Consider the following 57,671-nt stretch of genomic DNA (forward strand, 5'->3'; position numbering starts at 1 on the left):
TCGCGCGCGCGCTGCCCGACTACATGGTGCCCGCGGTGATCATGGTGACCGACACGCTGCCGCTCGCACCGAGCGGCAAGGTCGACCGGCATGCGCTGCCCGAGCCGGCGGCCGAAGCGGCGCGCGCCTACGAGGCGCCGCAGGGTGCCGCCGAAGAGGCGCTCGCGAAAGTCTGGTGCGAGGTGCTGGGCCTTGCGCAGGTCGGGCGCAACGACAACTTCTTCGAGCTCGGCGGCGACTCGATCCTGAGCCTGCAGATCGTCGCGCGGCTGCGCCTGGCGGGCTGGAAGTCCACGCCCAAGCAGATCTTCGAGCGCCAGACGGTGGCGCTGCTCGCGGGCGCGATCGAGCCGGCGGGCGATGTGAAACGGCCGGCTGCAAGCGCCGCGGAAGGCGCCGTGCCGCTGCTGCCGTTCCAGCGCGAGTTCTTCGAGATGGCGATGCCCGCGCGACACCACTGGAACCAGTCGGTGCTGCTGCAAAGCCGCGAGCCGCTGCAGCTGCCGGCCTTGCGCCAGGCGCTGCGCGCCGTGGTGCAGCACCACGACGGCCTGCGCCTGCGCTTTCGCCAGGACGCTCAGGGCGACTGGCAGCAAGGCTACGAAACCGTGTCCGACAACGAACTGCACGAGTTGCTCTGGGTGCGCCGCGCGGCCGATGCCGCGCAGCTCGAAGCGCTGTGCGACGAGGCGCAGCGCAGTCTCGACCTCGCGCGCGGCTCGCTGATCCGCGCGCTGGCCGTCGAGCTGCCGGGCGGCCAGGCGAGGCTGCTGCTGGCGATCCATCACCTGGTGGTCGATGGCGTGTCGTGGCGCGTGCTGCTCGAAGACCTGCAGCTGGCGTACCGCCAGGGCCTCGTGGGCTCGCCCATCGTGCTGCCGGAGAAGACGAGCAGCTACAAGGACTGGTCGCTCGCCCTGCAGGGCTACGCGGCGGATCATGCCGACGAGCTGGACCACTGGCGCACGCTGGCGCAGGTGCCGGCGGCATTGCCCTGCGCGCATCCGCAGGCATCAAACGCCGTCAAGGACCAGCAGACCATCGAGCTGCAGCTCGACCGGGCCACCACCGAAGCCTTCCTGAAGGACGCGCCCGCGGCCTACCGCACGCAGGCCAACGACCTGCTGCTCACGGCGCTCGGCCGCGCGCTGTGCGTGTGGGGCGGGCATTCGCAAGTCCTGGTGGATCTCGAAGGCCACGGCCGCGAGGACCTCTTCGCGCACATCGACCTGTCGCGCACCGTCGGCTGGTTCACCGCGCTGTTCCCGGTGGCGCTCGCGCCGCAGGGCGAGATCGGCGAGGCCGTCAAGCGCGTGAAGGAGAGCCTGCGCCGCGTTCCCAACAAGGGCGTGGGCCACGGCGTGTTCAAGCATGCGGGCGATGCCGCGCAGCGCAAGGCGCTGCGGGCGCTGCCGAAGGCGCAGGTGGTGTTCAATTACCTGGGCCAGTTCGACGGCGCTTTCCGTGACGATGCGGGAGAAGGCGCGCAGTGGACTCCCGCGCGGGAAGAGGGCGGCGCGCAGGTGGACGACGGCGCACCGCTTACGCACGAGTTTTCGGTCAACGGCCAGGTGTTCGACGGCCAACTGCGGCTGAGCGTGAGCTTCAGCCGCGCGCGCCACGATGCCGAAGCAGTGCTGGGTTGGGCGCGGCGCTTCCAGGAGGAACTCGAGGCATTGGTGCGCCACTGCGCAGGCGGGCCCCTCGGCGTGACGCCCTCGGACTTTCCGCTGGCCAGGCTCGACCAGCAGGCGCTCGACGCGTTGCCGGTGGCGGCCGCGCGCCTGGCGGACCTGTATCCGCTGTCGCCGATGCAGTCGGGCATGCTGTTCCAGACGCTGCTCGAGCAGGGCGGCGGGGCTTATCAGAACCAGCTGCGGCTCGATTTCAAAGACCTCGACGCCGCGCGTTTCCGCGCGGCCTGGGAGGCCGTGTTCAAGCGCCATGACGTGCTGCGCACCGGCTTCCTGCAGCGCGAAGGGCGTCCGCTGCAATGGATCGACCGCCACGCGCAACTGCCGTGGCGCGAAGAAGACTGGCGCGAGCGGAACCCGTCGTGCGAGGACATGGCCGCGCTGGCGCAGGCCGAGCAGTCGCGCGGCTTCGCGTTGGCGGAGGCGCCGCTCGCGCGCTTCGTGCTCGTGCGCACCGGCGCGCGCAGCCATCATTTCATCTGGACGGTGCACCACCTGCTGCTGGACGGCTGGAGCACCTCGCAGCTGCTGGGCGAAGTGCTGCGCCACTACGGCGGCCAGGCGCTGCCCGCGCTCGCGGGCCGCTACCGCGACTACATCGGTTGGCTGCAGGCCCAGGACGCCGCGGCCAGCGAAGCGCACTGGCGCCGCGAGGCGAGCCGCCTCGAAGGCCCGACGCGGCTGGTCGATGCGTTGCCCAAGCCAGCCGTCGCAGGGACCGGCTACGACAACCTGCGCCACGCGTTCGATGCCGAGGCCACCGGGCGGTTCGTGGCGTTCGCCAAGCGCGAGCGCGTCACGATGAACACGCTGGTGCAGGCGGCCTGGGCGCTGCTGCTGCAACGCTACAGCGGGCAGCGCGCGGTCGCCTTCGGCTCGACCGTGTCCGGTCGCCCCGGCGAACTGGCGGGCGTGGAGCAGCTGGTGGGCCTCTTCATCAACACGCTGCCGGTGATCTGCACGCCGCAGCCCGGCCAGGCCGTGGGTGACTGGCTGCGCGAGCTGCAGGCGCAGAACCTGGACGTGCGCGAGCACGAGCACACGCCGCTCTACGAGATCCAGCGCTGGGCGGGCTCCGCGGGGCCGGGGCTGTTCGACACCATCGTGGTGTTCGAGAACTACCCGGCCGACCAGGCGCTGCGCGAGAACATGCCGGGCGGCATGACGGTCGACGTGATCGGCCAGCACGAGGAGACCCACTATCCGATGACGGTGAAGGTGGTGCTCTCGCCCGCGCTGGTGCTGCAGTTCAACCACGACCGGGCGGTGATCGGCGAGCGCGAGGCCGCGGCCATTGCGCGGCACATGAGCCAGTTGCTCGAAGGCCTGGTTGCGGATTCGTCGCGTGCGCTGGGCACGCTGGAACTGCTGGACGATGCGGAGCAGGCGCAGTTGCAGCAGTGGGGCGCCAAGGCCGATGGCCGAGAAGATGCGGACGAGGCGACGCTGTTGCACCGTCTGGTCGAACGTCAGGCTGCGCTGCACCCGGAGGCGCCCGCGCTGTCCTTCGAGACACAGACGCTCGGCTACGGCGAACTCAACCGCCGGGCCAATCGGCTGGCGCATCACCTGATCTCGCTGGGCGTGCGTCCCGAGACCCGCGTGGGCGTGGCGCTGGAGCGCGGCATCGAGCTCGTGGTGGCCTTGCTGGGCATCCTGAAGGCCGGCGGCGCATATGTGCCGCTCGATCCCGAATACCCGGCCGACCGCATCGCCTACATGGTGGAAGACAGCCGCCTGTCGCTGGTGCTCACCCAGAGCCACCTGCAGGATTCCGTCGCGCTGCCCGCCGGCGTGGCCGTGCTGCCGCTGGACACCACGGACTTCAGCAATTACCCCGACACGAATCCGAGCGTGGCGCTGAGCGCGGACAACCTCGCCTACGTGATCTACACCTCCGGCTCGACCGGCCGCCCCAAGGGCGCCCAGCTGTGCCACCGCAACGTGACGCGCCTGCTGTCGCAGACGGACGCATGGTTTCACTTCGGCCCCGAGGACGTATGGACCCTGTTCCACTCCTACGCCTTCGACTTCTCGGTGTGGGAGATATTCGGCGCGCTGTGCACCGGCGGCAAGTTGGTGGTGGTGCCCTACTGGGTCAGCCGCTCGCCGGAAGACTTCCTGCAGCTGCTGCGCACGCAGCGCGTGACGGTGCTCAACCAGACGCCCTCGGCCTTCGGCCAGCTGGCCAGCCTGCCGCAGGCACTGTCGGAGCCGCTGGCACTTCGCGTCGTGATCTTCGGCGGCGAAGCACTCGAGCCGCAGCGCTTGCGCACATGGATCGAGCACCACGGCGACCAGCAGCCGCAACTGGTCAACATGTACGGCATCACCGAGACCACGGTGCACGTGACCTACCGTCGCATCACCGCCGCGGACATCGGCCCGCAGCGCAGCCCCGTGGGCATCGCGATCCCCGACCTGGGCCTGCGCGTGCTCGATGCGCAGCTCAACGCGGTGCCGCTGGGCGTGGCGGGCGAGCTGCACGTCTCGGGCGAAGGCTTGGCGCGCGGGTACCTCAACCGTGCCGGCCTCACTGCCGAGCGCTTCATCGCGGCCGAGGACGGCAGCCGCCTGTACCGCACCGGCGACCTGGTGCGGTGGAACGAACAGGGCCAACTGGACTACCTGGGGCGCATCGACCACCAGGTGAAGGTGCGGGGCTTCCGCATCGAGCTGGGGGAGATCGAGGCGCAACTGCTGGCGCAGCCCGAGGTGCGCGAGGCGACGGTCATCGCGCGCGAGCAGGCGGGCGCGACGATGCTGGTGGCGTACCTGTCGGCGCAGGCACATCACGCGATCGACACGCCGGGCCTGCGCGCGCGGCTGGGCGAAGTGCTGCCCGACTACATGGTGCCGGCCGCCTTCGTGGTGTTGCCGACCTTGCCGCTGAACGCCAACGGCAAGGTGGACCGCAAGGCGCTGCCCGAACCCGAGCGGGCCAGCGAGCGAGCCTATGAGGCGCCGCAGGGTGAGATCGAAGTGGCCCTCGCAGCCGCGTGGGCCGACGTGCTCGAAGTCGCGAAGGTCGGCCGTCACGACGACTTCTTCGAGCTCGGCGGGCATTCGCTGTCGGTGCTCAGCGTACAGACGCGCATGCAAAGGCAGTTCTCGTCGATGCAGGTGCCGCTGAAGGTGTACTTCGAGCATCCGACGCTGGCCGCGCTCGCGCAGGCGCTGCAGGCGATGTCGCGCACGGTGGAAAAGGAAGAGGCCACGGATCTTGCGCAGATGGCCGCGTTGCTCGCAGAGCTGGAGGATTGATGCAGATCGAAAAACAGGCCATTGCAGACCGCTTCGCACGGCTGCCGCGGGACAAGCAGAAGATTTTTCTCGATGCGTTGCGCAAGCAGGGCGTGGATTTCGCGCGGCTGCCGATCGTGCCGGCCGCCGGCGCGCAGGACGCGGCGGCGCTGTCGTATGCGCAGCTGCGCCAGTGGTTCCTCTGGGAGCTGGACCCCGCAAGCACGGCGTACCACATCAACGGCGCGCTGAAGCTGCGCGGCGCGCTCGACGTGGCGGCGCTGAAGGCGAGCTTCGCGGCGCTGGTGGCGCGCCATGCGTCGCTGCGCACCGTGTTCCGTCCCGACGGGCAGGGGCTGAGCGCGCAGCGGATTCTGGAGCGCATCGATTTCGACATCGAGACGATCGACCTGCAAGGCCTCGCGCCGCAGGCCGCGGAGGACGGCGCGCGCGAAGCGGCGCAGCGCCTGACCGACACGCCCTTCGACCTCACGCGCGGCCCGCTGCTGCGCGTGGGGCTGCTGCGGCTGGCGGCCGACGTGCATGTGCTGGTGGTGGTGATGCATCACATCGTCTCGGATGGCTGGTCCAAGCAGATCCTGGTGGACGAGTTCATGCAGCAGTACCGCGCGCGCGTGCGCGGCGAGACGCCCGCGATGGCGCCGCTGCCGGTGCGCTATGCCGACTACGCCGCGTGGCAGCGCAACTGGCTCGAGGCGGGCGAGAAGGAGAGACAGCTCGCCTACTGGACCGAGCGGCTGGGCACCGCCAACCCGGTGCTGCAACTGCCGACGGACCGCAGCCGCCGGCCCGACGGCCGCTACCAGGCGGCGGGGCACACCGTCGAGCTGTCGCGCGAACTCGTGCAGCAGCTGCACCAGCTCGCGCACGGCAACGGCGCAACACTTTTCATGGTGCTGCTCGCGGGCTTCCAGGTGCTGCTGCATCGCCACAGCGGCGAGCGCGACATCCGCGTGGGCGTGCCGGTGGCGAACCGCACGCGCGCGGAGATCGAGGGCGTGATCGGCTTCTTCGTCAACACGCAGGTGCAGCGCAACGTGATGGACAGCCGCACGCCGCTGTCGAAGGTGCTGGCGCAGACCAAGGAGGCGGCGCTGGGCGCGCAGGCGCACCAGGACCTGCCGTTCGAACAACTGGTGGAGGCCCTGAGGCCCGACCGCAGCCTGAGCGTGAGCCCGCTGTTCCAGGTGGTGTTCAACCACGAGCGGATCGATGGGCGGGCCTTTGCGCAACTGCCGGGGATCGAGGTCGAGGGTTATGCGCTCGGCGATCCGGCGGCGCAGTTCGAGCTGGTGCTCAACACGAGCGAGGATGCGGACGGACGGGTGAATGCGCTCTTTGCGTATGCGGCCGAGCTGTTCGATGCCGAGAGCATCGAGCGGATGGCGGGGCACTACGTTTCGATCCTGGGCGCGCTGGCCAGCCGCGGCGAACAGGCCGTCGGCGATGTCGATCTGTTGGGTGCCTCCGAGAAGGCGCAGCTCGCGCAGTGGAGCGTGAACACGCATCGCGAGCCCGGCTTGCAACCTGTGCACTGCCTCATCGAGGGCCATGCCAGTTCACAGCCCGGGGCTACGGCGTTGCTGTTCGCCGATGAAGCCCTGAGCTTTGCCGAACTCAACCGCCGCGCCAACCGCCTGGCCCATCGGCTGATCGCGCTGGGCGTGGGTCCCGATGTGCTCGTGGGCATCGCGATGGAGCGCAGCGTGGAGATGGTCGTGGGCATCCTGGCCATCCTCAAGGCCGGTGGTGCTTATCTCCCGCTGGACCCCGAATACCCGACGCAGCGTTTGGCCTACATGGTCGAGGACAGCGGCATCGAACTGCTGCTGACCCACCGCGCCACGCGCGATCACATCGCTGCGCGCGAAGGCCTCACCTTCCTCGAAGTGGCAGACCTCGACCTCGCCAATGAACCCGAGAGCGATCCGCAGGTTGCCCTGCACGGCGAACACCTTGCCTACGTCATCTACACCTCCGGCTCCACCGGCCGCCCCAAGGGCGCAGCCATCCGCCACGATGCGCTGCACAGCTGCATGGCGTGGATGCAGCGCGTTTACGGCCTCGGCCGCGAAGACACGGTTCTGCACAAGGCCCCGTTCGGCTTCGACGTCTCGTGCTGGGAGCTGTTCTGGCCCATGACCGCCGGCGCCCGTCTGGTGGTGGCCAATCCGGGCGATCACCGCGATCCCGAGCGGCTGGTGCAGCTGATCCAACGCCACCAGATCACCACGCTGAACTTCGTTCCGGCGATGCTGCAGGCGTTCCTCGCGCACCCGGGGATCGAGGCGAGCACGCGCCTGAAGCACATCATCTGCGGGGGCGAGGCCATGCCCTCGGAGACGCAGAAGGAAGCCTTGCAGCGCCTCGGAGGCGCGACGCTGCAGAACCTGTACGGCCCGACCGAGACCACCATCCACGTCACGCGCTGGACCTGCAGGGACGATGGGCAGGCGCTGGTGCCGATCGGGCAGCCGATCAGCGACACGCAGGGCTATGTGCTCGATGGAGAACTGAACCTCGTGCCACGAGGGGTCGCAGGAGAGCTGTACCTCGGAGGCGTGAGCCTTGCGCGCGGTTACCTGAACAAGCCCGGCTTGAGCGCAGAGCGCTTCGTTGCAGACCCGTTGGGCAGCGGCGGCAGGCTGTACCGCACGGGCGATCTCGTGCGATGGAACGAGCAGGGCCAGCTGGAATACCTGGGCCGCATCGACCACCAGGTGAAGATCCGGGGCTTCCGCATCGAACTCGGGGAGATCGAGGCGCAGCTGCTGTCGCAGCCTGAGGTGCGCGAAGCGGTCGTGGTGGCCCGGCAGGCGTCAGGCGGCGGCCGCGCCTCGCTCGTGGGCTACGTCGCGGCGCATGCCGGGCAGGTCGCCGACAGCGTCGTCTTGCGCGAGCGCCTGGGGCGCGTGCTGCCCGACTACATGGTGCCGCGCGCCATCGTCACGCTGCCTTCGCTGCCGCTGAACGCCAACGGCAAGGTCGACCGCAGCGCGCTGCCCGATCCCGAAGCGCTCGGGCGCGAACGCGCGTTCGATGCGCCGCAGGGCGAGGCCGAAGAGGCGCTGGCGGGCATCTGGCGCGAGGTGCTGGGCGTGGCGCGCGTGGCGCGCGACGACAACTTCTTCGAGCTGGGCGGCGATTCGATCCTGAGCCTCAAGCTCATCGCCAAGGTCCGCCAGCAACTGCCGGGCGGCAGCCAGTTGGGCCTGGCCGACGTGATGCAGGCGGGCAGCCTCGCCGCGCTGGCCGACCGGTTGCAGCAGCGCCTGGGCGATTCGCACCACGCGGTCTGCCTCAATGCGGGCGGTACCGGCGGTGAGGGCGGTGCGGGCGTGCCGCTGTTCTGCATGCCGGGGCTGATCGTCAACACGCGCGAGTTCCAGGTGCTGGCGCGCGCGCTCGAGAGCGACCGGCCGGTGTACGGCTTCGTGAGCCACGTCTACACCGCCAAGCGCTGGCGCGGTTTCGCGATCCGCGAGCTGGCGGCCGAGTACGCGGACTTCATCCTCGCGACGGCCACCGGCGGGCGCTGCGCGCTGCTGGGCTGGTCGCTCGGCGGCGATCTGGCCTTCGAGGTCGCGCGGCAGCTGGAAGGGCGCATCGAGGTCGCATTCATCGGCGCGGTGGACGTGTTCGAGACCGAGCCGATGGTTCCCGCCGGCACGCTCACGGCAGCGCAGCGCGCGCGGGCCGACGAGGCGCTGGCCGAGTGGCTCGCGCGCTCGGAGATGGCCGCGCAGTGGAAGGCGCTGATGGCGCGCATGGACGCGCGCGAACGCGACTGGGTGGCCGAGCAGATGCTCGACCCCGCGCAGGCGTTTCCGTCGGACGGCGCGGGCGACGAAGCCGCCGAATACCTGCTGTGGGCGACGCTGGACAGCCGCGTGCAGTCGATGCGCTATGCGTACGCATCGTCGGCGCGGCCGGTGCACGTGTTCCAGGCCGACAGCTCGCTGCGCAGGGACGGCCGGCTGCGCGACTGGTCGGCCCACGCGCCGGTGGCGGCGAGCGACGTGCTCGAGAACGCCGATCACCTGGACATCATTCGCCTTCCGCGGTTGAGCGCGCTCGTGAAGCAGCGGCTGCTGGCCGCCGACGCCGCGTAGTTTTTTTCTTTCGCGGCGCCTTCGGGCGCGGCATGAAAAAAGGCCGGATGCCTCGTGGGCATCCGGCCTTTTTGCCGTGCGGCGCTCGCTGCTTACCAGCGGTAGGTCGCGGTGGCGAGCACCTTGCGCTGGTCGCCGTAGTAGCAGCTCTGCGAAGGCGTGTCGCAGTTGGCGATGTAGGTCTTGTTCGTGAGGTTGCGCACGTTGAGCGCGAGGCTCCAGTGCTCGAAGTCGTAGCCGACCATCGCGTCCAGCAGCGTCACGCCGGGCACCTTGATCGGCGAGCCGCCGCCGTTGCCGCGCGTGGGGCCGGTGTAGCGCACGCCCAGGCCGACCTTGATGCCGTTGGTGAAGCGGTAGTCGCCCCATGCCGACAACTGATTGCGCGCCACGGCGTTCGCCTGCTTGCCGATTTCCTCGGGGCGCGCGCTCGATGTGACGATGGCGCGCGGCGTGTAGCTGTACGACGCGGTGAGGTTCATGCGATCGGTGGGCTGCGTCGTGGCTTCCAGTTCCAGGCCGCGCACGGAGATCTCGCCCGTCTGCTTGGGCTGGAATTCGGTGTCGTAGCTGATGTAGTTCTTGCGGCGCAGGTCGAAGATGGCCGCGCTGAAGCTGTTCTTGGTGCCCGGCGGCTGGTAGCGCAGGCCCACCTCGTACTGGCGGCCCGATTCGGGCTTGAAGGGCTCGTTGGTGACTGGGTCGACCACGCCGGTCGGCTGGAACGATTCGGAGTAGCTCAGGTAGGGCGCCCAGCCGTTCGGCGCCAGGTAGACCAGGCCCGCGCGGCCGGTGAACTTGTGGTCGGACACGGTGGTCGAGGTGCCGTCCAGGCGGCTGAAGACGCTGCTCTTGGCCGTGTCGTAGCGCCCGCCCAGCGTGAGCTGCAGCGTGTCGCGCCACTTGATCTGGTCCTGCAGGTAGACGCCGGTCTGGGTGAGGCGGGTGGCGTTCATCTCGTACGGGTCCGGAATCTCGAACGGGCCGTTGAAGTAGTACGGGTTCGCGATGTTCAGGTCGGGCGCGGTGCCGCCGCTGTAGCTGTTGGTCTCGAAGTTGTTGTGCTGGTAGTCCACGCCCACCAGGATCTTGTGCTTCCAGTCGCCCGAGCGCACATCGACCTGGGCCTGGTTGTCCATGGCGAAGGCGCGCACCGATTCGCGGCTGCCGAAGAGGCTGCGCGAGAGGTTCTGGAAGTTGACCGGATCGAACTCGTCGTCGGGGTTGACCGTGGTGAAGCTGGGCGCCTGCAGGCCCCGGTAGTCCACCTTCAGGCGGCCGGCGCGCGCGCTCTGGCGGAAGGTGACGGTGTCGTTGAAGCGGTGCTCGAAGTTGTAGCCGAACAGTTCCTGGTCCTGGTTGAAGTGATCGAAGTAGGGGTTGCCCTGGAACAGCTTGGCCGGGATGAACGTGCCGATGGCGCTGGGCACCAGCGAACCGGCCCACGGGCGGTTGCGCGTGTAGACGCCAGCACGGTTGCGCATGACCTGCGCGTACAGCGTGAGCGTGGTGTCGTTGGTGATCTTCCAGGTGAGCGAGGGCGCAAGGTACGTGCGGTCGTCGGCCATCTTGCCGGCCGGCAGTTGCGCATCGCGCAGCACGCCGGTCAGGCGATAGAGCACCTTGCCCTCGGCGTCCAGCGCGCCCGAGAAATCGCCAGCGACCTGGCGGTGGTTGTTGGTGCCGACCTGCAATTGCAGTTCGCGGATGGGCGTAGCCGTGGGGAGCTTGCTGACCACGTTGACCACGCCGCCCGGGCTGCTCAGGCCGTAGAGCACCGAGGCGGGGCCGCGCAGCACTTCGATGCGTTCGGCGCCGTAGTTCTCGGTCTTCCAGACCGAGAAGCTGTTGGCGTTGCGCAGCGGCAGGCCGTCTTCGTAGAAGCCGGGGCTGTAGGCATCGAAGCCGCGCACGGCGATCCAGTCGTAGCGCGAGTCGGAGCCGAAGGGCGCGATGTTCACGCCCGGCGTGTAGCCCAGCGCATCGCGCAGCCGCGTCGCGCCGATGGCCTGGAAGCGGTCGGCCGTGATCACCGACAGCGACTGCGGCGTCTCGATGATCGGCGTGTCGGTCTTGGAGCCGGCCGTGCTGCGGCGGGCGAGGTAGCCGTTGACGTGGCCGTTCTCTTCCGCATCGGGCGTCACCGTGACCGACGGCAGCGCAGCGCCCGTGCTGGCGTTGGCCGGGGCGGGTTGCGCGTCCGTCTGGGCCGAAGCCGACAGGCCCCAGAAGGTGATGACAGTTCCGAAGGCCGCCGCGAGCGAGGCATTCAGCAGGCGTTGGCGAGGCAGGGGAAGAGTGCGCATGAGTAGGACAAATGGTGGATGAATGGGTAGACCGCGCGGATTCTAATGAGAATGGTTCTTATTTTGGTCGGGCTGTGGAATCACATGGGTACAAATGACGCATTTCCACGACAGGACCCGTTCTCTTGCCGCCGGATGCAGGCCGCACGCGGGCGGCCGCAAGCTTCAAAGCGTTGCCGACAGCGGCCGCCCAGAGATCGCCGCCGCGTCGTCGCGCGGCAGCCAGAGCGCATCGCAGAAGTAGCGCTCGCGCAGCATCATCACGAGCATCGCGCGCTTGTGCGGCAGGTCGAATTCCTTGACCTTCGCGTAGCCCGACTTGTCCAGGTTGCGGATCTGCTGCACGTGGTCGATGCGCGGCTCGCCCATCGCACGCTGCGTGCGCGGGTCGCAAAGAAAGATGTAGTGCGAGATCGAGGTGAGCCAGGCCGTCGCGTACGCCTTGCCGCGGAACGCGGGCTCGCCCACCAGCACATGCCACCCGCGGTCGTGGTCGTCCACGTCGTAGAAGGGCGCGATGCGGCTTTCCTTGGCCCAGTACATCTCGAAGTAGGCAAAAGGCTCGCCGTCGAAGCTCGCGATCATCGAGTACATGTGCGGATCGCGGTCGATCGCCTCCAGGTAGGCGCGGTGCTTGTCCAGGTCGCCTTCCTCTTCCCAGATCTTGGCCACGTCGGGGTCGTTCATCCAGCGGTTGAACAGCGGCAGGTCGCGCTCGAAGTCGATGCTGCGGAACGAGAAGGTCTTGCCCAGCCACGGAATGAAGCGCTGGTAGAGCACGCCACGCGGCTTGGGCGGGCGCACCGGATGGCGCTTGCCGTGGGTCAGCGCGTACTGCAGCGCGATGGGCGCGGTCGCCGCGTGCACCGCGGGCAGCCACATCCGCGCGTGCTGCCACAGCATGTCGCGCCAGGCCCGCGCCTCGGTGCCGCCCGCGATCGGCAGCAGCACGCCAGATTGCGCAAGCTCCGCAAAGCGTCCCGCGTCGGCCACGACGATCGAGTGGTTCGCCGGATGGTGCGCGAACGCGGCCTCCAGCGCCGCGAGCAGATGCGTCGCCGCGCCCGGGCCGGTGGTCTCGCCCTCGACCTGCGCGAGCGCAAGGCCCGGGGCAGCGGCCGCGGCGGCGACGTTGGTGATCCTCCACTGCGACAGCGCGCCGGTCGCGCGCGTGCGCACCATCAGGCTCGCGCCTTCGAGCGTGACGTCGTGCGCCTGGCCGTCGGCGTACGAAATCAGCGGGTTCTTCGGTCCCGTGTCTGCAGCCGGGGCCGGCTGCGGTGTGACGAGCGTCATAGGTCTCCTTGGGTGTTGTGTGCGTCGTGCGTGCCGTGCGTGCCGTGCGCGCCGCGCGTGACGTGTGCATCGGATGGGCGCCGGATGTGCGGGGCCAGCAGCGCCAGCCCCTGGTGCATGGCCGGGAAGAGGCTGCGGTTGAAGTTGTTCCAGCGCAACTCCAGGATCGTGTCCTCGGGGCCGATGTCGGTGCCGAGCACGTCGAAGATCACCTCGCCCGAGTCGATGCCGTTGTCCACGTAGTGCAGCGAGGCGCCGGTCTTGCGCACCGTCGGCACCGTCGTCTTCTCCATCGTGGTCCAGTTCGTCACCTTCTGGCCGCGCACGCCGTGCAGCGCATCGAGCGTCGCGCACGCGCCGCGGCGCTCATACGGCGACTCGATGCGGGTGATGCCCGGATGGATGTTGACGATCTTGCGATGGAAGTGCGCGCCGGGTCGCACCAGCTCGTCCAGGATGACCAGGAGCCCGTCGAGCACGACCGCGTCGGCCTGCAGCGTGAGGAGCTTGTCGAGCAGCGCACGCTCGAAGGCGCTCTTGCCCGCGGCGCGCTCGGCCTTGGCGTCGAGCGGCAGGCGTCGGTATGCCGAGGGCACCGGATGCAGCATGTCGCGCAAAAGCCGCCCCTGCGCCCGCAGGTCCTTCGGAAAGATCCACTTGCGCTCGGGGTGCCAGGCGAAGCCGTAGTCCTGCAGCGCCGCCTGGTCGCGCGGCGACTGCGCGTCGTCGTCGTAGACGATGCCTTCGAGCGAATAGGCCTCGCCCAGCGGCGTGGTGTCCAGCGCCTCGGCCAGGTATTCGAGCGGCGACTTCATGTAGCGCTGCGCGCCCTTGTAGTCGATGTGCTGGCCTGCCTTGTCGGCGGCGGCGTTTCGCAGGGACAGGATGTAGACGAGCTTTGCCTTGGGCATGGGTGTGGGATGAAAGATGGACGTTGAAATCGGCACGGCACCCCCGTGGGGCGGGCGCGCCTCCAAGGGAGACGAAATCGCGCCGGATCTGTTCATCGCACCAGCGTTGCGCCGTGCGCGGCGCATGCGGCGTCAGGCGTCAGGCGTCTCGGTTTCGGTCTCGCGGTGCGCCGGCGCGAGCGGGCACGCGCCGCAGTAGTCCTCGCCGGGCAGCAGGTGATAGAGGCAGCACTGCCGGTGCAGCTTCACCGTGTCGTAGTGGTCGTCGTGGAACATGCGCACTTCGCGCTGCCGCCCGTGCAGCGGGTTGTCGAAGCCCCGTTCCGGTATCGGCTCGCCGCCGCAATGGCGCGAAGGCCAGACCGGATCGCGCACCAGCCGCGCCCAGTCCTCGGCGATCGCCGGCAGCCCGGTCAGTGCCAGCGCCTGCTCGAAGACCACGTCGAATTCGCGCGCCGCGTTGCCCCAGAGGATCTTGGGCGCGAGCCGCGTCAGCCGTGCCAGCGTCTCGAAGAGCGGCGCCAGGTGCTGCCAGAGCAAGGGCGCGTAGCGCATGCTCGTCGGCGCACCCGGCATCGGCGCGCCCGTGTGCAGGATGTGAAAGCGCACGGGATTGCCGTCGTCGTCCAGCACCACCCATGTCTCGTCCGCGCCGATGGGAAAGACCTGCTCCAGCACCGTCGCGGCCGCGATCACCGGCGGCAGCAGCGCCGCCAGGTATTCGAGGCTCCAGGCCGAGGCGATCGGGCGCAGGTCGCGCCCGTCGCTGCGGCGAAAGCGGGCGCTGCGGCGCATCACGGCCATCAGCGCGTCGGGCGCGAGCAGGTCGGCCACGCGCACGGCGCCGGCCGGTGCGACCGGCGCGCACTGCAGCCTTTCGCCGAACGGCCGCAGGTCCTCGCCCTCGAAGAGCGGCTCCAGGATCGGGATCATGGGTGCGTGGGCCGCAAGGCGGGGAGACGGTGCGCGGAGTCCATCCAGGAAAGACGCGCCAGCCGCCCGCATGTTCATGCGCCATCCCGTTCCGGCTGCCCACGGCGCCGGCCGCGTGAACATCGGCGAGGCCGGATCGTCTATGCAAGGAGCGGCGTGATGCCGCCGGGGCCGTGCCTTCGGGCAGGGTCGTTCTCCAATCGTTTTACGGTCCGGCGGCGGGTGTCCGTGCCGCGCGGCCGCTGTGTCGCCTTCACGGGCGGAAAGAGTTCTCGTATGTCATCTGCCAGTGGCAATGCCGCGGAGGTCCGGCGCCTGCTGAAACCCTTCGCACCCTGGTTCGTGCTGTCCGCGGTCACCGGCATCGCCGCGGGCGTCGCCACGGTCGCGCTGCTGCGCACCATCAACCAGGTGCTCAACCAGCAAGGCGGTATGGCCGGCGGCCTGTTGCTCACCTTCATCGCGCTGTGCGGCGTCGCGCTCTTCGGCCGCATGGCCTCGGACGTGTCGACCAACTTCGTCGGCCAGCGCCTGGTGGCGCAGGTGCGCAAGAGCCTTGCGCAGAAGATCCTCGCGGCGCCCATCGACGCGCTGGAGCGCTACCGCACGCACCGCCTGATGCCCGTGCTCTCGCAGGACGTGGACATGATCAGCGACGTGGCCTTCGTGCTCTCGTCCACGCTGATCGCGATCGCCGTCGCGCTCGGTTGCCTGGTCTACCTGGCCATTCTTTCGCTGCCGCTCTTCGCCCTCCTGGTGGTAATGCTCGCGATCGGCGCCACGATCCAGATCATGGCCCAGGCCCGCGCCGAAGTCGGTTTCTGGAAGGCGCGCGAATACGAAGACCAGCTGCACAAGGCCTACCGCGCGATCAGCGAGGGCGCCAAGGAACTGCGCATGCACCGCGCGCGCCGCACGCACATGTTCGGCGGCCAGATCGAGCGCATCGTGGACATCATCCGCAGCGTCAACGGTCGCGCGATCAACACCTACGTGATCGCCTCGGCCTTCGGCTCGGCGCTCTTCTTCCTGCTGATCGCGCTCATCCTGGGCTGGGCCGCGTTCCGCAACACCGACCCCGCGGTGCTCAGCGGCTTCGTCCTCGTGCTGCTGTTCCTGAAAGGCCCCATCGATTCCATCGCCCTCGCGCTGCCCAACGTGGGCCGCGCCAAGGTCGCGTTCCAGCGCATCGCCGACCTCTCGGCGCGCTTTGCCACGCCCGAGCCGCACCTGCACCTGGAGCACCCGGCCAGCATCGCCGCGCTCTCGCACGGCATCGGCATGCGCGGCGTGCGGTATGCCTTCGAGCCGGCCGAGGGCAGCGAGCCCTTCGTGCTCGGCCCGATCGACCTGCAACTGCGCCGCGGCGAGATGGTGTTCGTCGTGGGCGACAACGGCTCAGGCAAGACCACCCTCATCAAGCTGCTGCTCGGCCTCTACGCGCCGCAGCAGGGCGAGGTGCTGCGCGACGACGCCGTCGTGACGCCCGAGACCCGCGACGACTACCGCCAGCTCTTCACCACCGTGTTCTCCGACTTCTACCTCTTCGAGGACCTGGTCGCGAACCACAAGGGCGAGGAGAGCGCGCAGGCCCTGCCGCAGGCGGCGCTGCCCTACCTGCAGCGCCTGGAAATCGCCCACAAGGTGAGCGTGAAGGACGGCTCGTTCAGCACCGTGGACCTCTCCACCGGCCAGCGCAAGCGTCTCGCGCTCGTGCACGCCTATCTGGAAGGCCGCCCGGTGCTGGTGTTCGACGAATGGGCCGCCGACCAGGACCCGACCTTCCGCCACCTGTTCTACACCGAGCTCCTGCCCGAGTTGCGCGCCAAGGGGCACCTGCTGGTGGTCATCTCGCACGACGACCGCTACTTCCACCTGGCCGACCGCGTCATCACGATGAAGTCGGGCCGCATCGCGGAAGACCGCGCGCGCGCGCCGCAAGGCCTTGCCGCGTGAAGGCGCCCAAGCGCTTCATTCACGCCGCCGTTTCGTTCACCGCCCCGAATCTTCGATGCCGTGCATCCGCGGGCGTTCGCACATCACCACAGGAGTCGACATTCCATGCAACACATCCATGACCTGATCGGCGTCGGATTCGGTCCGTCGAACATCGCGCTGGCCATAGCGCTCGAAGAGAAGCGCCATGGCGCCAAGCCGGTGGATGCCTTGTTCATCGAGCGCCAGCCCAGCTTCGCCTGGCATCCGCACATGCTGCTGGACCAGGCGCACATGCAGATCTCGTTCCTGAAGGATCTGGCCACGCTGCGCAACCCGACCAGCCGCTTCACCTTCATCAACTACCTGCACGAGAGCGGCCGGCTGCCGGACTTCATCAACCTCAAGAGCTTCTTTCCGAGCCGCCACGAGTTCAACGACTACCTGGGCTGGGCCGCACGCCAGTTCGAGGCCTCGTGCGCCTACGGGCAAGAGGTGTTCGAGGTGCTGCCCGAAAAACACGGCGGCGAAGTCTCGCTGCTGCGCGTGCGCTCGCGCGGCGACGACGGGCGCGTGCAGGAGCGCCTCGCGCGCAACCTGGTGGTGAGCGTGGGCGGCACGCCCAACATTCCCGAGGGCTTTCGCGCGCTGCGCGGCGATGGCCGCGTCTTCCACTCCAACAGCTACCTGAAGGACATCGCGCGCCACGGCCAGGCCCAGCGCGTCGCGGTCATCGGCGCCGGCCAGAGCGCGGCCGAGATATTCATGGACCTGCAGGGCAGGCCCAACGCGCCGCAGGTCGACCTCATCATGCGAGCGCGCTCGATCCGCCCGGCCGACGACAGCGCGTTCGTCAACGAGGTCTTCAATGTCGAATTCACCGACTACGTCTACAGCCGCCCGCAGGACGAGCGCGCCGCGCTGCTGGACGAGGTGTCGCAGACCAACTACGCGGTGGCCGACCTCGACCTGATCCAGCAGATCTTCAAGGTCTTCTACGACCAGAAGGTGGCGCGCGGCAACCGCCTGCGCATGCTGCGCCAGCACGACGTGCGCGCGGTGCGCGCCGCCAGCGACGGCGTGCACCTGCAGCTGTTCGACCAGGACGCGGGCCGCGAGAGCAGCGTGCGCTACGACGCCGTGGTGCTCGCCACCGGCTACATGCGGGAGCACCACAAGGACCTGCTGCAGCCGCTGGCGCCGTACCTGGGCGACTTCTCGGTCGACCGCTACTACCGCCTGGCGGCCACGCCCGACTTTCATCCGGGCATCTTCCTGCAGGGCGCCTGCGAAGACAGCCACGGCATCAGCGACACGCTGCTGTCGGTGACCTCGGTGCGCACCGGCGAAATCGGCAACGCGCTCCTGGCCGCCATGCCGCGCATGCGCAGCAGCGCGCGCAGCGAATCGACGCTCGCGCAGATCTAGCCCGCCTTCTTCCGTCCGGCGTGCCGTCGTGGCCGCGCCTGCCCCGTCGCTTCGTTCGCGGCGGGCAGGGGCGATTTGCGGCTTGCACGCCTTGCCTCCTCCCCATGCGCCGAATCGTTCCTCTCCTGCTTCTCGCCCTGCTGTCGGTCACCGCCGGCGCTGGCTACCTCTGGGCGCGCCGCCCGGCCACCGACGTCGAGTCGGTGCCGGTGGTGCGCGCGACCATCGAGTCGAGCGTGACGGCGCTCGGCACGCTGCAGCCGCGGCGCTACGTCGATGTGGGCGCGCAGGTCTCGGGGCAGATCCTGCGGCTGCTCGTGCAGCCGGGCGATGCGGTGCAGAAGGGACAGTTGCTCGTTGAGATCGACCCCAGCGTGCAGCGCGCGACCGTCGATGCGGGCCGCGCCTCGCTCGCGGGCCTGCGCGCGCAGCTGGCCGAGCAGCGCGCGCAGCACCGGCTCGCCAGGCAGCAGCACGCGCGCCAGCACCGCATGGCCGCCGACGGTGCCACGCGCGAGGAAGACGTGCAGGGCGCCGAGGCCGCGCTCGCCTCGGCGGCCGCCCGCATCGACAACCTCGCCGCGCAGATCGCGCAGACCCAGGCCACGCTCAAGGCCGACGAGGCGCGCCTGGGCTACACGCGCATCTTTGCGCCGATGGCCGGCACGGTCGTCTCGGTCGAGGCGCGCGAGGGCCAGACCCTCAACGCCACCTACCAGACGCCGAACGTGCTGCGCATCGCCGACCTCTCGTCGATGACGGTGTGGTCCGAGGTGTCCGAGGCCGACGTGCGGCGCGTCAAGCCCGGCATGCCGGTCTACTTCACCACGCTGGGCGCCGACCAGCGCCGCTGGCACGGCAAGGTGCGCCAGCTGCTGCCCGCGCCGCCGACGCCGGCGCCCAAGGCCGGCGGCGCCGAGGGCGGCTCCGCGCCGCAGACGGCCGCGAGCAAGGTCGTGGTCTACACGGCGCTCTTCGACGTGGACAACGCCGATGGCGAACTCATGCCGCAGATGACCGCGCAGGTCGCCTTCGTCGAGGCGTCGGCCGAGGACGCGGTCTCGGTGCCCGCGAACACGCTGGTGCCGGTGGCGGGCGGCCGTGCCGACCGCACGGATCGGGCCTTGGTGCGCGTGTTGCATGCGGACGGATCGGTGCAGACGCGCGAGCTGCGCATCGGCGTGCGCAACCGCGTCGCCGCGCAGGTGCTCGACGGCGTGCAGGTGGGCGAGCGCATCGTCACCGTCACGGCCGAGCGCAAGGCGGCCAGGCCTTGACGCGCGAGGTGCCTGCGGCGGGCGTGCCGCTGATCGAGCTGCAGGACATCCGCAAGTCCTACGGCCCCGCGGCCAGCGAAAGCGCCGGGAGTGCCGAGGGTGCCGAAGGTGCCGAGGGTGCCGAGGGTGCCGGATCCCCGCCGCCGGCGATGGTGCTGCGCGGCATCTCGCTGAAGCTCTTCGCGGGCGAGTTCGTCGCCATCGTGGGCGCCTCGGGCTCGGGCAAGTCCACGCTCATGCACATCCTCGGCTGCCTGGACCGGCCCAGCAGCGGGCGCTATCTCTTCGAGGGCGAGGACGTGGCCGGCTTCGACGCCGATGCGCTCGCCTGGCTGCGCCGCGAGGCCTTCGGCTTCGTGTTCCAGGGCTACCACCTCGTGCCGACCGAGTCGGCGCGCGAGAACGTGGAGATTCCCGCGCTCTACGCCGGCATGCCCGAGGCCGAGCGCCGCGTGCGCGCCACCGCGCTGCTCGAGCGGCTGGCCATGGGCGCGCGGCTGGACCACCGGCCCGGCCAGCTCTCGGGCGGCCAGCAGCAGCGCGTGGCCATCGCGCGCGCGCTCATGAACGGCGGGCGCATCATCCTGGCCGACGAGCCCACCGGCGCGCTCGACAGCCAGAGCGGCGCCGAGGTGATGAAGCTGCTCAACGAGCTGGCCGACGCGGGCCACACCGTGATCCTCATCACGCACGACCGGAACGTGGCCGCGCAGGCGCGGCGCGTGATCGAGATCCGCGACGGGCAGATCGTGGCGGATTCGGGGGGCGCGCCGCCGGTTATCGCCACTTCATCTGCTGCACCGGCTGCACCGGCCGCTTCAGCCGTATCGCGGCGCAACGCCCGCCACGCGCCCCAGGCCTCGCTCGCCGCCGACCTGCACGAGGCCGCCCGCGCCGCCTGGCGCGTGATGTGGAGCAACCGCTTTCGCACCGGCCTCACGCTCTTGGGCATCGTGATCGGGGTGGCCTCGGTGATCGCGATGCTCGCGGTCGGCAGCGGCTCGCAACAGCAGGTGATGGCGCAGTTCGAGACCTTCGGCGTGCGCACCATGTTCGTGGCCGCGCGCGAGGGCAGCGTGCGCGCGCCCGGCGCGCCGCTCACGCTGGCCGATGTCGAGACGGTGCGCGGCCTGGCGAACGTGGAGGCCGTGGCGCCCTACATCGAGGACCGCGTGGTCGTGCGCCGCGGCAACGTCGACCATGCGGCCGAGGGCGGCGGCACCACCGTGGGCTTTGCGCACGTGCTGGGCTGGGGCGTGAGCGAAGGCCTCATGTTCGACGAGGCCGACGAGCAGCGCGTGGCCAAGGTCGCGGTCATCGGCCAGACCGTGCGCCGCGCGCTCTTTGCCGACGGCACCGATCCGATCGGGCAGGACGTGCTCATCGACAAGGTGCCCTTCCAGGTCGTGGGCGTGCTCGCCGCCAAGGGCACCAGCGACGGCGAGGACCAGGACGATCGCGTGGTCGTGCCGTTCTCGGCCGCCGCCGCGCGCCTCTTCGGCCACCAGAACCCGACCTGGATCGGCGTGCAGGTGCGCGACATGGAGCAGGCCACCCGGACGGCCGAGGCGATCGAGACCGAGCTGGCCGCGCGCCGCCGCGTGCGCGACGTGCGCGTGTGGAACCGCGTCGAGGCGATCCGCGTGCAGTCGGCCACCGCGCGCGCGATGACGATGATGCTCGGCCTGATCGCCGCGATCTCGCTGGTGGTGGGCGGCATCGGCGTGATGAACGTGATGCTGATGACGGTGCGCGAGCGCACGCGCGAAGTCGGCATCCGCATGGCGACCGGCGCGCGCCAGACCGACATCCTGCGCCAGTTCATGACCGAGGCGGTGCTGGTGACCTCCGTGGGCGGCACGGTGGGCGTGGCCGTGGGCCTTTTCATCGTCGCCGCGCTGATGCTGGCCGGCGTGCCGGTGGTGTTCTCGCTGCTCGCGAGCATCGGGGCCTTCGGCTGCGCGGTGCTGACGGGGCTCGCGTTCGGCTTCATGCCCGCGCGCAACGCGGCGCGGCTGGACCCGGTCGTGGCATTGGCGTCGCAATGAACCGATTCACACACCCGACCGGATGGCGCGGCCTCATGCCCCTGCTGAGCGTGTGCATGTGCGCACTGTTGTCCGGCTGCGCCGCGACGGCGAACGACCCGCAGCCGAAGGGTGTGGAGCCCCCCGCAGCGTGGCGCAACGCCCAGGCCGGCGCGAACGGCGCCGCCATCGTCGATGCGCACTGGTGGCGCAGCTTCGGCAGCGGCGAACTCGACGCGCTGATCGAAGAGGCCCAATCCCGCAACCAGGACCTCGCGACGGCGCTGGCCCGCGTCGATGCCGCGCGGGCGCAGGCCCGCATCGCCGGGGCGGCCCTCGCGCCCGACCTCTCGGGCCGCCTCGATGCGGCCCGCGAAGCGCGCATGGGCGGCCGCGCGGACGTCGACGGCAACACCAGCTTCATCGGCTTCGCGGCAAGCTACGAGCTCGACCTCTGGGGGCGCCGCGGCGCGCTGCACCAGGAAGCATTGAAGGGCCTGCGCGCGAGCGAGTTCGACCGCGATGCGGTGCGCCTGGGCGTCGCGGCGGAGGTCGCCTCCTCGTGGCTGCAACTGCGCGGCCTGCGCGAGCGCGAAGCCATCGCACGGGACAACCTGGCGAACGCGCAGCGCGTGCTGCAGCTGGTGGAGGCGCGAAGCCGCGCCGGCGCGGTCACACCGCTGGACCTCGCGCAGCAGCGCGGACTGGTCGCCGCGCGGCAGCGCGAACTGGCGGCTTTGCAGCGACAGGCCAACGATGCCGAAACCGCGCTGGCGCTGTTGCTGGGTGCACCGGCGCTGCCGCCTGCATTGCGCGCCGAGCGGCAAAAGGGCGTACGGGGCGTGCAGGGCGTCACGCGTCTTGCATCGCTGAACATGCCTTCGATTGATGCCGGCATTCCCGCGCTGGCGCTCACCCGCCGTCCCGACATCGCGCGCGCCGAGGCCCGCCTGGCGGCCGCCGACGCGAACCTGCAGGCCGCGCGCGCGGCGCTGCTGCCGGGCGTGCGCCTCGGCGCCACCATCGGCCTGCAGGGGCAGGCGCCGGGCCGGCTGATCGACAACCCGCTCTACAGCCTCGCGGCCGGCGTCGTGGCGCCGATCTTCGACGGCGGGCGGCTGCGGGGCGAACGCGACCTGTCCGAAGCGCGGCGCAGAGAGCTCGTCGCGGGTTATCGGGCCGCGATCCTCGGTGCGCTGGCCGAAGCGGAGACCGCGCTCAACGCCGTCGCGGGCACCGATGCGCAGGCCTCGGCGCAGGCCGAGGAACTGCTGCAGGCGCACCGCGCCGCAGAACTCTCGGAGTCGCGCTACCGCGCGGGCGCCGAGACGCTGCTGGTGCTGCTCGATGCGCAGCGCACGCTCTACGCCGCGCAGGATCTTGCCGTGCAGTTGCAGCAGCAGCGCCTGCAGGCGCGCGTGGCGCTGTACCGCGCGCTCGGCGGCGGGTGGCGCGGCGATGCGGCCGCGCCGCTGGCGCAGGGCGGGGCCTGACGGCGCCGGACCGCGTGCGCCGCGTGCACCGCTTGCACCGCGCCTTCCCCCTGTGTGCGCCCGCTTCTTCGGAACAGTCCGGAATGAACATATGCCGCGCTCCTTCGTCAATACCAGAACGAGGTCGAATCCGGCCACAGACGAAGGCAGTCGACGATGACCACCCGAACCCATGTTCCTGCAAATCCTGCTTTCGATACGGCATGGGCGCTCTTCTGCCAGCTGCACGACACGCCCTCGCGCGCGCATGCGGACCAGCTCGTCGTCTGGCTGGCCGAGAGTCCCGGCCACGTGCGCGCGCTGGACGAGGCGCTGACGCTGTGGGCGCTCGCGGGCGCCGCGCTGATGAAGCCCGTGCTCGACGAATCGCTGCGCGCAGGTCCCGAGCTGCAGTGAGCGGCGCAGCGGCCGCGCATCCCTTTGCTTTTCTTCTTCACGACGCACGGCGGCGGGCGGCGCGTTCCGCCGCGCCGTGCGCCCGTCATGCCCATCGAGGAACACCGTGAGAACCACATCCAGATCGCGCACACAAGCGTGGCGCCGCAGCGCGGCCATCGTTGCTTTCGCTGGCATCTTCATGGCCAGCGCGCCGGCCTGGGCCCGGCGCGAGGCTCCGTCTGAACCGGCATCGACGGCATCGACGACAGCCTCGATCGAGATCCGTCGCACCACCGACGGCATTCCCCACGTGCGCGCCGACAGCTGGCGCGGCCTGGGCATCGGCCACGGCTACGCGCAGGCAGAGGACGCGCTGTGCACGCTGGCCGACCAGTTCGTCACGTTCAGGGGAGAGCGTTCGCTGCGCTTCGGCGCCGACGACAAACCGCCGACGCGCTCGACCTTCGGCCAGCCGAAGAACATCGACCTCGATTTCTTCTTCAAGGCCTTCGCGGACGCCGATGCCGTCGAAGCGTTTCGTCGCGAACAGCCGGCCGAGCTGAACGAGCTCATCGCCGGCTACGCCGAGGGCTACAGCCGCTACGTGCGAACGCTCGCGACGCAAGCGCGGCGCGGCGGCAAGGCGCGCGCGCAGCACGCGTGCGCCGGGGCGCCCTGGGTCGGCGCCATCGGGCCCGACGACATCTATCGCCGCATGATCGCCGCCGGTCTTGCGGGCGGCTACGCGCGCTTCGTCTCCGAGATCGTCAATGCGAAGCCTGCTGCCACCGCCGCGGCGGCATCGCCCGCGCCGGCCGGCAAGCTTTCACTGCAATCGCGCCTGGACATTCCCGTGGGCGACGTGCGCGGCATCGGCAGCAACGTGCTGGCCTTCGGCCAGACGGCGGCCGGCGAGCGCGGCGGCAGCGTGCTGTTCGGCAACCCGCACTGGTACTGGGGCGGGCCGGACCGCTTCTACCAGGTGCACCTCACGCTGCCGGGCAAGCTCGATGTGGCGGGCGTTTCGTTCCTGGGCATTCCGCTGGTCATGATCGGCTTCAACAACGACGTGGCGTGGAGCCACACGGTGTCGTCCGCGCGGCGCTTCGGGCTGTTCCAGCTCGCGCTCGATGCGAAGGACCCCACGCGCTACATCGTCGATGGCGTCTCCGAGCCGATGCGCGGCGTGCCGCTGGCGGTGCAGGTGCGCCACGCCGACGGCACCACCGGCACCGTGCGCCGCACGCTCTACCGCACGCGCTTCGGTCCGGTGATCGACCTGGGCGCGCAGAACGAGGCGCTGGGCTGGGGCGCCGGCACCGCGCTCGCGATGCGCGATATCAATGCCGCAAACCATCGCATCTTCCGCAACTTCTTTCGCTGGGACCAGGCCAGGTCGCTCGACGATTTCATCGAGATCCAGCGGCAGGAAGCGGCGGTGCCCTGGGTCACCACCACCGCCATCGGCCGCGGCGACGGCCGCGCATGGTTCTCCGAAGTGGGCGCGGTGCCCAACGTGCCCGACGACCTGCGCGAGGCCTGCGCCACGCCGATGGCCAAGGCCTTCGCCGCCATCGACCCCGGCACGCCGTTTCTCGATGGCAGCCGCTCGGCCTGCGAGTGGAAGACCGACGCGGCCGCCGTGCAGCGCGGCGCGATGCCGGCGGCGCAGATGCCCGGCCTGCTGCGCGAGGACTACGTCGCCAACATGAACGGCAGCTACTGGCTGGCCAATCCGGCGCAGCCGCTGGCCGGCTTCGCGTCGATCCTCGGCGGCGAAGGCCAGCCGCTCACGCTGCGCGGGCGCGAAGGGCACCGCATCGCGGCCGAGCTGGCCGGCGCGGGCGCCGGTTCCGCGCAAAGCCTCGCGCAGCGCGTGATGCGAACGACGCTCGAGGGGCGCGCCTATTCGGCGGACCAGTACAAAAAGCCACTGCTCGACCGCGCCTGCGTGCCGGGCCGCGTCGAGTTCAAGCCCGATGCCCAGGCCAGGGCGCGGACGGTGGATGTGCGCCCGGCCTGCCAGGTGCTTCGCAACTGGCCGAACCGCGCCGACGCCGCGGACCGCGGCGCGCTGCTGTGGGACGCCTTCTGGACGCGCCTGCAGCAGATTCCGGAAGCCGAGCTGTACGCCAAGGCGTTCTCGGCCGATGCGCCGCTGCGCACGCCGGCCGACGTGAACGCCGCGGACCCGCGCGTCGCGCAGGCCCTTGCGGGCGCGGCCGACGACATGCGGCGCCGGGGCTGGGCGCTCGACGCGCCGCTGGGCAGCCAGCGCTTCGCGCGCAGCGGGGGCCGCGAGGTCGCCCTGTTCGGCGGCTGCGACACCGAGGGCTATTTCGCCGTGTCGTGCAGCGCGGACGGCGACTACAAGGGCGACTACACGATGGGCCCGACGTCGCACGGCAACAGCTACCTGCAGGTCGTCTGGTTCGACCGGCGCGGGGTGCACGCGCGCACGCTGCTGGCGCATGGCGAGACGGACACCGCCGTGGCCGGCGGCCGGGGCGCCGCGCCGGTCGCGCGCTATGCGAAGAAGGAGTGGCTGCGCTTTCCCTTCCGCGAGGAAGACATCGCGCGCGATCCGTCGCTGGTGCGCAAGACGCTTCGGCCCTGAAGGCCGGCCGCCGTCAGCCGCGCTTGGGAATGTTCAAGCCCGCCACGACCGCCGGCCGCGCGACGAACGCTTCGAGCACGCGCGCGACGTTCTTGAAATCCTTGAAGCCCACCAGGTCGCCCGCTTCGTAGAAGCCGATCAGGTTGCGGATCCACGGGAACGAGGCGATGTCGGCGATGGTGTAGTCGTCGCCCATGATCCACGCGCGGTTCGCCAGGTGCTTGTCGAGCACGCCGAGCAGGCGCCTGGATTCGGCCACGTAGCGGTCGCGCGGGCGCTTGTCTTCGTAGTCCTTGCCGGCGAACTTGTTGAAGAAGCCCAGCTGGCCGAACATCGGCCCGATGCCGCCCATCTGGAACATCACCCACTGGATGGTTTCGTAGCGGCCGGCGGCGTCCTGCGGCATGAACTTGCCGGTCTTCTCGGCGAGATAGACGAGGATCGCGCCCGACTCGAACAGCGCGAGCGGCTTGCCGCCGGGGCCGTCGGGATCGAGGATTGCCGGGATCTTGTTGTTCGGGTTGAGCGACAGGAACTCCGGCGACATCTGGTCCTGCGTCTCGAAGCTCACCAGGTGCGGCTCGTAGGCGAGGCCGGTTTCCTCCAGCATGATCGACACCTTCACGCCGTTGGGCGTGGGCAGCGAGTACAGCTGCAGGCGTTCAGGGTGCTGGGCGGGCCATTTCTTGGTGATGGGAAAGCTCGAGAGATCGGTCATGGGTGTTCCTGAAAAAGCGCAAGCGGGGGATTCTGCCCCCGCTGCGTTTCAGGTGCCCGGTGTCGGATGCTCTCAGGTGTCCTCAGGTGCCGTCAGATGCCCAGCCAGCGCATCGTGTCCGCCTCTGCATCGCCCGATGCGGGAACGAAGGCCGTGTAGTTCGCCGCGGCGAGCGCGCGCTTGCCGGCGTCGCTCTGGCTGAGCCCGATCAGCGTCTCGCGCACCGTGGCCGCGACGGCGGCATCGGTCTTGGTGGACAGGAGCCACTGCTTGACGGGCACGGCGCGCGATTCCGCGCAGACCTTGCCGCCGCCATCGGTCCAGGTCTTGACCACGCCCGCCGACGCGGTGGCGCCGTAGGCGGCAAAGCCGTTGGTCACGTAGAAGGGCACGGCGTCCTGGAAGCGCGTGTTGGTCACCTTGACCGCCGACTCCGCCACGCCGTGCTCGCGCAGCATCGCGCGCGTGATCACCGAGGTGATCGAATCCACGTCGGGCAGCACCAGGCTCTTGCCCGCCACGTCCTTCCAGTTGGAGATGGGCTGCTGCTTGCACAGGAACGAGACCTTGTAGTCGGTGAAGCCCGCGGTCCAGGCCACCGCCTTGTAGTTGCCCGACTTGATGCCCTCCAGCGCCACGTGCGCGGGGTGGATGAAGACCAGGTCGACTTCCTTCTTCTTCATGGCCTCGCGCGCGCTGTTGTACGAGATCAGCACCTTCACCGTCACCGGCTGCTTGAGCGCCTTGCTCAGGGCCTCGGCAATGAGCTCGAAGCGCGGCGCGATCTGCGCCTCGGTGACCTGGTAGCTCACGCCTTCGGTCACGCCGATCACCAGCGCATGGGCCGAGGCACCGGCCGTGACGAGGAGCGCCGCCAGAGCGCGCGCGGCCGTGCGAAGCGACGGGGAAAGAGTGCGGAGTGGCATCGAGAGCTTTCTTTCGGATTGTGGCCAGATTGTTACAACATGTTTGTTCCGATCATAGACAGCCGAAAGGGTGGCGGCCTCACGGGTTAGTACTAAGGGCAACAGTTTTGCGGCAAACGCGCAACGCCCGCAGCTATCTCGTTCGGAGATACGCAGGTCTTCAATCCATATGAATCTTGCGCGTTAACCCGCTGCGGCGAGGCCGGGTGGCGCCGCGACCATCGTCTGCACAACGAAAGCGAGACACCACACCCATGAGCACTCCCGCAATGACACAGCCCTACGAGGGCCGCTTCGACAGCACCTCCGACGCGGTCTACCGCAAGGTCAGCTGGCGCCTGATTCCGCTGCTGTTTCTCTGCTACATCGTGGCCTACCTGGACCGCGTGAACGTCGGCTTCGCCAAGCTGCAGATGCAGGGCGACCTGCAGTTCAGCGAGGCGGTGTATGGCCTGGGTGCCGGCATCTTCTTCGTCGGCTACTTTCTCTTCGAGGTGCCGAGCAACGTGGTGCTGCACCGCGTGGGCGCGCGCCGCTGGATCGCGCGGATCATGGTCACCTGGGGCCTCCTGTCGGCAGCCACGATGTTCGTGAGCTCGCCGATGTCGTTCTACGTGATCCGCTTCTTGCTCGGCGCGGCCGAGGCGGGCTTCTTCCCCGGCATCATCCTGTACCTCACCTACTGGTACCCGGCCGCGCGGCGCGGCAAGGCGACCTCGCTCTTCCTCGCGGCGATTCCGTTCGCGGGCATCCTGGGCGGGCCGATCTCGGGCTGGATATTGCAGGGCATGAGCGGCGTGCACGGCTGGGCCGGATGGCAGTGGCTCTTCCTGCTGCAGGGCCTGCCGACCGTGGCGCTCGGCGTGGTCGTGTGGCGCTACCTGGACGACCGCGTGAAGGACGCGCAATGGCTCACGCCGGCCGAGCGCGAGCTCATCGCCCGCGACATCGCGGCCGAAGACGCGGGCAAGCCGGAAGCGAAGATCCTCACCGTGCTCGCCAACCCGCGCGTCTGGCTCTTGGCGCTGGTGTACTTCTCGTTCGTCTCGGGGCTCTACGGCATCTCGTTCTGGCTGCCGAGCATCATCAAGGCGATCGGCGTGAAGGGTGCGCTGGACATCGGCCTGGTGAGCGCCATCCCCTGGGCCTTCGGCGTCGTGGCGATGTACCTGGTGGCGCGCAGCGCCGACCGGCGCCTGGAGTACCGCTGGCACAGCGCCATCGCGGCCGTGGTCGGCGCCGTCGGGCTGGTGCTGAGCGTGGCCTTCCACGGCAACGCGGTGTATGCGATGGCCGGGCTCACGCTTGCCACGATGGGCATCATGGCGACGCTGCCGATCTTCTGGGGCATGCCCACTGCGTTCCTCGGCGGCGCGGCGGCCGCGGCGGGCATCGCCTTCATCAATTCGTTCGGCAACCTCTCGGGCTTCAGCGCGCCTTTCATGATCGGCCTGATCAAGGACGCGACGCAGAGCACCGACGCGGGCCTGCACATGCTGGCCGCGCTGCTCGTCATCGGCGCGGTGCTCGTGCTTTTCGTCAAGCCGCCAGCCGCTTCGTCCCTCAAGCGCTGAGGCGTTCCCCCGCACCGCGGCATTCGCCCGCGGTGCTTCTCCAGAGTTCAGGAAAGAAGACCCCATGGATGCGGTTGTGAGTTCCCCTGCGCGCGCGAAACGCCGCACTCCCTCGAGCGAGTTGCTCGCGCTGCTGCAGCGCCGCTTCGGCGAGCGCTGCTCGACCAGCCAGGCCGTTCTGCTGCAGCACGGCACCGACGAATCGGCGTACCTCCCGCAGCCGCCCGACGCGGTCGTCTTCGTGCAGAGCACCGACGAAGTGGCCTTCGTCGTCAGGGCCTGTGCGCGGGAGCGCGTGCCGGTCATCGGCTTCGGCGTGGGCTCGTCGGTCGAAGGGCACCTGCTCGCGGTGGAGGGCGGCGTGTGCGTCGACTTCTCCCAGATGAACAAGGTGCTGGCCATCCGCCCCGGCGATCTCACGGCCACGGTGGAGGCGGGCGTGACGCGCGGGCAGCTGAACGCGGCGCTGCTGGAGACCGGCTTCTTCTTCTCCGTCGATCCGGGGGCGGACGCCTCCATCGGCGGCATGGTCGCGACGGCGGCCTCGGGCACGAACACCGTGCGCTACGGCACGATGCGCGACAACCTCGTGAGCCTCACGGTGGTCACCGCGAACGGCGACGTGGTGCGCACCGCATCGCAGGCGCGCAAGAGCTCGGCGGGCTACAACCTCACGCAGCTGTACTGCGGCTCCGAAGGCACGCTGGGGCTCATCACCGAAGTGACCGTGCGGCTGCATCCGCACCCCGAGGCCTATGCGGCGGCAGTGGTGCATTTCCCGACGGTGGCGGCCGCGGTCGATTGCGTGATCGAGTCGATCCAGATGGGCGTGCCACTCGCGCGTGCCGAGATGCTGGACGCGCTCACCATCCGCGCCGTCAACGCGCACAGCCGCACCGCGCTCGCAGAGAACCCCACGCTGTTCCTCGAATTCGGCGCGAGCAAGACGCAGATCGACGAGCAGTCGGACATCGTGCGCGAGATCGCGGCCAATCACGGCGGCGGCGAGTTCCAGTGGGCCCATCTGCAGGAGGAGCGATCGCGCCTCTGGACGCCGCGCCATCACGCCTACTTCGCGTGCCTGCAGTTGAAGGCCGGCAGCCGCAGCCTCACCACCGATGCCTGCGTGCCGCTCTCGGCGCTCGCGCAGTGCGTGGAAGAAACGCAGGCCGACATCGCCGAGCATGGCCTGCTCGCGCCCGTGTTCGGCCATGTGGGCGACGGCAATTTCCATTGCCTCGTGCTGGTCGATCCGAACGACGCGGCCGAGAACGAAGCCGCCGAAGACTTCAGCCACCGGCTCGTGCAGCGCGCGCTGCGCCACGGCGGCACATCGACCGGCGAGCACGGCGTGGGCCTTCACAAGATGCAGTACCTCGTCGAGGAACACGGCGTGCACACCGTGGGGCTGATGCGCGCCATCAAACAGGCGCTGGACCCGCACGACATCTTCAACCCCGGAAAGATCATCGGCCCGGCCGAGGCTGTCCACACCCACCAGGAGACATGAAAAATGAACACCAGGCACACGCTCACCGCGATCGCGGTCGTCATGTTTGCGGCCGGTTGCGGCGGAGGCGGGGCCAACGGGGGCTTCTCGCCGCTGCTGCCTCCGGCCGCTCCTCCCGGTCCTCCCGCGCCGCCACCCGCTGCACCGCCGCCGCCAGCCATGTCCCTCGCCGAGAAATGCCCCACGCTCAAGGGGCAGACGCTGGCCGGCGGCGCCGTCGCCATCGACGATGCGAAGCTCGTCGCCGCATCGGCGCCGCAGCCCGAGTACTGCGTGGTGACCGCGAGCTTCAAGGGCTCCGCGCTGCGCTTCGAGGCGCGCCTTCCCACCGCGGATTGGAACGGCAAGCTCGCCTTCATCGGCGGCGGCGGCTTCGATGGCCAGATGCCCACGGCCACCGCCGCGCAGTTCAGCGAATCGATCTTCACCGAGCGCTACGCGACCGTCGGCACCAACGGCGGCTACGACTATCCCGGCGCGACTGATCTGAACTACTTCAAGGGCGAGTTCGCGCTCGACGATGCCAAGCTGCTCGACTTCACCCAGCAGTCCGAGCACCGCGCGCTGCCGCCGGGCAAGGAGGTGATCGCGCAGTTCTTCGGCACCGCGCCCACGCGCAGCTACTTCGAAGGCTGCTCGATGGGCGGGCACGACGCGATGATGCAGGCCCAGCGCTTTCCCGATGACTTCGACGGCATCGTGGCGCGCGCGCCGGCCGGCAACATCATGGGCCTGTTCATGCAGTTCAACCGCATCGCCAAGCAGGTGCGCGTGCCCGCCAATACGCTGAATCCGGCCAAGCAGACGCTGCTGGCCAACGCGGTGCTCGCGCAGTGCGATGGGCTCGACGGCGTGGCGGACGGCATCATCTCCAAGCCCGCGGCGTGCACGTTCGATGCGACGGCGCTGCGCTGCGCGGCGGGTGCGGACACGGGCGACAGTTGCCTGTCGGATGCGCAGATCGCCACCGTCAACACCATCACTTCGCCGGTCGCGACGTCGGATGGCGCGTGGTCGCACACGGGCTACAACTTCGGCGCGGAGAACTCGCCCAAGGGCTGGGGCGAGTACATCTGGCCGCAGGCGGCGTTCGGCGGCGCGTCGGTGCAGGGGCTCTTCTCCGACGGCTTCGTGCGCTCGTTCATCACGCGCGATGCGGCCTTCGATACGAGCACCTGGAACCCCGACCGGTGGCTCGCGCGCATGGGCGTCATCGGCGGCCTGTTCAGCGCGGCCGACCCGGACCTGAATCGGCTCCATGCGCGCGGCGCGAAGCTGATCATGTGGAACGGCACCAACGACACCTCGGTGAGCGCGCGCGACAACGCGCATTACTACGAGCAGGTGGTGAGCACCCTGGGCGCGCAGAAGGCGGACGAGACGGTCGAGCTCTTCCTCGCGCCCGGCGTGGGCCATTGCTTCGGCGGCGCGGGGCCCGACAAGGTCGACCTGCTCAAGGCGATGTCCACCTGGGTGGAGCAGGGCGTGCCCGCCTCGGCGCAGAAGCTGGTGCACCGCAAGGTCGATGCGGCGGGCGCCACCACGATGGCGCGCCCGATGTGCAAGTACCCCGCGTACCCGCGCTACAAGGGCGCGGGCGACGTGAACGATGCGGCGAGCTTCGATTGCGTGAATTGAAGGGGCGCACGGAAAAACCGTCACCCTAGAATGACCGGCCGCCCCTGCACCCCCGCAGCGTGCGGCCGGAGACACGCCGATGGAGTTGCGCCAGTTCAAGTATTTCGTCGCCATCGTGGATTGCGGCAGTCTCTCGCGCGCGGCCCAGCAGCTCTTCGTGGCGCAGTCGGCGCTCAGCAAGCAGATGGCCGAGCTCGAAGGCGAGCTGGGCACCCAGCTGCTGCTGCGCAGCCGCAACGGCGTGGCGGTGACCGAGGCGGGCAAGGTCTTCTACGAATACGCGCAGGGCATCACCAAGCAGGTGGGCGATGCGAAGGCCGCGGTGCATGTGGCGGCCGATTCGGTGGTGGGCTCGGTGGTGGCGGCGCTGCCGCAGAGCGTGTCGCCGATGATCGCGCTGCCGCTGATGCGCGCGGCCGCCAGGCGCTACCCCGACGTGGTGTTTCACCTGAACGAAGAGCTCACCGGCAACATGGCCGACCAGCTGCTGCGCGGCCGCGTCGACGTGGCGATCTTCTCGCCCACCATGCCCGCCGAAGACATCGCCTTCACGCCGCTCGTCGAAGAGGATTTCGTCTTTCTCGAATCGCCGCAGGACCCGCGCGCCTTGCCGCCGGGCGACGTGAGCATCGCGCAGGCCACGGCGCGTCCGCTGGTGTGGCCCGCCAATGCGCATGGCCACTGCACGCGCTGGCTGGTGGATGCGGTGCTCGAGGCGGCGGGCCAGCCGGCGGCGCGCGTTGCCGCGGAAATCAACTCGGTCTACACGCTCAAGGCCGCGGTGGAAGCGGGGCTCGGCGCGACCATCATGCCGCTCGGCCTCGCGCAGCGCGAGGTGCGCGAAGACCGCTTGCGGGCGCACCGCATCGATTCGCCCGCGATGTTCCGAACCCTGGGGCTGTGCGTGTCGGTGCACCTGCCGACGACCAATGCGAAGCGTGCGATCTGCACGTTGATCAGCGACGTGATCCGCGACCTGTGCACCAGCGGCCAATGGGAAGGCACGCGGCTGGCGGCACCGGCCGGCAAGCCGAAGCGGGCCTAGCCGCCCGCGGGGTCAGGCCTTGCGCTTGCGCGCAATGGCCTTGGCGGCAGGAACAGGTGCCGGTGCGGTGGCGGCGAACAGCCGCGAGATGGAGTGCCGCACCGCCGCCTGCATTTCCTCGATGGCCTTCGCATCGCCCGACAGGTGCTTGAGCAGCGCCTGCTGGAAGAGGCCGTCGAAGAGCGCGTAGGTGGCCGAAGGCGGCAGCCCGGGCTGTTCGCCCGAGAGCTCGGCGAAGCGACTCATGATGCGCCAGATCATGTCTTCCAGGCTCTTGTCGATGTGCACCACGTCGTCGTGAAAGGCCTTCTCGAAGAGGGCCTGCGAGCGCAGGTCGTACCAGAGACGGTGCACGTGGCCTTCGTCGCGCAGCGTGTCGCCCAGGCTCTGCAGGAAACCTTCCATCAGCTCGTCGTAGCTGGTGGCGCTGTCCACCGCATGGTCGTAGCGCGTGACGCAGCGCGCCTTGTACTGCTTGACGCTGCAGATGATCAGGTCGACCTTGTCGCTGAAGTAGTAGTGCAGCACGCCGTGCGAGAACTCGGAGTTCTGCGCAATCTCGCGAAGGCTCGTGCGTGCATAGCCGAGCGTGGCCAGGGTCGTGAGGGCCGCTTCGCCGAGTTCGGCGCGCCGCTCGGCGAACTTGTCCACCCGTGTCTTGGGTACGCGCGCGGCGTGTTTCTTTACCCGTTCATGTGACGTCATTTCGAGCCCGGCCGCATGGCATGCCGGCCGCCGTGTTTCCTGATGATTGCAAACCATAGCACGCATGCGGGAGAAGGCCCACATCCTGTGACATGCATGCCATTTTATGAAATCTTGACAGTTGTCAAAAGAAAACTTGACACCCGTCAAGTCGATTTCTAGGATGCCCCTTCCATCTCAACAACATATCGACAGGAGACAAGTGATGGCCAAGTTCGACTTGAAAGGGCGCAAGGCCCTGGTGACGGGTGGCGCGCGCGGCATTGGCGCGAGCATTGCCGAAGCGCTCGTGCAGGCAGGCGCCTCGGTGATGATCGGCGACGTGCTCGCCGACGTGGGGCGCGGCACGGCGCAGCGGCTTTCCGCCTCGGGCGCCAAGGTGGGTTTCGTTCCACTCGACGTGACCAAGGACGGCGACTGGGCCGCCGCCGCGGAGACCACGGTGAAGGAGCTGGGCGGCTTCGACATCCTCGTGAACAACGCCGGCATCGAGATCACCTCGCTGGTGATCGACGTGGACGGCGACGACCTGCGCCGCATGCTCGACGTGAACGTGGCCGGCACGCTCTTGGGCATGAAGCACGCGTTTCGCGCGATGCGCCCCGGCGGCAGCGCGGGCAACGGCGGTGCGGTGGTGAACATCGCATCGGTCGCGGCCACCATCGCGTTCCCCGCGATCGCCGGTTATTCCGCCACCAAGTCCGCCGTCGACCGCGCCACGCGCGTGGCCGCGATGGAGTCCGGAAAGCTGGGCTACGGCGTGCGCGTGAACTGCATCTATCCGGGCCTCGTGCCCACCGACATGGGCATGAAGCTCGCGAGCGACATCGTGGCCGCGGGCCTGGCCCCCAGCGTCGAGGCCGCGGTCGGCGACGTGATCGGCCAGACGCCGCTCGGGCGCCTCGGTGAAGTCGGCGACATGGCCGACGTGGTGGTCTTCCTCTGCTCCGACGCTGCCCGGTTCATCACCGGCGCGGGCCTCGCGGTGGATGGCGGCATGGGCATGTGATCAAGCAAAAAAAGGAGAGACAACCATGAGCAGCAGCAGCAAGAAGAAACCCGTCGTCGTCTACGGCGCCTCCGGCTACACCGGGCGCCTCGTGTGCGAGTACCTGCGCGAGTACAACATCCCCTTCGTCGCGGCGGGCCGCAGCAAGGAGAAGCTGGACGCGGCGATGAAGTCCCACGTGCCCGGCATCGAGACCGCGAACTACGAGGTGGTGGAGGTGGCGCATTCGGTCGGCGCGCTCACCGAGCTCTTCACTGGCGCCTCGGTGGTGCTCAACACAGTGGGGCCGTTCGCCAAGTTCGGGCCCGAGGTGGTCGAGGCGTGTCTCGCGGCCGGATGCCACTACACCGACACCACGGGCGAGCAGGACTGGCTCATCACGCTCGAGGAGAAATTCGGCGCCAAGTTCGCCGACGCGGGCCTCCTTCTTTCGCCCGGCCTTGCGCACATGTACACCACCGGCGAGATCGCCGCGCAGCTGTGCCTGGAGACGCCCGGCCTCGACACGCTGGACATCGCCGTGTTCTGGGGCGGCAGCCCGACCATCGCGTCCACGCAGACCATCCTCGTGAACGCCGCCACCTCCAAGGCCTACTACCTGGAGCAGAACGAATACGCGGAGTGGCAGCCCGACGCGGGCCTCTACCACCTGTCGATTCCGGGCCAGCACGAGGCGGCGCTGGCGCTGCCCTGGGGCGGCACCTCGCACCCGGTGTGGTTCAAGCGCGATCCGCGCGTGGCCAACGTGAAGGTGCTCGGCGGCGTCTTCAACAAGGCGCTGATGCAGGGCGTGCCGCAGATCGTGGCCGCCGCGCTCAAGGCCACCGAGGGCATGAACGAGGAGGACCGCTACGCGGCCCTCGCGCAGACGGCCGCGGGCGTCATGAACACCATGCCGCCGCGCGAGAATCCGCGCATCAACAAGTCCGTCGATTCGGTGCATGCATCGGGGCCGCTCGGGCGTGTGCACTGCGTGATCTTCGGCAACTGCAACTACAAGCAGACCGGCTTGCTGCAGGCCTATGCGGCGGCCTCGCTGCTGCAGCAGGCGCCGCGCCGCGCGGGCTTCGCCTCGGGCTGCCAGGCCTTCGGGCATCGCGAGCTGCTGGGTGCGCTGCGCGGCTTCGGGCTGGTGCAGGAGCCCATGCTCACGCGGATGGGTTGAGCGCGATGCGCCTCGTCGACTACCTGGACAAGGGCGCCCAGTTGGGCGCCGACGCGCCGTGCCTGTGCATGGGAGACACCCGGCTGTCGTACGGCGACGTGCAGCGCCTGAGCCACCGCGTGGCCCGCGCGCTGCAGCGCAGCGGCGTCGCGCCGGGCAGCAAGGTGGCGGTGCTCTCCAGCAACGACCCGGTCGCCTTCGCCTGCGTGTTCGGCGTGTCGCGCGCCGCGGCCGTGTGGTGTCCGATCAACCCGCGCAACGAGGCGGCCGAAAACCGCTTCGTGCTCGATGCCTTTGACTGCAGCTGCCTCATCTTCCACAGCAACTACGCGCCGCTGGTCGAGCAGATGCGCGCCGACCTGCCCAAGGTGAAGACGCTGGTGTGCCTGGACCAGGCGATGCCGTATGCGCCGTCGCTCGATCAATGGCTCGCCGGCACGGACCACACGGACCACACGGACCACACGGAAGACAAGCCGATCGACGTGCCCGTGATCGACGACATCGCGATGATCGCCGGCACCGGCGGCACCACCGGACAGCCCAAGGGCGTGATGCTCTCGGGCCGCAACCTGGAGACCATGTCGGCGCTCACGCTGATGGGCTATCCGTTCGACGGGCGGCCCGCGTACCTCGCGCTCGCGCCGCTCACGCATGCGGCCGGCGTGCTGTGCCTGCCGGTGATGGCGCTCGGCGGGCAGGTGGTCATCATGCCCAAGCCCGATCTCGCCGAATTCCTCGTGCTGATCGAGCGCCACCGCATCACCCACACCTTCCTGCCGCCCACGCTGATCTACATGCTGCTGCAGCATCCGCAGCTCGCCGCGACGAAGCGCGATTCGCTGCAGTGCTTCTGGTATGGCGCGGCGCCCATGTCGGCCGCGCGGCTCGAAGAAGCGCTCGAGAAGATCGGCCCCGTCATGGCGCAGCTTTTCGGCCAGACCGAGGCGCCGATGATGATTTCGATGATGTCGCCGAAGGAGCATTTCAACGCCGATGGTTCGGTCGCGCGGCAACGCCTTTCTTCGGCAGGCCGGCCCGGCCCGCTGGTGCAGGTCGGCGTGATGAACGGCGACGGCGCATTGCTGCCGACCGGCGAAAGCGGCGAGATCGTCGTGCGCGGCTCGCTCGTGATGGCGGGCTACTACAAGGACGCCAAGGCCACGGAAGAGGCCTCCCGCTTCGGCTGGCACCACACGGGCGACATCGGCTACCTGGATGCCGACGGCTTTCTCTACATCGTCGACCGCGCCAAGGACATGATCATCTCGGGCGGCTTCAACGTCTATTCCGCCGAAGTCGAGCAGGTGCTGATGCAGCACCCCGACGTGCAGGACAGCGCCGTCGTCGGCCTGCCCGACGAGAAGTGGGGCGAGCGCGTGGTGGCGGTGCTGCAGCTGCATGCCGGGCGCGCGGTGGATGCGGAAGACATCAAGGCCTTCGTCAAGGCGCGCATCGGGAGCGTGAAGGCGCCCAAGCAGGTCGAGGTGTGGGCCGACCTGCCGCGCTCCAAGGTGGGCAAGGTGCTCAAGAAGGAAGTGCGCGCCTCGCTGATCGCGGCGGCGCCCTGACGCCTTGAGCCTGGCCCGCGCGCGCTTTCTCCAATGAAAGCCGCGCGAGGCGAAATCCTACCGATGCTTCCGAAGCCCGCCCACGGGTTTGGGATGGGGGGCTCGTAGCCTTTGCGCTTTGCAGCAAAGGAAGCACGCATGGCCCACCGCAAAGTCGCCGACCTCGTCATCGAAACCCTGCAGCAGGCCGGCGTCAAACGCTGCTACGGCATCGTCGGGGACACGCTGAACCACGTCACCGACGCGATCCGCCGCAGCGACATCGAATGGGTGCATGTGCGCCACGAAGAGGCGGCCGCTTTCGCCGCGGGCGCGGAGTCGTACCTCACGGGCGAGCTCTCGGCCTGCGCCGGCTCGTGCGGGCCGGGCGGGCTGCACTTCATCAACGGCGTTTTCGAGGCCAACCGCAACCGCGCGCCGATGGTGCTGATCGCCAGCCAGATCGTGACGGCCGAACTGGGCATGGAGTTTCCGCAGGAGGTCGATTTCAAGTCGCTGTATGCCGGCTGCAGCGTGTTCTGCGAGCAGGTGCAGTCGGCCGAACAGGCGCAGCGCGTCGTGGCGCTCGCGGCGCAGGCGGCGCTCTCCCGGCGCGGCGTGGCGGTGGTCATTCTGCCGAGCGACATCGCGCAGACGGAGGTGAAAGAAGGCCTGACTTTCGCCGTGCACCGCACCGCGCCGGTGATACGGCCCAACGACGGCGAGCTCGCGCAGCTGGCCGCCTTGCTCGGCAAGGGCAAGAAGATCGCGATCTACGCCGGCCACGGCTGCGAAGGCGCGCACGAGATGCTGCTCGCGCTCGGCCAGTGCCTGAAGGCGCCGATCGCCCACACCTCGCGCGCCAAGGATTTCGTGGAGCACGACAACCCGTTCAACATGGGCATGACCGGCATCTTCGGCGTGGAGTCGGGCTACCGCGCGCTGCAGGAATGCGACACGCTGCTCCTGCTCGGCGCGGACTTCGCCTGGAGCCAGTTCTATCCGGCCAAGGCGACCATCCTGCAGATCGACACCGACGGCAGCCACCTCGGGCGGCGCCATCCGGTCGCGCTCGGGCTGGTGGGCGACATCGCGCCCACCGTCGAGGCGCTGATCCCGCTGCTCGAAGAGCGCAGCGACCGCAGCTTTCTGGACGAGTGCCTGCGCCATCGCCAGGAGGCGGTCGAAACGCTGCGGCGCGACGAGCGGCCGGGCAAGGAGGGGTTGATCCATCCGCAGCACCTCACGCGCGTCATCGACGAGCTGGCGGCCGACGATGCCATCTTCACCGCCGATGGCGGCAGCCCGATGGTGTGGTCGCTGCGGCACCTGAGCATGAACGGCCGGCGCCGCACGCTCGTGAGCCTGCTGCACGGCACGATGGCCAACGCGATGCCGCAGGCGCTGGGCGCGCAGAAGGCGTATCCCGGGCGGCAGGTGATCTCGCTCTCGGGCGATGGGGGCCTGGCGATGCTGCTGGGCGACCTGATGACCGCGGTGCAGGAGAAGCTTCCGATCAAGGTCGTGGTCTACAACAACGCGAGCCTCAATTTCGTGGAGCTCGAGCAGAAGGTCGAAGGCCTGCTGGACAACTACACGGATTTGCTGAACCCCGACTTCGCGCGGCTGGCCGAAGTGATCGGCTTCTACGGCCAGAAGGTGGAGCGCGCCGAACATTTGCCCGACGCGGTGCGCGCCTTCCTCTCGCACCCGGGCCCTGCGTTGCTGGACGTGACGGTCAACCGCACGGAGCTGGTGATGCCGCCGAAGGTGGAGTTCAGCCAGGTCGCGGGCACGATGCTGTATTCCGCGAAGGCGGTGCTGAGCGGGCGGTCGTCCGACGTGGTGGACCTCCTCAAGGACAACTTCACGCAATGAGCACCGCGACGCGGTAGCGCACAACAGAAAGCCCGCCGAAGCGGGCTGCCTGCGATCGCACGTTCACACGCGGGTCAGAAGCGCGCCTTGAGAAAGGCCGATGGCCCTTGCAGCCGCACCTTCAGCCGCGAGTCGGCGGAATCGCTGTCGCGGGTGAGGTCGATGTTGGTCACGCCATACGAGACCACCACGCCCACGTTCTTCACCGGGAACCACTCGACGCCGGCCGAGGCGTTGTAGATGTTGCCGTGGAAGCGGCCGCTGCTCTTCCACACGCCCGAGGCGTCGGCGAACAGGCGCAGGTCGGGCGTGATGGCGTGGCGCACACCGATCTCCAGCAGCGGCGCGATGGCGTTGTCGCTCGAACTCTGGTTCAGCGTGCCGACCTGGCCGTTCACCGAGACCAGCGCGCTCGCGCCCAGCGTCGCGCGGTAGTAGGCGGCACCGGCGCCCAGGCCGAACACGGTGTTGCCCGAACCGAGCCACCACTTGTAGGAGAGCTTGGCGAAATCCAGCTTGGTGTTGAAGTTCGCGTTGCCGATGGCGCTCAGCGTGCCGAACGGGCCGAGCGAGGTGTTGTTGCTGAACTGGCCGTCGTAGTCGCGCTTGTACTGGTAGTAGTCGAACGAAATGCCCTGGCTGTCACCGAGCAGAAGGTCGGCGGTGATGCGCGGCATCGTCACCCGGCCGGGCTTGATGTCGCCCGAGGCGAGCGAGCCGTAGGGCGTGGCCACGGAGGCGTTGAATTTCGGATCGGCGCTGAAGGCCCCCACCGAGAAACTGAACCGGTCCAGCGCCGGCGAGGGATCGGCCAGCGCCGGTGCGGTGGCGAAGAGAAAGCCGGAACCGACGAGCGCGCCGAGGGCGCCGAATCTGACCGTCCAGTCGAACGGGCGGGTGCGAAGCGACAGCATGAGAATCCTTAGAAAAGAATGAGGGCCCCGGGCACATCGCGTGGCGCAGCGGTCTTTCGCTGCGCGTGGTGCCTCGCGGCCAGACTCCCTTGAACCAGCCGTACCTTAGGGAGGGCGAGCGGCGCTTCGAATGCGTCGAATGCGGGTCTTCTTGTAGGAATTTCTTGATGGCCGAGGCTGGGGCTGGGGCCGGCGCTACAGTGCCGCATGCGCAAACACCTCTCCACGACCACCGGCCCGCAGCGTCTTCTCTATGGCACGGTGGTCGGTGTCGCGGTGGCGCTCGCGCCGTGGCCCGTCGGCGGCATGGCGCGCGGGCTGGCCGGGTGGTGCGCCGGGGTGCTGGTCTACCAGGTGCTCACCTGGTGGCTGATCGAGACCTTCGATGCGCGCCGCACGCGCGAGCGCGCGCAGTCGCTGGACCAGCCCAACCTGATGATCCTGGTGTCGATGCTGGTGGTGGTGGCCGTGAGCGTGATCGCCATCGCGATGCTGCTGCAGCAGGTGAAACAGCTGACCGGCTGGGAGCGCGCCGGCCACGTCGTGCTCGGCGTGATCGCGCTGGTCGGCTCGTGGCTGATGATGCACACGATCTACGCCTTTCACTACGCGCACCGCTACTACATCGACCAGAAGGGCGGCTCGCCCGACGGCGGCCTCGACTTCCCGGGCAAGGACGATCCGGACTACTTCGACTTTCTCTACTACTCGTACGTGATCGGCATGACCTCGCAGGTGTCCGATGTGCAGGCCACCTCGCGCGAGATGCGGCGCATCACGCTGATCCACAGCGTGCTGGCCTTTGCGTTCAACATGCTGGTCCTCGCGCTTTCCGTCAACGTGGTGGCTGGCGCCATCTAGGCGCCGTCGTCAGGCAACTTTGGGCTTCGGTCCCAGCCGGACGATGCCCGTCGAGAGCGCCACGCCGCACACGATCACCACCGCGGAAATCAACATCCACTGCGTGATGTTCTCGCCGAGAAATACCGCGCCGTAGAAGAGCGCGAACACCGGCACCAGGAAGGTCACGGTCAATGCGCGTGCCGGGCCGGCGCGTTCGATCAACCGGAAGAACAGGATGTACGCCACGCCCGTGCAGGCGATGCCCAGCGCCAGCAGCGCGAGCCACGCGCGCAGGCTCGGCATCTGCGCGGGCCAGAGCCAGATGGCGGGCAGCGCGAGGAAGAGCGTGGCGCCCAGCTGGCTGCCCGTGGCGGTGGCCAGCGGCGGCACGCCAACCAGGTAGCGGCGCGTGGCGCTGGCCGAGATGCCGTAGCAGAGGCATGCGCCAAGGCAGGCGACGACCGCCCACAGCGCCGCGTTGCTGCTCGCGCCGGCGTGCAGGCCCGCGCTGCGGCTCGCGAGCATCGCGACACCCGCAAAGCCGATCACGAGGCCGACGATGCGCGAGCCGCTCGGACGCTCGCGGAACCAGGCCCATGCCACCAGCGCGCCGAACATCGGCACGGTGGCATTCAAGACGGCGGCGAGGCCCGAGTTGATGGTCAAGAGCGCGAAGCAGAAGAGCGCGAACGGCATCCCCGAATTGAAGACGCCGACGCCGAAGGTGGCCTTCCAATGCGCCGCGATGGCCGGCCCCTGGCCGCGCAGCAGCGCGATCGGCAGCAGGAACAGCGCGGCGATGGCCACCCGCACCGCCGCCGTCGGCAACGCGCCGAACTCGGCCGCGCCGATGCGCATGAAAAGAAAGGACGCTCCCCAGAGCGCCCCGAGCAGTACGAGGTCGATGAGCCAGGGTTTGGCGGTGCTGGTGGCGATGTTGTTTTGCGTTGTGGTGCTCATGCGTCTCTCGGTTTTTATCTCGCGCCTTCCAACTCCAGGAGCGCGGTCTTGCGGTCAAGCCCGCCAGCGTAACCGGTCAGCGAACCGTTCGAGCCGAGCACGCGGTGGCAGGGCACGATCACGCTGATCGGATTGCGCCCCACGGCCGCGCCCACCGCGCGCACCGCGGCCGGGTTGCCCACGTGCGCGCTGAGCGCGCCGTAGGTCATCGTCTTGCCCGCGGGAATGCCGAGCAGCGCATGCCACACGCTCTGCTGGAACGCGGTGCCGTGCGAGAGGTCCAGCGGCATGTCGAAGTCGCCGCGCTTGCCGGCGAAGTAATCGCGCAGCTGCGCGCCGGCCTCGACGAGCGCGGGGTGGTCGTCCTTCGCGATCCAGCCGGTGGTGTCGGGCCAGTGGCGCTGCTGGTCGAACCAGACGCCGGCCAGGCCCTGGTCGGTGGCCGCCATGGTGATGCCGCCCAGCGGCGTGTCGATGTGCGAGGTGTAGATGGTCTTGCTCTTGAACTTCATGACATTTCAGGCGGTGAGGCCTGCCGTGGTGATGTTGGAAGAATCCGCCGGCGCTTCTGCGACGGCCGTGGGGGAAGAGGGCGCGTGCCATGCACGAAGCACCGCGTAGCTGCGCCAGGGGCGCCACGCCTGCGAGGCTTCGCCGGCCGCGCGCGCGGTGGTCACGCCCAGCGCCTTCTGCAGCGCGATGTCGCCTGCGGGAAACGCATCGGGCCACCGCAGCGCGCGCATCGCGATGTACTGCGCGGTCCAGGCGCCGATGCCGGGGAGCTCCTGCAGCGCGGCGATGGTCGAGGGCACGTCGGCGCCCGCATGCAGCGCCAGCTTGCCGGCCGCGACTTCGCGGGCGATGGCCTGCAGCGCGGCCTGCCGCTGACGCACGATGCCCAGTTGGCCGAGCGCATCGCCGCTGGCCGCGGCAATGGCCGCCGGCGTGGGAAACAACCGGTCCAGGCCGTCGATGGGCGTGGCGATCGGTTCGCCGAAGGCCTCGACCAGCCGCGAGCCCAGCGTGCGCGCCGCGGCCACCGTGATCTGCTGGCCCAGCACCGCGCGCACCGCGAGCTCGAAGCCGTCGACCGTGCCCGGCACGCGAAGACCGTCGCCGTGCGGAAAGGCGTCATGCAGCGCGGCGTTGATGGCCATCGGTTCGGCATCGAGATCGAGCATGGCGCGGGCGCGGCTGATCACGATCGGCAGCACCGCGGCGAGCGAATCGCTCACCGACAGCAGCATCTGCTCGCGTTCGATGTCGAAGCGCAGCTGCAGCCATCCGGCGTGCGCCTGTGCGCCTTGCTGCACGCGCAGCGTGCGGGCCAGGCGCACGTATGTCGGGGTCTGACCTTTGGCGGGCGCCTTGCCGTCGGCCGTGGTCGCCACTTCGACGCCCCGCAGGGCGCGGCGCGCGAAGAAGCCGAGCATCGCGTTCACGTCGTAGGGCGGGCGAAAGCCCAGGCGCACTTCGATCGCCTTCGCTTCTCGGCCTGGGGTGCCGCCCTGGGCGCCGCCCGCGCGCCGCAGCGCGCTCGGGTTCAGGCCGTAGTGCTCCACGAAGGCCGCATTGAAGCGCCGCACGCTCGCAAAGCCGCTGGCCAGCGCCACCTGCGTCATCGGCAGGCGCGTGTCGGCGATCAGCTGCTTGGCGGCCAGCAGGCGCCGCGTCTGCAGGTACTGGAGCGGAGAGACGCCGAACTGCGCCTCGAAGATGCGCCGCAGGTGCCGGTCGCTCACGCCCAGGCGCGCCGCGACCTGCGCGGCGCCGGGGCCGCTGTCATCGCCGTGGACCCATGCATCGGGCTCGTCGATCAGCCGCGCGGCCTGCAGCGCGAGGATGCGCGAGGCGTCTTCGGTGGACCAGCTCGCTGCGCGCGGCGCCAGCTCGGGCCGGCAGCGCAGGCACGGGCGAAAGCCCTCGGCCTCGGCCTGCGCCGCGTGCACGAAGAAGCGGCAGTTCTCGCGCCGCGGCAGCTTCACGCGGCACACCGGCCGGCAGTAGATGCCGGTGGAGGTCACGGCGGTGAAGAACGATCCGTCGAAGCGCGCATCGTGCGTCTTCATTGCCAGGTAGCAGGCGTCGCTCTCGAGCGCTTCAGAGGGGGCGTGGGTGGAAGGCATGGGCAAATGATACGGTTTCGCCTCGTTTCAACTGGCCGTTTTCGGACATGTGGGCAGGCGGGGCGTTGCCTACAATGCCCCGTTCCGAAAACCAACAGGGAAACGCCTTTCATGCAGCTCAGCGCGTCGATCTTCAAGGCCTATGACATCCGCGGCGTCGTGCCCGTCACCCTCGATGCCGAGGTGGCAGAAGCGCTCGGCCGCGCGTTCGGCAGCGCCGCCCGCGCCGCCGGCGAAAAGACGGTGGCCGTGGGGCGCGATGGCCGCCTGTCGGGCCCCGCGCTGTCCGAGGCGCTCGTCAAGGGCCTGGTGGCCACCGGCGTCGAGGTGATCGACGTGGGCGCGGTCACCACGCCGATGCTCTATTTCGCGGCCCACACGCTGTGCACCAGCGGCATCCAAGTCACCGGCAGCCACAACCCCAAGGACTACAACGGTTTCAAGATGGTGCTGGCCGGCCGCGCGATCTACGGCGACGAGATCCAGGGCCTGCGCAAGACCATGGAAGACGGCACCGCGAAGCTCGCTGCCGGCGGCAGCGTGCGCAAGGTCGATGTGACCGACGCGTATGTCAAGCGCATCGCGGGCGACATCAAGCTGGCGCGCCCGATGAAGATCGTGGTCGATTCGGGCAACGGCATCGCGGGCGCCACGGCTCCCGCCATCTTCCGCGCCATCGGCTGCGAGGTGGTCGAGCTCTTCAGCGAGGTCGATGGCGATTTTCCGAACCACCACCCCGACCCCAGCAAGCTGGAGAACCTCAAGGACCTGATGGCCGAACTGGCCAAGGGTGAGGCTGAGCTGGGCCTGGCCTTCGACGGCGACGGCGACCGCCTGGGCATCGTCACCAAGGACGGCCAGAACATCTTTCCCGATCGCCAGATGCAGCTGTTCGCCGAGGACGTGCTCTCGCGCGTGCCGGGCGGCACCATCGTCTACGACGTGAAGTGCTCGCAGCGCCTGGCGCCGGCCATCGAGGCGGCGGGCGGCAAGCCGATGATCTACAAGACCGGCCACTCGCTCATCAAGGCGAAGATGAAGGAAATCGATTCGCCGCTGGGCGGCGAGATGAGCGGCCACATCTTCTTCAAGGAGCGCTGGTTCGGCTTCGACGACGGCACCTATGCCGGCTGCCGCCTGCTCGAGATCTTGAGCAAGAGCCCGGACGCGAGCGACGTGCTCAACGCGCTGCCCACCAGCTTCTCCACGCCCGAGTTGAACGTGGCCTGCGCCGAAGGCGAGCCGCATGCGGTGGTCGACACGCTCGTCAAGAGCGCGACCTTCGCCGCGCCCGCCAAGGTCTCGACCATCGACGGCCTGCGCGTGGACTGGCCCGATGGCTTCGGGCTGATCCGCGCTTCCAACACCACCCCCGTGCTGGTGCTGCGCTTCGAAGGCCAGACCGACGCGGCGCTGCATCGCATCGAAGCCGAGATGCTCGCGCTGCTGCGCACGGTCAAGCCCGACGCCAAGCTGGCCGAAGCTTCCCACTGACACCTGTGCGTTCCCTGCTGCTGCGCCTGTACGGCGCCTTCACCACCGTCGTGCAACCGCTGGTGCGCCGCAAGCTGCGGCGCCGCGCGGAGGCCGAGCCGGGCTATGCCGTGGCCGTCGAGGAGCGCTTCGGCCACTACGACGAATCCATCACCGGCGAGGCCCAGTGCTGGGTGCACGCCGTGTCGCTCGGCGAGACGCGCGCGGCTGCGATCCTCATCGCCGAACTGCGGCGGCAGTACCCGGGCATTCCGATCCTCCTCACGCACGGCACCGCGACCGGCCGCGAGGAGGGCGCCAAGCTGCTGGAGCCCGGCGACACGCAGGTCTGGCAGCCGTGGGACACGCCCGGCGCCGTCTCGCGCTTCCTGGACCGCTTCAAGCCGCGCATCGGCGTGCTGATGGAAACCGAGGTCTGGCCCGTGATGGCCGCCGCCTGCGCCGAGCGCCGCATTCCGCTGGTGCTGGCCAATGCGCGGCTCAACGAGAAATCGCTGGGCGCGGCCGAGCGCCTGGGCTGGCTCGCGCGGCCCGCGTACTCGGCCCTCACGGCCGTGTGGGCGCAGACCGAGGCCGACGCGCACCGGCTGGTGTCGCTCGGCGCCAAGGTGGCCGGCGTCTACGGGAACCTCAAGTTCGACGCGACGCCCGACGCGCGGCAGCTCACCGCCGCGACCTCGCTGCGCGAGCGCCTGCCCAAGCCCATGGTCGTGCTCGCGAGCTCGCGCGACGGCGAGGAGCGGCTGCTGCTCGAGGTGCTCAAGCGCTTCGGCGCGACCTCGCCCGTGCCGCCCGAGCAGGGCGCGATCCGCTCGATCGCCAAGCGCGTGCACGACGTGCAATGGATGATCGTGCCGCGCCATCCGCAGCGCTTCGACGAAGTGGCCGCGCTGATCGAGTTGCAAGGCTTCGCGGTCGCGCGCCGCAGCGCCGCGGGCCAGCCGACGGACGCGGAGATCTGGCTGGGCGATTCGCTCGGCGAAATGGCCCTGTACTACGGCTTGGCCGACGTGGCGCTGCTGGGCGGCAGCTTCGAGCCGCTGGGCGGGCAGAACCTCATCGAGCCGGCCGCGTGCGGCTGCCCGGTCGTGATGGGCCCGTCGACCTTCAACTTCGCCGAGGCCGCGCAGCTGTCGCTGGCGGCGGGCGCCTCGCTGCGCGTCGAAGGCATGGAGCAGGCGGTGACGGCGGCGCTCAAGCTGGTCGAGAACCCCGAGCGGCGTGCGGCGATGGCGCAGGCTGCGCTGGCGTTTTCTTCGTCGAACCGCGGGGCGGCCGAACGCACGGCGGCTGCCGTGCTGGCCATTGCGCAGGCTGCGGAGCCGGTGGCAGTGGAGGAAGGCGTGCCGCTGGAAGAGACCAGGGCGGAGCCGACGCTGGACTGAGCTCCCCGGCGTTATTTCACGGATCGGCCCGGTAGTTGAAAGCCGGTGCCGCCGGACCCCGGGCCGGGTGACGATTGTTCTCAGTGTTGGCAGAGCGGTCCCCGCAAACTGCATCGACCTATTTCCTTGTCATGGAAGCCGTCGATGCCCTGCATGTTCTCGCTCCGATCTCCCGCGTTTCCTTTCTCCTTTCCCTTTCTTTCCCGTGAATCGGGCGATGCCCGGTTTGATCTTCGCGAATCTCCCTGCGCGACGCGCACATGATCATCAGCCCGCCCTTTCTGCCTGATCGTGCCGGCCAATCCGAAGATGCGTGGCTCGACACGGCCATGGCACAACCCGCCTCTCGCCTCGCGAGCACCAACGCGCCAGAAGGCTCGTTCCCGCTGAGTCTCAAACTGGCTTGGCACAACGGCATCCACATCCAGGCACCCATTGCCGGCGGGGCGTATTTGCCAGTGCGCGCTGTCGCCGATGGCAAGGTCGTTTTTGTTCATGCTCCCACTGCGCAGAACGCCGAGCTGGACCATCCGCTCAACTACAACCCGTTCCATGGAGAAACGCCGTCGGCCGCATGGACCAGCGACGGGTTCCTCGTCATCGAACACAGGACGGAGATCGGTGCCGCGGGGGCGGTTGTGACGGAAGTCGTCTATTACAGCGTCTACATGCATCTGAGCAGCATTGCCGCTTGCCCCAGAACAGGCCTTGAGTGGTCAGTTGGCAAAGCCGTTTATCGGAAAGAGGAGCTCGGTGCGCCGGGGCAGATCTATGGCCATGACGGGCAAATCCATTTCGAGATTTGCTGCAACAAGGCGAACCTCGCGCTGCTGACCCTACGCGGACCCGACTGGGTCGATCCATTGGCTTTGCCGCCACCCACCGCCGATGGCCGCACCGACAGCGTCTTCGGCAGCCTCTACGTCTACCTGCCCGCCGGCACGCCAACGAGCACCAGTCAGCCGACCCATCATTTGCGGGCAAGCGGCCACGTGGGTCGCGCGGCAAGCGCTGCCTCGGACCACTTCCCGCCGAATACGCTGCATACGCCTTTGTGGGTGCAGATCACCTATGAGAACGGAGGCGCGACCCTGGCAAGCTACGACGCGCACGGCACCGCCATCGGCGTGCCCAGGAACGACAGCCGGGACGACTACATTCACCGCGCCAATGCCCCTGCGGCCGCTGGCCACAGCTTCGAGTACGACCTGTACGCCGCTGCCAATGACCGTCACGACGCGTTGGACGCCGCCGCCCAGGCCGTGAGCAGTCCCAGCGGCTGGTATGAACTGCTGCGTTTCGCGCGCAATCTGGGCGGCGACCCGCTCCCTTCCAACGCAGCCCACTGGCGCAAGGTCGTCACGACCTCGGGGGAGGTCTGGGCGGACCTCAATGCGCAAGGCACGTTCAAGTTCAGCGATGCCGACTTCCTGCCCGTCATGGGGTGGAACTGCTTCGACGACGATCCCGCGCCGGCCGATCAGCGGTGTGATTCGCTGCATATGAAGACGCTGATCCGGGACCCCGACCCTGCCAATGCACGACGCATGGAGTCCGTTCAACTGGCACGCCGGCTGGGAGAAGTCGATGTGAGAAGAAAACTGCGACGCGCCATTTGCCGGTTTCCGAGCGAATGGGACCAGACAAGCCTGCAGGCGCGCTACGGCTGGCTGGAGACAGGGGACTTCAAACCCACGGACGACGACGCCACAGGCGCGCAGAAGTGGGGCCGCTTCGTGAAACACGCCAACGCGATCAGTTTCCTGGACTTGCCCACGGAGATCGTGAAGGCCGATTGGCGCTTCCACCCGAGGGAGTTCGTCGGGCACATGAGGAAATGCGAATGGCTGGGGCAAGATGAATTGGCGCAACTGGTTGTCCGGAGAACCAGGGCGCAACCGCATATTCCGATAAATTGGGCCCAGGCAAAATCCAGAATTTCTGCCCATTACCCTCAATTAAGCAAGGCATTGCGCAAATACAGGATATGCACCCCCGCTCGTTGGGCTCATTTCTTCGGGCAATGCATTCAAGAGACGGACTACCTGCGGACCATGGAGGAGTATGGCGGCCTTTCATTGGACTATGCACCCTATTTCGGCAGGGGATTCACGCAGTTGACCTGGGCAAAAAATTATATTGCTTACGGAAAATTCAGATCCTATGCACCGCCGATTCCTTTTACCGCGGCGAATTTTCCCAATTGGCACGCCCGATACCGGAACAATTGGTATGACGGGCGACCCTCGGCAGCACAGATTCAACGAAATGGCCGAAGCACATACGTTCTCGATGGAAAGCCGATCCCTTCCTGGAATGTGGAGGCGGTATCAACAGACAGCAGCTTGGCATCGGACTCCGGAGGTTTCTTCTGGGTGTGGAAAGCGCTGGCAAATTCTTCCACCGGCCACCTTGCAGGAGAGTCCTGCATTCTCAGATTGGCAGACCGAGGATTTGCACAAGCCGATGTGGATGAAATAACCTACAACGTCAATGGCGGCTGGAATGGGCGCGACATTCGCCGCATCACCGGGCCTTATGCATGGGCGGTGTTGAATGATGTTCCCATGCCTGCGGGCTTTGAACGCCAGGTGCCCTGAGATGAAATTCAAGAAAAAATCATTAGCAGTACTTGTTCTTCTCCTGAGCGGATTTTTCGCGCTCGCACGGGCCACGGAGAAGAGTACCGACACATCGTTCAAGGCATCGGGCGATAAATCTCTTGTCGGAGCGTTGACAGGAGAGGGAAAACTCTCAATTTCGCGTTTTCGAGATGGTGGATTGAAAGAGATCATTTCACTGCAAGGCGTCGCTCGATACGCCATGAGTGCCAACGGTAATTACCTCGCGGTCGTGGGCAAGGTAAATGAAAAAATCACATTGTCGATTTATGAAACCAGAACGCGAGAATTGAGATTTCAACAATATATTGACGATCTTCCCGAGGAAGTCTGGCTCGGCAACGAGGGGAATGTGATCGGTATTTATGCCGGTGAAAAATTCACTGCGTACACCCTCGGCGCAGGCGGAATGAGGAAGGTCTACTCAAAGTCTTCTGTCGACTTTCTGGCTTCGGCCAGTGGGAATTTTCTTCTGTTTAAAACAGAAGAAGGGTATCTGCAGATTGTTCGATCGGGCAATTGGGGGGATGTCGCATTGAGTTCGAATCTCGTGCAGACGGCAGTCGAAGAATGGCTCGCAATCAATAGACCGGGTGCGAAAAATCCAGGCGAAGGGCCGCTCATATTTCCCAGAAAAATCGGCCGCATGAGTTTCGATGACCGACTGATAACGATTTTCCTGGGAGAAAACGATCAGACTTTCATCAACATTTGCGCATCGACGGGCCGAATAGTTTCGACTGCAGCCTATGACGTTCGAGTCAACGTCTATCCAGATGTCGACGAGTCGGGGCGCTATTTTGGAGTTCTGCTTACTCCCAATTCAGATGATTCGAAATTTCAAAGACCTTCGACGTATTTTGGTATTCGTTTGCACGAAATTTACGGAGGCGAATCTATAGGGAAAATTCCACTGAAACAAAAGGATGTGACTGAGTACCACCGGGTCGGCACTTCGCATTTCAGTCCGACAGTCCAATGGTTCTCTTTTCTGAAGGCTGGAAAGACAACGAAAATTTCGGGCGCGATGTTGGCAGGATCGACTATGAGCGTCTGGAGAAAAGATCTAGGAAGAATGTATATTTCCAAAGAAGAAATTCAATCCCGATGCCCTTCTATTTGAATTCAGCGCTGCAAAAAATCAGGAAATTTCTGGTGACGATGCTATTGGTGAATTTGCAGATTCTCTCGGGAGCTAGAGCCGCAACGACTCGACCCAGCAGCAGGCTTTGAAGACGCCGGCTGTAACTGGGCGAATTGAACGGTGGGCGCCGCCCGTCGCAGCCTGAGCGGAGCCGACCGCCTCTTTATCAGCGCACCGGCGGATTCACGATCACCGGCGGCACCGGTGCCGTTGGCATCGTCGGCGGCACCGGATTGAACGGCTGCACCGGCACCGGCGGCACCACCGGGATGCTGGGCGGTGTCACCGTCGTCGAAGGCGCGAAAGAACGGTCCGGTGGCGTGGGCGAAGGCACGGCTGGCGCGCTGCCATTGCTCGCCAGCGTCGCGTTGATCGCGTCCATGTCCGCCGTCGTGAGTGTGCCGTTGGCCTGGCGCAGTTTCAGGTTCCCGAGCAGCACGTTGTAGCGCGCTTGCGCGAGGTCGCGCTTGGTCTGGAACAACTGGCTCTGCGAGTTGAGCACGTCGATGTTGATGCGCACGCCCACCTGGTAGCCGAGCTTGTTGGCATCGAGCGCGCTCTGGCTGGAGGATTCGGCCGCTTCCAGGGCCTTGACCTGGCCCGCGCCCGACACGAGGCCCAGGTACGCCGCGCGCGTGGCCTGCGCCACGCTGCGGCGGGTGCCGTCGAGCACGCTGCGCGACTGGTCTTCGAGCGCCAGGGTTTCCTTGATGCGGTTTTCGGTCGCAAAGCCGGCGAAGAGCGGCAGGTTGAACGTGACGCCGACGGTGGCCGCGTTGATGCGCGTGCCCACGGTGCTGGTGCTGGTGCCGGTCGGGTTGCGCGTGACGTTGTAGCCCAGGTTGGCGTCCAGCGTGGGCTTGTGGCCGGCCTGCGCTTTCTGCACTTCGAGCCCGGCGACGTCCAGGCCCAGGCGCGCCTGCTGGATCGCGGGGTGCACCTCGTCGGCCTGCGCGACCCATGCGTTGATGTCCGCGGGCTGGGCGGTGGGCAGCACGACCGGCACGGCCAGCGGCACGGGCACGCTGCCGGGGCGGCCGACGAGCTGGTCGAGCACGATCTTCTTGACCTGCAGGTCGTTCTCGGCGGCGATTTCCTGCGCGATCACCAGGTCGTAGCGGGCCTGGGCTTCGCGCGAGTCGGTGATGGTGGAGGTGCCGACCTCGAAGTTGCGCTTGGCCGAGGCGAGCTGCTCGGCCACGGCGACCTTCTGCGCGCGCACGAGCGCCAGGCTGTCCTGGCTCGCGAGCACGTCGAAATACGCCTGGCTCACGCGCACGATCAGGTCCTGCTCGGCCGTGGTGAACACCGCCAGCGCGATCTCCGCCTGGCGCTTGCCCTGTTCGTAGGTGGCCCAGTTGGCCGGGCGGTAGAGCGGCTGCGTGGCGTTGATGCCGACGTTCTGCGTGTTGAAGTTGCGCGAGGCGCTGGCGCCGCGGTTGTCGCCCGTGAGGGTGTCGATATCGAGGTTGCTGCGGTTCACGCCGGCCGTGAGACCGACGGCCGGCAGGATGCCGGCCTTGGCCTGCGCGGCGCGCGCGACGTTCGCGTCGTACTGCGCCCGCGCGCCCTGGTACGTGGCGTCGTAGCCGCGGGCGGAGTCATAGAGTTCGTTCAGTGTCTGGCCTTGGGCCGGCAGCGCCAGCAGGGTCGCGATAACGCTGGCGAGTGCTGCGGAAAGTGGCAGAAGCCGGGGCCGTGGAGGCATTGAACGTCCTTGAGGAAGAGAAAGTCTTTTTGCGCGCTCAAGCAGCGTCGTACGCTCGCGTCGAGCGAAGCGGTGCCAATTCCAGGAACACCACGGAACCGGCTTTGCCGGGCCGTCGGTGTTGCCCCCTGCAAGGGGGAAGGAGAAGCGACACGAAGTGCGCGGAGCCTGGGGGTGTCATTCAATACCGCGGGACCGAAGGGTCGTGCGAGGACCAGGCGTCGATGCCACCCGCCACGTTGGCGAGCTGGTCAAAGCCGTTCTGGTTCAGAAACGCGGCCACGCGCTGGCTGCGCGCGCCGTGATGGCAGAGGCATGCAATGCGTTGGCCCTCGCCCAGTTCGGCGAGGCGGCCCGGGATCTCGTTCATCGGGATCGCCACCAGCGTGAAGCCCGCGGGCGCGACACTCGCCGTCTGCAGCTCCCACGGTTCGCGCACGTCGAGCAGCACGGGGGCGGCATCGGCGTCTTGCGCAAACCAGGCGGCGAGGTCGGCGGGGCGGACTTGGTCGATCATGGGTGCGGCCCGCTCAGAACGAGAAGCGCGAAGGCTCGGGGAAATTCAAAAGGCGCGGTGCCACGGTGTCCCAGGGCTGGACCGTGTCCCACTTGCTTTCGCTCGAGCGGGTGACGAAGTGGGCGCGCATCATCGGCTCCTCGCCCACGATGGCGGCCAGGCGGCCGCCGACCTTCAGCGATCCCAGCAGGTTCTGCGGAATGCGGGCGACCGAGCCGCTCAGCACGATCACGTCGAAGCTCGGGCCGCTGGCCAGGGGCACGGCGCCGTCGGCGTGGCGCACTTCGACGTTGCTCACGCCGTTCTGGCGCAGCGTCTCGGCGGCGCGGGCGGCCAGCACGGGGTTGATTTCGAGCGACAGCACCTGGGCGGCGCGGGCGCCGAGCAAGGCGGCCATGAAGCCGGAGCCGGTGCCGATTTCGAGCACGGACTCATGTTTCTGCACCTTCAGGTCGTGCAGCGTGCGGGCCTCGACCTTGGGCGAGAGCATGAATTCGCCGGGCACCGAGCCGTCGAGCAGCGGCAGCTCCATGTCGAAGAAGGAGAGCGTGCGGTGGGCCTCCGGCACGTAGTCTTCGCGGTGGATGGTGGCCAGGAGGTCCAGGATGTCCAGGTCCAGCACATCCCAGGGGCGGATCTGCTGTTCGATCATGTTGAAGCGCAAGCGCTCGAGGGTGGGGGTGGGGTTCATGGCGTGGCTTTCCTTGTGGGCTCAGGACAAACCTTCAATTTTAGGTGGCCCGGATGACGCCAGCGGCCCGCTCGGCCATACAAAAGTCTTCTTCATGCCTTGTCCCCGGGGCGCACGCTGAGCCCGTAGAGCACGGTTTCGGCCTGGGTGGCGAGGAATTTCTCGGGGTCCAGGGCGCTTTCCCCGTCGACGCAGACCATGGCCGAGTGCTTCCAGAGCATCAGGAAGACCATGGGCGCGATCACCGAATAGATCGCATGCTCGATGTCGACGGGCGCGAATTCGCCGCGGTCGATGCCGCGCTGCAGGATGCGCCGCAGCAGGTCGTGGCCGGGGCGCACCACCTGCTGGCGGTAGAACTCCGCCAGCTCGGGAAAATTGCCGCCTTCGCTCATCATGAGCTTGGTCAGGCCCGAGGCCTTGGTCATGCCCACGCGCTCCCACCACACGTTCATGCAGTAGCGCAGCATCTCGGCGGTGGTGCCCTCGAAGGCCTCGAATTCGGCGTTCCACTCAGTGAAACGGCCGCCCAGGCTTTCCATGATCACGGCCTTGAAGAGCTCTTCCTTGCTCGGAAAATAGAGAAAGAGAGTGCCCTTGGAGACCCCGGCGCGCGCCGCCACTTCCTCCGAGCGGGTGGCGGCAAAGCCTTTTTCGACGAACAGGTCGAGCGCCGCCGCCAGCAATTCGCCGGGGCGCGCTTCCTTGCGGCGTTCTCGCTTGGAGCGCACCGGGCAGAATTTGTCGACAAGGGAACGGGGAGTGGGCATGTGGGTTAATGACTCGCGGGTTAGTAATGTAGTGACCGGCATCCGTCACGTCAAGCCGCGACAATATCGGGTTCGCCGATTCCCAACCTGCCGGAGCAGTGCCCATGACTTCCTCACCGTCGCCCACCGAAACCATCGTGATTGGCGGAGGCTGCTTCTGGTGCACCGAAGCGGTCTTCGACCGCGTGCAGGGCGTGCTGGACGTGGAGTCGGGTTATTGCAACGGCCAGGTGGTCAACCCGACCTACGAGCAGGTCTGCACCGGCCGCACCGGCCATGCCGAGGTCGTGAAGCTCCAATTCGACCCCGCCCAGATCAGCCTGCGCGAAATCCTGGAGATCTTCTTCGTCGTGCACGACCCGACAACGCTCAACCGCCAGGGCAACGACGTCGGCACGCAATACCGCAGCGGCATCTACTACACGAACGCCGCGCAAAAGCAGGTGGCCGAGGACGTCATCCGCGAAATCGAGGCCAGCAAGACCTACAGCGCGCCCGTCGTGACCGAGGTGGCGCCGCTGGCCAACTACTCGACCGCCGAGGCGTACCACCAGGACTATTTCCTGAACAACCCGAACCAGGGCTACTGCGCGTTCGTCGTCGGCCCGAAGGTCGAGAAGTTCCAGAAGACCTTCGCCTCCCGCGTCAAAGCCTGATCGAAGCCTGATCCTCTCCGTTTCCGTGCACCTCGCCGCCCGCCCATCCCCACAGTTCTCGACCCGCGCGATCCTCGTCGTGCTGGCGATCGCGTTGTGGTTCGCGGGCACGCTGGGCGTGATGCACCGGTCGCTGCACGTGCCCGGCCTCGCGTCTGCTTCCTCGGCGGCGGCGACGGTCCAGGCCAACAAGGGTGACCATGTGCACGCGGGCCATGGCGTCGTCAGCCTCTTCGGCGACCACACCGACGCCGAGTGCCGGCTGTACGACCAGCTCTCGCACGGATCGAGCGTCCCCGGCGTGCCGCTGGTGGTGCTGCCGGTGCTGCTGCCCTCGGCCACGTTTGCTTATCTGCAGGGCGAAGCCATCGCCCGCTGGGTTGCGCTGTTCGACGCGCGCGGCCCGCCTTCCACTCGCTGAATCCCCCCGTGTTCCGGTCGCTGCGCCCGCCTTGTGCGGGTGTCGGCGTGCCGTCCATTGATTCAACGAGTGTTCACCATGATTCCCAATTTCCGTCGCAACGCCATCGGCGTCGCCGTTCTTTCGCTCGCCTTCGCCGGCGCGTCCCATGCCCAGACCCAGGAAGCCGCCCAGGCGCAGGCCCAGGCCGCCGATGCCCCCGGCCTCGCCGCCATCACCGTCACGGGCAATCCGCTCGGCACCAATGACCTGATCGCGCCGACCGTCACGCTCTCGGGCGAAAAACTCCTGCTGCGTTCCGACTCGACGCTCGGCGAAACGCTCAACAACCTGCCCGGCGTGAGCAGCAGCTACTTCGGCCCCAACGCGAGCCGACCGATCATCCGCGGGCAGGACGGCGACCGCATCCGCATCCTGCAGAACGGCGGCGGCGCGCCCGACGCCTCGGCGCTGAGCTACGACCACGCGGTGCCGGTCGACGCGCTGGTCACCGACCGCATCGAAGTGCTGCGCGGCCCCTCGGCGCTGCAGTACGGCGGCAGCGCCGTGGGCGGCGTGGTCAATGTGATCGACAACCGCATCCCCACCGAGCCCATCAACGGCTTCGGCGGCCGCGCCGACCTGGGTTTTTCCACCGGCAACAAGGAGAAGAACGGCGGCGTGGTGCTCGAGGGCGGCAACGACCGCTTCGCGCTGCACGTGGACGCGTTCAACCGCGACTCGAAAGATGTCTCGGTGCCCATCGACCTGGATTGCAGCAAGCCCGGCTCGCCCTGGCGCGCCCGCAAGATCTGCAACTCGGCCAACGAGGCGAACGGCGGCGCGGTCGGCGGCACGCTCTTCTTCGACCAGGGCTGGATCGGCGCCTCGGCCAGCACCTACCGCAGCAACTACGGCACCGTGGCCGAGGACGACGTGACCATCCGCATGAAGTCCGACCGCTACGCGCTCGAAGGCGAATGGCGCCCGGGCGGCATCATCAGCAGCATCCACGCGAAGCTGAGCCACACCAACTATCGTCACACCGAGTTCGAAGGCCCCGAGGCGGGCACCACGTTCTCGAACATGAGCAACGACCTGCGCATCGAGGCGCGCCACCAGAAGATCGGCAACTTCGAAGGCCTCGTGGGCTTCAGCAGCGAGACCAACCGCTTCGCCGCCGACGGTGAAGAAGCCTTCGCGCCGCACAGCCGCACGCGCTCGAACGCACTCTTCCTCTATGAAGAGTACGGCGCCTCATGGGGCAAGCTGAGCTTCGGCGCGCGCACCGAGAAGGTCCGCATCCGATCGCTGGGCTATCCGGACGATCCGACGGTCACCCGCTTCGCCGTCGGCGAGCGCACCTTCAATCCGCACAGCGCGGCGTTCGGCGCGCTCTTCAACCTCACGCCGCAGTGGCAGCTGACCTCCAACCTCGCCTACACCGAGCGCGCTCCCAAGGACTACGAACTGCTCGCCAACGGCCCGCACGTGGCCACGGCCGCATGGGAGCTCGGCGACCCCAACCTGCAGAAGGAAAAGTCGACGGGCCTGGACCTCGGCGCGCAGTGGAAGTCGGGCCCCAACACGGCCCGCGTGAACGCCTACGTCACGCGCTTCAGCAACTACATCGGCCTCACCGCCTCGGGCCGCACGCTCGACGAAGAGGGCCAGGTGGTGACCGACCCGGCCGCCACCGACACGCTGGCCGAATACGTCTACAGCGGCGTGCGCGCGCGCTTCACCGGCCTCGAGGCGAGCGGCAACCTGCGCCTCCTGGGCACCGACGGCTTCGCGCCGATGACCGATGCCTCGACGCTCGATCTCGAATGGCGCGGCGACGTGGTGCGCGCGAAGAACCTGGACACCGGCGAGCCGCTGCCGCGCATCGCGCCGTTCCGCACCGGTGCCACGCTGGTCTACGGCAACGGCCCGTGGAGCGCGCGCCTGGGCTTCGACTACAACGCGGCGCAGCGCCATGTGCCGAGCGTCGGCGCGCGCGAGACCGATGCCTACACGCTGTGGAACGCCGCGATCTCCTACCGCATGAAGG

40 protein-coding genes (2 of these 40 only partly in view) are annotated in these 57,671 nt (G+C 68.3%); 25 read left to right on the forward strand and 15 right to left on the reverse strand.

Going from position 1 to position 57,671, the window contains the following annotated elements:
* Nucleotides 1–4,958 carry the 3' portion of an amino acid adenylation domain-containing protein gene (locus ACZYRS_RS11255; protein WP_463419326.1) on the forward strand. It extends 2,971 nt beyond the left edge of the window, so 4,958 of the gene's 7,929 nt are visible here — the last part of the coding sequence; its start codon lies beyond the left edge, outside the window; the stop codon is at nucleotides 4,956–4,958.
* Nucleotides 4,958–9,070, forward strand: a complete 4,113-nt coding sequence (locus ACZYRS_RS11260; RefSeq protein WP_463419327.1) for an amino acid adenylation domain-containing protein — start codon at nucleotides 4,958–4,960, stop codon at nucleotides 9,068–9,070. The genes ACZYRS_RS11255 and ACZYRS_RS11260 overlap by 1 nt, the downstream gene beginning before the upstream one ends.
* Before the next feature lie 92 nt (nucleotides 9,071–9,162).
* Here the strand turns inward: ACZYRS_RS11260 and ACZYRS_RS11265 are convergent, their stop codons facing one another.
* The 4 genes from ACZYRS_RS11265 to fhuF form a co-directional block, all read right to left on the reverse strand.
* Nucleotides 9,163–11,376: a TonB-dependent siderophore receptor gene (locus ACZYRS_RS11265; RefSeq protein WP_463419328.1), complete on the reverse strand. Its 2,214-nt coding sequence runs from the start codon at nucleotides 11,374–11,376 to the stop codon at nucleotides 9,163–9,165.
* A gap of 165 nt (nucleotides 11,377–11,541) precedes the next feature.
* Entirely contained in the window at nucleotides 11,542–12,672 is a 1,131-nt protein-coding gene (locus ACZYRS_RS11270) for a GNAT family N-acetyltransferase (RefSeq protein ID WP_463419329.1), read from the reverse strand.
* A complete protein-coding gene (locus ACZYRS_RS11275) occupies nucleotides 12,669–13,583 on the reverse strand; it encodes a formyltransferase family protein (protein ID WP_463419330.1) in 915 nt (304 codons plus the stop codon). Before ACZYRS_RS11275 ends, ACZYRS_RS11270 begins: the two co-directional genes overlap by 4 nt.
* Before the next feature lie 132 nt (nucleotides 13,584–13,715).
* Entirely contained in the window at nucleotides 13,716–14,516 is an 801-nt protein-coding gene (gene fhuF, locus ACZYRS_RS11280; RefSeq protein WP_463419331.1) for a siderophore-iron reductase FhuF, read from the reverse strand.
* A 276-nt stretch (nucleotides 14,517–14,792) separates the two neighbouring features.
* Between fhuF and ACZYRS_RS11285 the strand changes: the two genes are divergently transcribed.
* From ACZYRS_RS11285 to ACZYRS_RS11315, 7 genes are all read left to right on the forward strand, one after another.
* On the forward strand, nucleotides 14,793–16,472 hold the full coding sequence (locus ACZYRS_RS11285; protein ID WP_463419332.1) for a cyclic peptide export ABC transporter: 1,680 nt from the start codon (nucleotides 14,793–14,795) through the stop codon (nucleotides 16,470–16,472).
* Nucleotides 16,473–16,577: 105 nt separating this feature from the next.
* Nucleotides 16,578–17,879 (forward strand): lysine N(6)-hydroxylase/L-ornithine N(5)-oxygenase family protein, encoded by a 1,302-nt coding sequence (locus ACZYRS_RS11290; protein WP_463419333.1) that lies wholly within the window; start codon nucleotides 16,578–16,580, stop codon nucleotides 17,877–17,879.
* Nucleotides 17,880–17,983: 104 nt separating this feature from the next.
* Nucleotides 17,984–19,156, forward strand: a complete 1,173-nt coding sequence (locus ACZYRS_RS11295; protein ID WP_463419334.1) for an efflux RND transporter periplasmic adaptor subunit — start codon at nucleotides 17,984–17,986, stop codon at nucleotides 19,154–19,156.
* Nucleotides 19,153–21,204, forward strand: a complete 2,052-nt coding sequence (locus ACZYRS_RS11300; protein ID WP_463419335.1) for a MacB family efflux pump subunit — start codon at nucleotides 19,153–19,155, stop codon at nucleotides 21,202–21,204. Before ACZYRS_RS11295 ends, ACZYRS_RS11300 begins: the two co-directional genes overlap by 4 nt.
* 35 nt (nucleotides 21,205–21,239) lie before the next feature.
* Nucleotides 21,240–22,676, forward strand: coding sequence for an efflux transporter outer membrane subunit (locus tag ACZYRS_RS11305; protein WP_463419336.1), 1,437 nt, complete (start codon nucleotides 21,240–21,242; stop codon nucleotides 22,674–22,676).
* Between the two features lie 156 nt (nucleotides 22,677–22,832).
* Nucleotides 22,833–23,072, forward strand: a complete 240-nt coding sequence (locus tag ACZYRS_RS11310; protein ID WP_463419337.1) for a hypothetical protein — start codon at nucleotides 22,833–22,835, stop codon at nucleotides 23,070–23,072.
* Nucleotides 23,073–23,178: 106 nt separating this feature from the next.
* Complete coding sequence (locus tag ACZYRS_RS11315; RefSeq protein WP_463419338.1) at nucleotides 23,179–25,671, forward strand: penicillin acylase family protein; 2,493 nt, start codon at nucleotides 23,179–23,181, stop codon at nucleotides 25,669–25,671.
* A 13-nt stretch (nucleotides 25,672–25,684) separates the two neighbouring features.
* Here ACZYRS_RS11315 and ACZYRS_RS11320 read toward each other — a convergent pair whose 3' ends face one another.
* Nucleotides 25,685–26,389, reverse strand: coding sequence for a glutathione S-transferase N-terminal domain-containing protein (locus ACZYRS_RS11320; RefSeq protein WP_463419339.1), 705 nt, complete (start codon nucleotides 26,387–26,389; stop codon nucleotides 25,685–25,687).
* Between the two features lie 92 nt (nucleotides 26,390–26,481).
* Nucleotides 26,482–27,315, reverse strand: a complete 834-nt coding sequence (locus ACZYRS_RS11325) for a phosphate/phosphite/phosphonate ABC transporter substrate-binding protein (protein WP_463419340.1) — start codon at nucleotides 27,313–27,315, stop codon at nucleotides 26,482–26,484.
* Between the two features lie 254 nt (nucleotides 27,316–27,569).
* On the opposite strand from ACZYRS_RS11325, the gene ACZYRS_RS11330 reads away from it, so the two are divergent.
* The 4 genes from ACZYRS_RS11330 to ACZYRS_RS11345 all read left to right on the forward strand — a co-directional run bounded on the left by ACZYRS_RS11330 (nucleotide 27,570) and on the right by ACZYRS_RS11345 (nucleotide 33,082).
* Entirely contained in the window at nucleotides 27,570–28,889 is a 1,320-nt protein-coding gene (locus ACZYRS_RS11330; RefSeq protein WP_463419341.1) for an MFS transporter, read from the forward strand.
* Nucleotides 28,890–28,953: 64 nt separating this feature from the next.
* Nucleotides 28,954–30,399 (forward strand): FAD-binding oxidoreductase, encoded by a 1,446-nt coding sequence (locus ACZYRS_RS11335; RefSeq protein WP_463419342.1) that lies wholly within the window; start codon nucleotides 28,954–28,956, stop codon nucleotides 30,397–30,399.
* Between the two features lie 3 nt (nucleotides 30,400–30,402).
* On the forward strand, nucleotides 30,403–32,037 hold the full coding sequence (locus ACZYRS_RS11340; RefSeq protein ID WP_463419343.1) for a tannase/feruloyl esterase family alpha/beta hydrolase: 1,635 nt from the start codon (nucleotides 30,403–30,405) through the stop codon (nucleotides 32,035–32,037).
* Nucleotides 32,038–32,116: 79 nt separating this feature from the next.
* A complete protein-coding gene (locus tag ACZYRS_RS11345) occupies nucleotides 32,117–33,082 on the forward strand; it encodes a LysR substrate-binding domain-containing protein (protein ID WP_198789102.1) in 966 nt (321 codons plus the stop codon).
* Between the two features lie 12 nt (nucleotides 33,083–33,094).
* Here ACZYRS_RS11345 and ACZYRS_RS11350 read toward each other — a convergent pair whose 3' ends face one another.
* Nucleotides 33,095–33,733 (reverse strand): TetR/AcrR family transcriptional regulator, encoded by a 639-nt coding sequence (locus tag ACZYRS_RS11350; protein ID WP_463419344.1) that lies wholly within the window; start codon nucleotides 33,731–33,733, stop codon nucleotides 33,095–33,097.
* A gap of 259 nt (nucleotides 33,734–33,992) precedes the next feature.
* Here ACZYRS_RS11350 and ACZYRS_RS11355 point away from each other — a divergent pair, with 259 nt between their 5' ends.
* The 4 genes from ACZYRS_RS11355 to ACZYRS_RS11370 all read left to right on the forward strand — a co-directional run bounded on the left by ACZYRS_RS11355 (nucleotide 33,993) and on the right by ACZYRS_RS11370 (nucleotide 39,389).
* Entirely contained in the window at nucleotides 33,993–34,796 is an 804-nt protein-coding gene (locus ACZYRS_RS11355) for an SDR family NAD(P)-dependent oxidoreductase (protein WP_198789106.1), read from the forward strand.
* Nucleotides 34,797–34,821: 25 nt separating this feature from the next.
* Entirely contained in the window at nucleotides 34,822–35,961 is a 1,140-nt protein-coding gene (locus tag ACZYRS_RS11360) for a DUF5938 domain-containing protein (RefSeq protein WP_463419345.1), read from the forward strand.
* Nucleotides 35,962–35,966: 5 nt separating this feature from the next.
* Nucleotides 35,967–37,532, forward strand: a complete 1,566-nt coding sequence (locus ACZYRS_RS11365) for an AMP-binding protein (RefSeq protein ID WP_463419346.1) — start codon at nucleotides 35,967–35,969, stop codon at nucleotides 37,530–37,532.
* A gap of 138 nt (nucleotides 37,533–37,670) precedes the next feature.
* Nucleotides 37,671–39,389, forward strand: a complete 1,719-nt coding sequence (locus ACZYRS_RS11370) for a thiamine pyrophosphate-dependent enzyme (protein ID WP_463419347.1) — start codon at nucleotides 37,671–37,673, stop codon at nucleotides 39,387–39,389.
* A gap of 74 nt (nucleotides 39,390–39,463) precedes the next feature.
* On the opposite strand, the gene ACZYRS_RS11375 is transcribed toward ACZYRS_RS11370, so the two are convergent.
* Nucleotides 39,464–40,303 (reverse strand): hypothetical protein, encoded by an 840-nt coding sequence (locus ACZYRS_RS11375; protein ID WP_198789114.1) that lies wholly within the window; start codon nucleotides 40,301–40,303, stop codon nucleotides 39,464–39,466.
* Nucleotides 40,304–40,510: 207 nt separating this feature from the next.
* Between ACZYRS_RS11375 and ACZYRS_RS11380 the strand changes: the two genes are divergently transcribed.
* The gene (locus tag ACZYRS_RS11380) at nucleotides 40,511–41,164 is read left to right on the forward strand and encodes a DUF1345 domain-containing protein (RefSeq protein WP_198789116.1); all 654 of its coding nucleotides are present in this window, start codon (nucleotides 40,511–40,513) and stop codon (nucleotides 41,162–41,164) included.
* Between the two features lie 9 nt (nucleotides 41,165–41,173).
* Here ACZYRS_RS11380 and ACZYRS_RS11385 read toward each other — a convergent pair whose 3' ends face one another.
* Genes ACZYRS_RS11385 through ACZYRS_RS11395 form a run of 3 tightly spaced genes read right to left on the reverse strand, consistent with a single transcriptional unit; the run spans nucleotide 41,174 to nucleotide 44,232 of the window.
* A complete protein-coding gene (locus tag ACZYRS_RS11385; protein WP_463419348.1) occupies nucleotides 41,174–42,106 on the reverse strand; it encodes a DMT family transporter in 933 nt (310 codons plus the stop codon).
* Between the two features lie 14 nt (nucleotides 42,107–42,120).
* Complete coding sequence (locus ACZYRS_RS11390) at nucleotides 42,121–42,618, reverse strand: methylated-DNA--[protein]-cysteine S-methyltransferase (RefSeq protein ID WP_463419349.1); 498 nt, start codon at nucleotides 42,616–42,618, stop codon at nucleotides 42,121–42,123.
* Between the two features lie 6 nt (nucleotides 42,619–42,624).
* Nucleotides 42,625–44,232, reverse strand: coding sequence for a DNA-3-methyladenine glycosylase 2 family protein (locus tag ACZYRS_RS11395; RefSeq protein ID WP_463419350.1), 1,608 nt, complete (start codon nucleotides 44,230–44,232; stop codon nucleotides 42,625–42,627).
* Between the two features lie 111 nt (nucleotides 44,233–44,343).
* On the opposite strand from ACZYRS_RS11395, the gene ACZYRS_RS11400 reads away from it, so the two are divergent.
* From ACZYRS_RS11400 to ACZYRS_RS11415, 4 genes are all read left to right on the forward strand, one after another.
* Entirely contained in the window at nucleotides 44,344–45,726 is a 1,383-nt protein-coding gene (locus tag ACZYRS_RS11400) for a phosphomannomutase/phosphoglucomutase (protein ID WP_463419351.1), read from the forward strand.
* Nucleotides 45,727–45,731: 5 nt separating this feature from the next.
* Nucleotides 45,732–47,111, forward strand: coding sequence for a 3-deoxy-D-manno-octulosonic acid transferase (locus ACZYRS_RS11405; protein ID WP_463419352.1), 1,380 nt, complete (start codon nucleotides 45,732–45,734; stop codon nucleotides 47,109–47,111).
* A 260-nt stretch (nucleotides 47,112–47,371) separates the two neighbouring features.
* Nucleotides 47,372–49,711 carry a M23 family metallopeptidase gene (locus ACZYRS_RS11410; protein WP_463419353.1) on the forward strand — a complete coding sequence of 780 codons (2,340 nt, stop codon included), beginning with the start codon at nucleotides 47,372–47,374 and terminating at the stop codon, nucleotides 49,709–49,711.
* Between the two features lies 1 nt (nucleotide 49,712).
* Nucleotides 49,713–50,855, forward strand: coding sequence for a hypothetical protein (locus ACZYRS_RS11415; RefSeq protein ID WP_463419354.1), 1,143 nt, complete (start codon nucleotides 49,713–49,715; stop codon nucleotides 50,853–50,855).
* A 187-nt stretch (nucleotides 50,856–51,042) separates the two neighbouring features.
* Here the strand turns inward: ACZYRS_RS11415 and ACZYRS_RS11420 are convergent, their stop codons facing one another.
* From ACZYRS_RS11420 to ACZYRS_RS11435, 4 genes are all read right to left on the reverse strand, one after another.
* Nucleotides 51,043–52,584 carry a TolC family outer membrane protein gene (locus ACZYRS_RS11420; protein WP_463419355.1) on the reverse strand — a complete coding sequence of 514 codons (1,542 nt, stop codon included), beginning with the start codon at nucleotides 52,582–52,584 and terminating at the stop codon, nucleotides 51,043–51,045.
* 181 nt (nucleotides 52,585–52,765) lie between these two features.
* The gene (locus ACZYRS_RS11425; protein ID WP_176656184.1) at nucleotides 52,766–53,101 is read right to left on the reverse strand and encodes a rhodanese-like domain-containing protein; all 336 of its coding nucleotides are present in this window, start codon (nucleotides 53,099–53,101) and stop codon (nucleotides 52,766–52,768) included.
* A gap of 13 nt (nucleotides 53,102–53,114) precedes the next feature.
* Nucleotides 53,115–53,792, reverse strand: coding sequence for a protein-L-isoaspartate O-methyltransferase family protein (locus tag ACZYRS_RS11430; RefSeq protein ID WP_463419356.1), 678 nt, complete (start codon nucleotides 53,790–53,792; stop codon nucleotides 53,115–53,117).
* A gap of 92 nt (nucleotides 53,793–53,884) precedes the next feature.
* A complete protein-coding gene (locus ACZYRS_RS11435; protein ID WP_198789136.1) occupies nucleotides 53,885–54,562 on the reverse strand; it encodes a TetR/AcrR family transcriptional regulator in 678 nt (225 codons plus the stop codon).
* 104 nt (nucleotides 54,563–54,666) lie between these two features.
* Between ACZYRS_RS11435 and msrA the strand changes: the two genes are divergently transcribed.
* The 3 genes from msrA to ACZYRS_RS11450 all read left to right on the forward strand — a co-directional run.
* The gene (gene msrA / locus ACZYRS_RS11440; protein ID WP_463419357.1) at nucleotides 54,667–55,218 is read left to right on the forward strand and encodes a peptide-methionine (S)-S-oxide reductase MsrA; all 552 of its coding nucleotides are present in this window, start codon (nucleotides 54,667–54,669) and stop codon (nucleotides 55,216–55,218) included.
* Between the two features lie 25 nt (nucleotides 55,219–55,243).
* Nucleotides 55,244–55,639: a hypothetical protein gene (locus tag ACZYRS_RS11445; RefSeq protein WP_463419358.1), complete on the forward strand. Its 396-nt coding sequence runs from the start codon at nucleotides 55,244–55,246 to the stop codon at nucleotides 55,637–55,639.
* A 78-nt stretch (nucleotides 55,640–55,717) separates the two neighbouring features.
* A protein-coding gene (locus tag ACZYRS_RS11450; RefSeq protein ID WP_463419359.1) for a TonB-dependent receptor crosses the window boundary here: on the forward strand, nucleotides 55,718–57,671 show its 5' portion. 152 nt of this gene lie beyond the right edge of the window; the window shows 1,954 of its 2,106 coding nt (coding positions 1–1,954); it begins with the start codon at nucleotides 55,718–55,720; its stop codon lies off the right edge, out of view.

Source organism: Variovorax sp. AC194, assembly GCF_979257995.1.

Bases quoted from the DNA above. Each gene is read 5' to 3' on its own strand.
- ACZYRS_RS11260 (WP_463419327.1), top strand. From the start codon at position 4,958: ATGCAGATCGAAAAACAGGCCATTGCAGACCGCTTCGCACGGCTGCCG.
- ACZYRS_RS11265 (WP_463419328.1), bottom strand. From the start codon at position 11,376: ATGCGCACTCTTCCCCTGCCTCGCCAACGCCTGCTGAATGCCTCGCTC.
- ACZYRS_RS11270 (WP_463419329.1), bottom strand. From the start codon at position 12,672: ATGACGCTCGTCACACCGCAGCCGGCCCCGGCTGCAGACACGGGACCG.
- ACZYRS_RS11275 (WP_463419330.1), bottom strand. From the start codon at position 13,583: ATGCCCAAGGCAAAGCTCGTCTACATCCTGTCCCTGCGAAACGCCGCC.
- fhuF (WP_463419331.1), bottom strand. From the start codon at position 14,516: ATGATCCCGATCCTGGAGCCGCTCTTCGAGGGCGAGGACCTGCGGCCG.
- ACZYRS_RS11285 (WP_463419332.1), top strand. From the start codon at position 14,793: ATGTCATCTGCCAGTGGCAATGCCGCGGAGGTCCGGCGCCTGCTGAAA.
- ACZYRS_RS11290 (WP_463419333.1), top strand. From the start codon at position 16,578: ATGCAACACATCCATGACCTGATCGGCGTCGGATTCGGTCCGTCGAAC.
- ACZYRS_RS11295 (WP_463419334.1), top strand. From the start codon at position 17,984: ATGCGCCGAATCGTTCCTCTCCTGCTTCTCGCCCTGCTGTCGGTCACC.
- ACZYRS_RS11305 (WP_463419336.1), top strand. From the start codon at position 21,240: ATGCCCCTGCTGAGCGTGTGCATGTGCGCACTGTTGTCCGGCTGCGCC.
- ACZYRS_RS11310 (WP_463419337.1), top strand. From the start codon at position 22,833: ATGACCACCCGAACCCATGTTCCTGCAAATCCTGCTTTCGATACGGCA.
- ACZYRS_RS11320 (WP_463419339.1), bottom strand. From the start codon at position 26,389: ATGACCGATCTCTCGAGCTTTCCCATCACCAAGAAATGGCCCGCCCAG.
- ACZYRS_RS11325 (WP_463419340.1), bottom strand. From the start codon at position 27,315: ATGCCACTCCGCACTCTTTCCCCGTCGCTTCGCACGGCCGCGCGCGCT.
- ACZYRS_RS11330 (WP_463419341.1), top strand. From the start codon at position 27,570: ATGAGCACTCCCGCAATGACACAGCCCTACGAGGGCCGCTTCGACAGC.
- ACZYRS_RS11335 (WP_463419342.1), top strand. From the start codon at position 28,954: ATGGATGCGGTTGTGAGTTCCCCTGCGCGCGCGAAACGCCGCACTCCC.
- ACZYRS_RS11340 (WP_463419343.1), top strand. From the start codon at position 30,403: ATGAACACCAGGCACACGCTCACCGCGATCGCGGTCGTCATGTTTGCG.
- ACZYRS_RS11345 (WP_198789102.1), top strand. From the start codon at position 32,117: ATGGAGTTGCGCCAGTTCAAGTATTTCGTCGCCATCGTGGATTGCGGC.
- ACZYRS_RS11355 (WP_198789106.1), top strand. From the start codon at position 33,993: ATGGCCAAGTTCGACTTGAAAGGGCGCAAGGCCCTGGTGACGGGTGGC.
- ACZYRS_RS11360 (WP_463419345.1), top strand. From the start codon at position 34,822: ATGAGCAGCAGCAGCAAGAAGAAACCCGTCGTCGTCTACGGCGCCTCC.
- ACZYRS_RS11365 (WP_463419346.1), top strand. From the start codon at position 35,967: ATGCGCCTCGTCGACTACCTGGACAAGGGCGCCCAGTTGGGCGCCGAC.
- ACZYRS_RS11370 (WP_463419347.1), top strand. From the start codon at position 37,671: ATGGCCCACCGCAAAGTCGCCGACCTCGTCATCGAAACCCTGCAGCAG.
- ACZYRS_RS11375 (WP_198789114.1), bottom strand. From the start codon at position 40,303: ATGCTGTCGCTTCGCACCCGCCCGTTCGACTGGACGGTCAGATTCGGC.
- ACZYRS_RS11380 (WP_198789116.1), top strand. From the start codon at position 40,511: ATGCGCAAACACCTCTCCACGACCACCGGCCCGCAGCGTCTTCTCTAT.
- ACZYRS_RS11385 (WP_463419348.1), bottom strand. From the start codon at position 42,106: ATGAGCACCACAACGCAAAACAACATCGCCACCAGCACCGCCAAACCC.
- ACZYRS_RS11390 (WP_463419349.1), bottom strand. From the start codon at position 42,618: ATGAAGTTCAAGAGCAAGACCATCTACACCTCGCACATCGACACGCCG.
- ACZYRS_RS11395 (WP_463419350.1), bottom strand. From the start codon at position 44,232: ATGCCTTCCACCCACGCCCCCTCTGAAGCGCTCGAGAGCGACGCCTGC.
- ACZYRS_RS11400 (WP_463419351.1), top strand. From the start codon at position 44,344: ATGCAGCTCAGCGCGTCGATCTTCAAGGCCTATGACATCCGCGGCGTC.
- ACZYRS_RS11410 (WP_463419353.1), top strand. From the start codon at position 47,372: ATGATCATCAGCCCGCCCTTTCTGCCTGATCGTGCCGGCCAATCCGAA.
- ACZYRS_RS11415 (WP_463419354.1), top strand. From the start codon at position 49,713: ATGAAATTCAAGAAAAAATCATTAGCAGTACTTGTTCTTCTCCTGAGC.
- ACZYRS_RS11420 (WP_463419355.1), bottom strand. From the start codon at position 52,584: ATGCCTCCACGGCCCCGGCTTCTGCCACTTTCCGCAGCACTCGCCAGC.
- ACZYRS_RS11425 (WP_176656184.1), bottom strand. From the start codon at position 53,101: ATGATCGACCAAGTCCGCCCCGCCGACCTCGCCGCCTGGTTTGCGCAA.
- ACZYRS_RS11430 (WP_463419356.1), bottom strand. From the start codon at position 53,792: ATGAACCCCACCCCCACCCTCGAGCGCTTGCGCTTCAACATGATCGAA.
- ACZYRS_RS11435 (WP_198789136.1), bottom strand. From the start codon at position 54,562: ATGCCCACTCCCCGTTCCCTTGTCGACAAATTCTGCCCGGTGCGCTCC.
- msrA (WP_463419357.1), top strand. From the start codon at position 54,667: ATGACTTCCTCACCGTCGCCCACCGAAACCATCGTGATTGGCGGAGGC.